A 57671-nucleotide genomic window follows, 5' to 3' on the forward strand; every position below is an offset into this window, starting at 1 on the left:
GTCTAAAAAAGGATTAATTCTTCTATCAAAGTCAAGTTAAAAAGTGAGGAAAGTTTTAATGTCTAAAAAGGAATTACTTCTTCTATCAAAGTCAAGTTAAAAAGTGAGGAAAGTTTTAATGTCTAAAAAAGAATTGCTTCTTCTATCAAAGACAAGTTAAAAAGTGAGGAAAGTTTTAATGTCTAAAAAGGAATTATTTCTTCTATCAAAGACAAGTTAAAAAGTGAGGAAAGTTTTAATGTCTAAAAAGGAATTGCTTCTTCTATCAAAGTCAAGTTAAAAAGTGAGGAAAGTTTTAATGTCTAAAAAGGAATTAATTCTTCGTGGTATTCCGGTGTCTCCTGGTATCGCGATGGGAAGGGTATTTGTTTTTAAGCGGTTTGTTCCTAATTTTCGGGAACGCTTAATTCCTCATAATGAGGTTAGGAATGAAATTAGCCGTTTCCAAAAGGCGATTCGAGAGACAGAGCAAGAACTTAAGGTTTTGCAAGAAGAAATTCGTCAAGAGATGGGCGCTGATTTGGCTGAACTTATTTCTTTACAGATTGCTTTGCTGAATGACCCTGAGTTAATTGATGGCACTATTAATTTCATTGTGAACGAAAAACGCAATGCGGAGTTTGCTTATTCTGAGATATTAAAAAAATATTTGATACCGTTAAACGATGCTAAGACTCCGTTCTTTAAAGAGCGTTTGGCCGATGTTATTGATGTTTCCACTCGAGTGATGCGTAATCTTTCCGGTGAGGCTTTACCTTCGATTTATGAGGTTAGTCCTGGGTCAATTCTTGTTGCGCATGATTTGTTACCTTCAGAGGCTGCACTTTTAGACCGCGAACGCATTGCTGGTGTTGCGACTGAAGTTGGCGGTAAAACTTCTCATACCGCAATTATGACTAAAGGTAAAGAAATTCCTGCAGTTGTTGGTGTTGAGCATTTGATGAAATCGGTCTCTTCGGTTTCTTCCCAAGTTGTGCTTGATGGCTCGCGTGGTCTTTTAATTCTTGAGCCAACCGAAAAACGCATTAATTTTTATAAAAAAGAACTGGAAAGTATTCAAAGGCAACGCAGTTATCTGGCAACGCTTAAAGAATCGGAATCGTCAACTTTAGATGGTAAGCATATTGATGTTTCAGCAAATATTGAATTTGTTGCCGAAACTTTAACCGCTTTAGAAAACGGTGCTCGGGGTATTGGTCTTTTTAGAACCGAATATCTCTATTTAGCCAAAAGAGGTCCGGTCTCAGAAGATGAACAGGCGATGATTTATGCTGATGTTGCGGATAAGATGAAGCCCTATCCAGTTATCATCCGAACTTTTGATTTTGGTGGTGATAAGTTAATTCCAGGTTATTTTGAATCTAATCCGTTTTTAGGTTGGCGCGCTATCCGTTTGTGTTTTGATAATCTGGAACTTTTCTTAAATCAGATCAGAGCGATTTTACGCGCGGGCACGAAAGGTAATGTGAAGTTGATGCTACCAATGATTTCCAGTATCGAAGAACTAAGAAAGGCAAAATTGATTATTGAACAAGCCAAGAATGAGTTACGAAATAAAGGTGTGCAGTTTGACCCGAATCTCGAGGTCGGGATTATGGTGGAGACACCAGCCTGTGCTTTATTGGCAGACCAGTTTGCCCAAGAATGTAACTTTTTTTCGATTGGTTCTAATGATTTGACGCAATATACTTTAGCGGTCGACCGAGATAATGACCGAGTAGCAAAACTTTATGACCATCTGCATCCGGCTGTGCTGAAATTGATTAAATCGACGATTGATTCGGCTCACAAGAATGGCATCTGGGTCGGTTTGTGTGGTGAATTTGCCTCTGACCCGTTGGGCGTTATCGTCTTAGTGGGATTAGGAATTGACGAGTTATCAATGGTACCATTTGCGATACCAATTGCCAAAAAGATTATTCGGAGCATTGATTTTAGTATTGTGAAAGAAATTGCCCAACAAATTCTGACTTTGTCAACACCGAAAGAAGTCAGTGATTTTATCCAAGAGAATATAAAAACCAAGTTTCCGGATTTAGCAAAGTTTTTAGCAACTGTACAGAGCGGTAATCAAGCCTAAAATGGTATTAATGAAAAGACGGAAAAAATCAATTCTTTTCCTTGAAGATATTGACTGCGCTGACTGTTTTTATGTGGCTTTTCCGATACAGATGCGGAACGCAAGTGTTTCCAAGGCGTATTTAAGGTTTATCAAATTGTCGTGATTAGCAGTTTGTCTGCAAGGATTACTAATGAATAAAATGTTTAATCTTATCTATAATTTGCCTGACCAGATTAAAGATGCTTACAATATCGCGCAAAGGTATAAATTCAGTTCTAAACTTTTATTTCAGCCAGCTAATATCGTTATTACTGGTATGGGTGGTTCAGGAATTGGTGGCGAAATTATCCGTAGTCTATTTTGGACAACTTTGGATATTCCCATTATTATCTCTAAAGATTATACTTTACCAGGATGCGCCAATAAACAGAGTTTGGTCTTTGCAGTGAGTTATTCGGGTAATACTGAGGAAACGCTTGAAAGTTTTAATCTTGCCCGTAAACGCCGTTGTCCGATAGTTGCGATTACCAGTGGAGGGAAATTATTAGAGTTATGTAAGAAATATCAAATAGATTGTATTCAAATTCCATCAGGTCTACCCCCGCGTTCAGCAATTGGATATTTATTTATTCCTCAGTTAATTACTTTGGAGAAAATCGGAATAATCAAAAAAACGACTCAAACGATTAATGAAACGATTAATACTCTTATAACTAATCGGCAAAAATATAATATTCAGGCCCGAAAATTGGCTCGTGAATTGTTAAATAGCCTTCCGATTATCTATACCACCAGCCATCTTTTTAATCCGGTTGGTCTTCGCTGGCAGGCACAGTTTAACGAAAATGGCAAAACTTTTTGTCATTGGAATGTATTTCCGGAATTAGACCATAATGAGATTGTGGCTTTAGCCGATTCTACCAGTCTTACACAACCTTATTATTTTCTAATCCTAATTGACTCCAATACCCATCGCCGCAATTTGCTTCGAGTTGATTTAACTTTGAAAATTATAAAATCTAAGGTAAAAAATATAAAAATAAAATCTAAGGTAAAAAATATAAAATTCAAAAAGTTTTATGCTGATGGCAAAGCAGATTTAACTCGCATCTTCTCGTTAATAATGCAAGGCGATTTAATCAGTTTTTATTTGGCATATCTGCAAAACATTGACCCAATGCCCGTTTTGGCTATTGATGAACTGAAAAAAATGCTGGCAAGGCGCTAAGGCGCTAAAGATGATAAGAGAAATTCAGAAGCAAAATTTAATTTACGCAGAGCAGTCTACAGTTAGTATCGGCAAAAAATAAGTTATGCTAATAGTGAATAATATCTTTGGAAAAGATAATATAGGTGTTTTCGATAATAAAGCAGAAAAGAACAGTGATGTTCAAAGTTATTATATTCTTTGAAAAAGGTAATATTTATGGTTTTACTAATAAAGTAGGCAAGGAGCCGTTATGTTCAAGGTTGTTATATTCTTTGAAAAAGGTAATATTTATGGTTTTACTAATAAAGTAGGCAAGGAGCCGTTATGTTAAAAGTAATTATCCCTGCTGCTGGCGAAGGCAGACGCTTAAAACCGCATACCCAGACTACCCCAAAAGTTTTACTCAAAGTCGCTGGTAAACCAATTTTAGGTCATATTCTGGACCGAATAATTTCAATAAATCCTGACGAGATAATTGTTATTGTCGGCAGTCAAGGAAAACAGATTCAAGATTTTCTAACCAAAAACTATCCGCAAAAATTCCAATTTGTCGAACAACAAAACCCAATGGGATTAGGTGACGCTATCTATCGTGTTAGCGACTATCTTCAGTCAGAACCGGTGTTGATTCTTTTAGGTGATACCATTCTTGATTTAGATTTCTCGGCTTTTATTGGCAAGGAAAATTTAGTTGGCATCAAACCAGTTTCCACTCCTCAACGCTTTGGTATCGTGGAGACGCGTAGCGGATATGTCACCCGAATTACGGAAAAACCGCTTGAGCCCAAAAGTAATCTGGCTTTAGTCGGAATCTACTATTTTACAAATGCCCAACCGCTTTTCGATAATCTCAGAAAAATTGTCCAAGAAGGCAGAAAGACTCGCGGGGAATATCAATTGTCTGATGCTCTGCAAGAAATGATTGAGCAGGGTATCAAAATCAAAACTTTTCCTGTAGAATATTGGCTGGATTGCGGAACGCCCGAAGCACTAATCACAACTAACCGTTATCTGCTTCAATCCAACCACTATTTTACACCCAGAGAAAAAGTAGTAATTATTCCGCCAGTTTATATTGATGACTCGGCAATCATTGAAGAATCCGTTATCGGTCCGTTTGTTTCCATTTCAGAACAAGTTGAGATTCGAAATTCAATTATCCGGGACTCAATTATTAATCAGGATTCATATGTGGAAAATTGTTTACTTGAAGGCTCAATCTTAAGCGAAAATGCAGTCGTCCGAGAACGAGCCCGAAAACTTAACTTAGGCGCTTTTTCGGAAATGGAATTGGGATAATTTTATTTTACCACAAAGTCCCAAAGGAAAATAAAGCATTCGCTCACCGCACTTCTTTATTTATGATAATTAGAAAGGATTCCTATGAAATTTAAGTTAACCAAGACCCTAACTGATTGCAAAGCACGACAAGGCAAAATATCTTTACCTAAAATACAGCGGTCTTTATTTAACGATGAAATTTGAGATTGCTAAGATACTTATGGATTGTAAAGCACGAATAGGTAAAATGTCTTTACCTGAAAGTGTTGTCAAGCCAATCTTTATTTTCCTATGAAATTTGAGATTACTAAGAGCCTAACTGATTGTAAAGCACGGCTGGGAAAATTATCTTTGCCTCATGGTATTGTCAATACACCCATCTTTATGCCAGTTGGAACTCAAGGCACAGTTAAAACAATAACACCAAAAGAATTATGTGAACTGGGCGCAGAGATGATTGTCTGTAATACTTATCATCTTTATCTAAGACCCGGACATAAAATAATTGAATCTGCTGGCGGAATTTCTAAATTTATCAGTTGGCACAAACCAGTTTTAACTGATTCTGGCGGATTTCAAATCTATTCCTTGGCATCGTTATGTAAAATTACAGATGAAGGAGTCAAATTTCAATCCCACATCGACGGCTCATACCATTTCTTTACGCCTGAGTTAGTAATCGCAATTCAAGAAAGTTTTGGGTCAGATATTGCAATGTGTTTAGATGTCTGCCCACCATACCCGGTTTCTCAGGAAGTGGCTCAAGAAGCAATGCAGAAAACCTTAAATTGGGCAGAACGCAGTAAAAATACTAAAAAAGAAACAACTAATCTTTTCGGTATCATCCAAGGTGCAACCTATCCTGAATTAAGAAAAATCTCTGCTCAAGCAACGGTTGATTTAGGATTTGATGGCTATGCAATTGGCGGATTATGTTTAGGCGAACCATCAGAAGTCACTTATGAAATGATTGATGTTGTCCGAGATTTTATCCCCCATAATTTTCCGTGCTATCTGATGGGCGCAGGTTATCCCGAAGATATTATTGAAGGAGTTAAACGAGGAGTGGATATATTTGACTGTGTCTTACCGACTCGTAATGGTCGAACTGGCACCGCATTTACCAGTCTGGGCAGAATTACCATCCGAAACGCCCAATATACTGCTGACTTTACGCCTCTTGACCCAGGCTGTGATTGTTATACCTGTAAAAACTTTACCCGGGCGTATCTCAGACATCTATTTATCGCTGGCGAATATTTAGGTCCAAAACTTCTAACCCTACACAATCTAAGTTTCTTTCTTACCCTCATAAAAAATATCCGAAAACATATTGAACAAGAAGATTTTCTAAGTTGGTCTCAGCAATTCCTTTCTCAATATTCCTCCCATAATAATAAAGATTAAAAAATTTTTCAGATTACAGATTATTTTATTGATATAATAAGTGTTGTCTATTTGGTAATGTATAATAAATATTTTGTGTAGATTTAGACTTGATGTGTTAAAAATAAAGGTGTATTCTCCTATGATGAACAATTTCAATAATAATAAGAGAACGCACCTAATGGAAGAAAGAAGAAATTACCCAAAATTCTTGACGCCGTCCTTTCAAGTTCCTTGTAGTATAAATTAATCCACCATAGATATTCTTGTAAAGAATTAGGTTCAAGTAGATCGCTTCTTCATCAGAATGCAATCTGCTCTCAATTGCCATAATTCTCTTTCCAATATCAACTACGGCTTTGGCTAATTAGCCAAATGTTCAGCAGTAATTTATTGTAACTTTGCTGAGAGTTTTTGTTGGCAACAGTTGAGACAAAGAACAAAAATCATTGGATTGCGGTTTGAATCAAATCTATTCCATAATCGCTTTCCTGTTCTATTAACGATAGCAAACAAAAAGATATTGATAAAAGACAATCTCAGTATTAAAACGGAGCATCATCATAACAATTTAGTATTTTGAGAGAAAGACGCTATCAGACATACAGCACAAAATCCTAAAGTTGTAACCAATAAGAGAATCATAAAACGATTGAAACTCAAGTTATCAAAGTCATTTGGGTTCTATGTGACTTTATCTAACCCGAGTTATCAGAATGTGGCTGTGAATTATGCGACCTCAGATGGCACCGCAACGATAGATGATAATGACTATGCTTCAGCAAGTGGTCTTTTGACTTTTGCTTTTGGTGTAGTTTCGTAACGGATTGACGCCACCGTTAATGGTGATATTAAGTATGTGCCGAACGAGACCTTTAATGTTAATCTTTCAGATGTAGTTAATACCACGATTTCTGATAATCTTGGTGTGGTCACAATGAATTCATATAGTTTTTTTCGGTTCGCTGTATTATAAAATAATTAACTTATTGTCAATCTTCAGTTATAAGGATGGACGAGAAAAATTTATCGTGATAAAATTTGTAATATTCGTCTAATTGTAATGCCTTGATGGAGCATTTCTTACATTGTTTGTCACCACCCGGTAAATTTCCACTCGTGATTGCAATATAAAATCCGCTGTAGTTGTTCTACTCTTATAGATAACAATTTTTCTAATTCTTGTATTTCGATACACATAATTAATAAAATATTGTCTTGCATTGTTCCTCCTAATGCGTTTTAATAAATTCTATTATTTTATCTTTTAAGTAAAAGCAAAATTTAAGACAATTCATAACTTATTTGGGAACATCCGCGTCACTAAGTCGGGGAAAGAAGATAATCCGATAACCTGCTTTTGCTTTACGCTGTAAATCATCAAGAATTCCATCTGCGACTTTAGAGATATAATCAAATTGTGTGAAAAATTGGGAATAAGGTATTTTATAGGCATAACAAAAGAGAGATAATTAAATTTCATAGAAAATTGGAATAAGGATTTAATGGCTATAATAAAAATGCCGGTACTAATCAAAAGAGCCACAGGCCTGTTTGACCGAGAAGGCAAAAGATTAGGCGACTTTATCGGCTATCCTATTGATAATCCAGAGGTTAAATCGTTCGGTCACCTAAAGGACAATCTGAGTATCTGTAGGTTGGGCGGGCAGAAGGGTATGCCGGAGGGTTGCCGAGGGGTATGCCCCCCGGCTTGCCCCCTGGCTTGCCGACCGGCTTGCCTATTAGGTGACCGAAGGTGTCAGTTAAGCCGGTGGTTAAAACAAAAGTATGATTGAAATGGTTAAAGAGATTGTCAATTAATAAATACAGCCGGATGGAACATTAAAAAACCAGAGGGAAAAGAATATGCTTATCTTTAATTTATCAGAATTTCCCCAACATAGACAATTTCTCGTAAAGAAATCCGATGGTCTTTAGTCTATCAGAGTTTCCCCAAACACAGATAACATTTCCAAATATTCGTAGGAATAATCGGATTCACTATCAGAGGGAAATTTAATCCAGTCGTGACATTTCGGACAGTAAATCGGTTTCCCGATTTGTTTTTCTTTAATTTAGAACGATAATTACAAGTATCCTGTATGCCTTTTAGGTTTTTCAACTTCTTTGAAATAAACTTTTAAATTCTCTCTTATCCAGTCATAAAAATCCAATTCTAGGAAACTCAAAAAATTCTTAAACTTATCTTTTTCCTCTTTAATTTCATGATTTTTTGTAAAGTTTTAAATTCGCTTTCAATTTCTTTTACATTTATAATTTTATTCACAATACTTCCTTCAGAATTATATCATTTGTTTGTTTATCTACATTATATTTTATTAACCTAACGGATTTTTCTTCAATTAATTTTCTCTTATTTATGTAATTAAGGACAGCGTCGTCAAAATCAAAGCCGACGAGAATGCTTTGAACCATTTCTGGATCCCCATTTGCCAATTTTCGCACTAACCAGTTTTCATATCCAATAATTTGTCTTAGATTTTCTTCAGTTACAATATCGGTTTTTAATTCGATGCAAGTAAATTTATGTAGAATTTCCACGGAGTCAATCGTTGTAACGTGAGTTAAAAACAAATCCATTACTTTATTAAATGATGTCGGTACATAATTTAAAAAATCTTTGTAATCTCCAACTAAATTTTTCAACTTACTTTCACTGAAAGATTTCATAAACCATGCATTTAAAAATCCTTCATGTTTTATTTTCCCTTGTTCATCACATTCTAATGGTAACTGAATATTTTGGGCTTTCGCAGGTTTGTAAGGATTTTTTATGCCCGTTACTGGTTCATATATAGGATTATTTCGTAAAAGAAGCCGAATTATTTCTTTTCCTTCTTCAGTTGTAATTGTATATTGATTTTTCCTTATGAACGCGCCCAAATCGAAAGTCCAAATTTTACCTTTATCTCTTAAATCTAGAATATCACTTAGTACAACTGGTCTCATAAAATTTCTTACAATAGGTTCGAAACAAAATCGAAATGGATAAGTTTGATTATCGGCATTCCAAATATTCCTCTGTTCATAAAATGGATCGGTAGTTGCTCGCCATAACCCATAAATTCCCGTATTTTTAACATAAAAAAATATGAAGTCGTTAGGTTTAATAGCAAAAATACATGAAATTATTTCGGCATTTGTCTTTATATTAGATGGCCATTCGGGGCTTCCGTAGACGCCTTTTTCGATGCAAGATTTAAAATTTTCTTTTCCAATTAAAAAAATATGATAACTCATTTTATGTTAAAATTAATTCTTAATTTTAAGGTTTTTTGCTAAGATTGAATGCTCGCCAAGATTGTTCATGGTCTTTATTTTTTGTGGGATTTTTAAGCCAATCCCGTTTATGCAATTCTTTTGCTTCTTGCAACAGTTCGGAAATATATTTATAAGTTTCTCCTCCAAATTTTTCTTTCTTTTTCTCGTATAGTGCTATCAAATCGGAGAAATTCATTTGTTATCTTATAAATTGGGCTACACAATCTCTGCACACGGCATGAAGATTTTCGAGTTTTTCTGTTTTTGGAGTTTTCCAATGGACAGATTTATCACGACCGAAACTATTGTAATAACTAAAACATTTTTGTAAAGTATCTTTTGATTTATAGTATTGTTTCTTGCCGTTTAATGGATAGGTACAAACAATTACTAAATTATCAGTATTTGTTTTATTTGTCATCTTAAATGTATTATAAATAACCAACTATTAATGTCAATGGAGAGTTAATTCGAAAATTAAGTTTCTAAACTAAAGTCAGATTGAAGCATAAGATTAGTCAAATAACAAATTTATTAAAAACATCAGATTGTATTGCCACCATCAAAAACTATTGCTTGCGACACGCGACCGTATTAGAGAATGCTCAGAAAAAAATAAGAAAAATATTCAATCAGTTCAATTTCTTCAATCGTAAGAATTGTCTTTTTCAGGCTTTTCGTTTTTAAGATTCCTGTGTTATTGTCTCTGCGGGATTGTTGGAATAAGGTCGGAAAAATTGAAAATAAAGTACTTTGCTTTGTGAGACATCTGTTTATATTTTAGAGACTTTGTGAAAAAGGTGTATGGAGTTTAGAGAGACAATCTCTTTCAGTATAACAGACAAAAAATGGAAGGGGTGTATCGTATTAGTCTTCGTAAGTAAGGTTGAGTTTATTCCAGAGCCATTTGACATCAAAATATGGTCTGCCTTGTTGTTTATTATATTCTTGCTGGTTTTCAAGTTGTTTTAGGAGTTCGACAACTTCGATTTTACCTTTTTTCGTCTTTACGGACTGAAGAGGTGTTTTATTGTTGAGTGCGGGAATTGGTTGATGTAACCATTTTTCGTAATGTTCTCGCATTGCTTTGTTATACAATTCTTGTTCAATTTCTAACGGGATTTCGTTTTTCGGTTGGTATTTTGACATATCTTTAAGGGGTTTTAGTAATTCAATAGGTTCTTGAAATTCGTCCGATTGATGGCTGATGAAGTCACCAATTTTTTTGTTAAGTATTTCTTTGCCTTTATCTAATCGCTCTTTAGAATTAGTTTCAAAAATCAACTTGTTACTTTGGATGGTGATTTTCCCAAAGATAACTTTTTCGCCATATTGGTTTAAGTCTTCCCAGATAAATTCCTCATCTTTAATGTTTTCAAACTCAGTAATTGTTTTTAATCCGCTGAGCACTGCTGGGATGTCGCTAATGGTATATGTTGCTTTGGAAAATATCAGTGCTTCATTGGTTGTTGTTTGGAGAATTAATGGAGGCTGGTTGGCAATAGATGCGTACCAAATATCAATAAAAATGTGGCTATCTTTTTTGAGTAGTTCCTGCCAAGAACCATCTTTATTTTTTCTTAAATAATTTCGATAATATTTTTTAATATTTTTGACAATCAAACTCTTGTCCGTTATTGGGTATGGGTAATTACAACCACTGATGATATATTTCTTATCAAGTGACAAAAGCCGAGTTGCGAAAATATTCCATTTTAGCATTGAGCGCGTGGCTAATTTTTCTTGGACTGTATATTCATTCTCTAAAAGAAGGTCTTTAAGTATCATTCCTTTTTCAGGAAATACTTCTTGAACTTCGTAAAGACTAATGTAGGTTTTCTTCATCATATCAAGGACTTTAAGATCTTCTGCAGTTAATTTCGTTCCGCTTTCAATATATAAATCAATCAAAGTTTTTTTCGTTTTTGTATCAATTACCCAATCATAAACAACCCAATCCCAAAAATTTATATCAGCAAGTTGGAGAAACTCTGGAGTCATTTTTTCCGAAGTGGGCATTTGTTGGTGAAAAAAAAGCTTGGCTTTGTGGAGTTCAATATTATAATTGGCGTAGGCAAATTTTAGAAGGTCTTGAACCAAGCGTCCTTTTACGAATTCTTCAAAACCAAATTCGGTATTGGTATTGACCAGACAGCACTTTTTGTATTTTTTACCACTACCACAAGGACAAGGGTCGTTGCGACCAATCTGAGACATACGATGCTTCCTTACATTATTATTTATATAATTTAATATTTATTTAATAAAAAAGTCTAATAATGGAATGGCTCAATAAAATAAAGTCTAATAAAGATATTAACACAATAAAAAGATAACTTATTTAAGATTAAAAGTCAATTAATTTTTTTCTTTAATACAACAACTTTAGAAGAAACAAAATTATTCGTTAATCTGGTATTAAGTGCAAAGAGAAATCCGCATCAAACTTTTTCCCTGAGCTTTTAGTTAATTTTTTGAAGTGCAGTTAGCAGATTAGAAAGACTTCCGAATTATTGACAACTGGAAAAATATCAAGTAAAATTAAATTTTGTTATCTTATGTTAAAATTTGGTGTTGAAAATAGTCTAAAATTAAATTTGTCAGGAGGCTTTAATGGCTTTACAAAATAAGATTATCAACCGAAGTGCTAAAGTTGGGATTGTTGGAATGGGTTATGTTGGATTACCTTTAGCCGTAGAAATTGCCAAAGCCGGTTATAAAGTTTTTGGCATTGATACTGATAAAAACAAGGTCCGATTAATTAATTTAGGAAAAAGTTATGTTGAGGATGTTGCGGATAATGAATTATCGCCTTTAGTCTTAGATAAAAAGATTTGCGCTTATGATAACTATCGGGTTTGTAAAGATTGCGATATCATTAATATCTGCGTGCCGACACCATTTACAAAATCGAAGGACCCAGATGTCTCATATATTATCGATGCCGGCAAGGAAATTGCTCAATACTTAAAATCTGAGCAACTAATTGTGCTACGCAGTACAACTTATCCGGAAACAACGGAAAAAGTGCTTTTACCGATTTTAGAGAAGACCGGCTTAAAAGTCGGCAAGGATTTCTATCTTTCGTTTGCTCCGGAACGCATTGACCCTGGTAATAAGACCTTTACGACTAAAACAACCCCGGTGGTAGTAGGTGGGGTTACCAAAACTTGTACCAAGTTAACCGAACTCTTTTATAGCCAGTTTGTCGATAAGGTCGTGACGGTTTCAAATCCGCGGGTTGCAGAAATGTCAAAACTTTTAGAAAATATTTTCCGAAGTGTTAATATTGCGTTAGTTAATGAATTGGCTTTGATGTGCGAGCGAATGGGCAATATTGATGTTTGGGAAGTGATTGAAGCCGCGAAAAGCAAACCATTCGGTTTTATGCCATTTTATCCCGGACCAGGTATTGGTGGCCATTGTATTCTTATTGACCCTTATTATCTGGCTTGGAAGGCACGCGAATATGATTTTCATTCTAATTTTATTGAATTAGCCGCACAAGTAAATGAAAATATGCCTTTTAAGGTGGTTGACCGATTATTTGAGGTTTTAGGCGAAAACTGCATCTGTTCCAAAAATGCTTCGCTCTTTATTATTGGTGCAGCATTTAAGAAGAATGTCGGTGATACCCGTCATTCTCCGGCAATAAAAGTAATGGAACTCTTAACTGATAAAGTTAAAAAAATTGTCTATAATGACCCGTATGTGCCTATGTTAAAAATCAATCATAAAGTCTATAAGTCGGTCGAACTTACCGCCGAAAACTTAAAACGAGCCGATTGTGTATTGATTCTTACTGACCATAGTTGTTATGATGCGAATTTTATCCTCAAAAATAGCCGACTTATCTTAGATGCCAGGAACCTTATTAAAGTTCGGGGCTACAAAAAGGTCTATACCTTGGGACTGAAAATTGTTTAATACTACTTTCTGATAATCAGTAACTTAGATTGTTATGCCGCGAGTATGGGAAATTGCGATTCAGAAAAAAGGCTTTAATCCGGAAGTCGAAACTTTAAAGAAAAGTATCCAAGATCTCGGCATTAAAGAAATAAAAGACTTAAGCATAATTTATCTTTACTATTTATTTACTGATTTACCTTTGAAGGTTATAAAAAAAATTACCCGTGATTTTATTTGCGATACGGTTTCGGAGCGATTTACAGTTAAGGAGTTGTCAATTCGGTCTAATAAAAATTTGCGTCATACGATTGAAGTCGTATATAAACCTGGAGTAATGGACCCGGTAGCAGAAAATGTGATGGTCGGCTTAAAAGATTTGGGTTACCAAGATTGTCTTATCCGAACCAGCCAACGCTATGTCTTTCCCCCAAATCTTTCGGTAAACACTATCAAAAAAATTACGGAAAATTTGCTGTATAATCCTTTGGTGCAAGAGATTGTCAAGGATAGTGCCCAAATACTTGAGATTGGATATAGGCAAGGAGTTAAATCGGAATTTGCTGTTCAATATGTTGAGATTCTTAATAAGACTAAGGCACAATTAAGAAAAATTTCTCGAGAACGGTTATTGGCATTAAATGACCAGGAGATGCTTACGATTCAAAGCTATTATCGGAAACTGGGGCGAAATCCGACAGATGTTGAACTGGAGACATTTGCCCAAACCTGGTCCGAACATTGTAAGCATAAAACATTTTCGGCTCGGATTATCTTTGATGATGGTAAACAAACTCAAATTATTAATGGTCTACTTAAATCGTATATCAAAAAAGTTACACAGAAACTGAATAAAAAGTGGTGTCTTTCAGTTTTTGAAGACAATTCAGGGGTAATTGAATTTGATAAACAGTATGGGATTTCTTTTAAGGTTGAGACGCATAATCATCCTTCAGCATTAGAACCTTATGGTGGTGCGGCAACAGGAATCGGTGGTGTGATTCGCGACTGTTTAGGTACTGGATTAGGCGCAAAACCGATCTTAAATACCGATGTTTTCTGCTTCGCTCCGCCAGATTTACCTCTTCAGAAAATTCCTGCTGGTGTTTTATCACCCAAAAGAATCATTAAGGGTGTAGTTAAAGGCGTTCGTGACTACGGAAATCGAATGGGCATTCCGACTGCATCCGGTTGTGTCTGTTTTCACGAGGGATTTGTTTGTAATCCTTTAGTCTATTGTGGAACTGTCGGTTTAATTCCGAAAAATAAGATAAAAAAGAAAATCGTGCCCGAAGATTTAATTGTTCTTATCGGTGGTAGAACTGGACGTGATGGTATTCACGGTGTAACTTTTGCCTCATTAGAATTAGATAATACCACTCAACAAATTTCCTCCAGTGTTGTACAAATTGGCAATCCAATCGAAGAAAAAAAGATTACGGATTTGCTAATCTCAGCCCGAGACCAATCACTTTTTAATGCGATTACTGATTGCGGCGGTGGTGGGCTCTCTTCAGCAATTGGTGAATTGGCTAAATCTGGCGCCGAAGTTGATTTAGAAAAGGTTCCCTTAAAATATGCGGGATTATCTTATACCGAGATTTGGATTTCGGAATCGCAGGAACGAATGATTCTCTTTGTGCCCAGTAAAAACTTGTCAAAACTTCTTGATTTGTGTAAATTATACCAAGTGGAAGCAAGTGTAATTGGCAGAGTAACTGATACTGGTAAATTACATTTGCGCTATTGGGGAAGAGAAGTTGGTAATATCGATTTAAATTTCTTGCACCAAGGACTACCACAAAAGACAATGGTCGCTAAGTTTCACAAACCAACTGAAACTTCTTTAAAACCCGAGCAGTTTCTAATAAAGAGAAGTCAAGATTATAATAGAATCGTCTTAGAAATGCTCAGTGATTATAATGTTGCCAGTAAAGAATGGATTGTTCGTCAGTATGATTTAGAGGTTCAAGGAAATACAATAATCAAACCTTTTGTCGGAAAATACAATGAAGGTCCTTCTGATGCTTGTGTGCTTCAACCGCGAAAACAATCAAAAAAAGGTGTGGTGATTGGTTGTGGCATCGCATCGCAATATCAAAATCAAGACCCGTATTGGACTGCGGCTACTGCGATCGATGAGGCAATACGAAATATTGTTGCAGTTGGCGGCGACCCGGATAAAACTGCGTTGTTGGATAATTTTTGCTGGGGCAATCCCGAACGACCAGAAATTTTAGCCGGATTAGTTCGAGCCTGCCAAGCCTGTTATGATATAGCACGGATTTACGGCACACCATTTATTTCGGGTAAAGACAGTCTATACAACGAATATAAATCAAGCAGGGGCAAAACGATTTCCATTCCAGCAACATTATTGATTTCTGCAGTGAGCATTATTCCGGATATAAATAAGACTGTAACAATGGATTTCAAACAAGCAGATGATTTAATCTATCTGATAGGAAAGACTTATCCTGAGTTTAATAGTTCTAAAGTTAATCCTAAATTAGGTATTAAGATTTTTCGTGCTTTATATAAAGCCATTCAATCTGGTTTAGTTTCTGCCTGTCATGACTTATCTGAAGGTGGATTAGCAATTGCACTTGCGGAAATGTGTTTGGCAGGTAATGTCGGTGCGGAAATCTTTTTGAAAAACCTTAAGGTCTTTTGCCCATCAATTGCCGACAAAGATAATATATGCCTTTTTTCCCAATCTAATACTCGTTTTATCTGTGCGGTTTCGTCTAAAAATCAAAGACGGTTTGAAAAAATTATGGGAGAACTGCCACACACATTGATTGGTAAAACCAATTCAACCGATAGATTAAAAGTATACGGCTCAGATAATCTGCTGATTATTAACCTTAAAATTCAAACTATGAAATATACCTGGCAAACTACATTAAGCAAAGCATTGATTAGTAATTAGCCCTTATTAGAAAATAAGATTAGTGCTATCTGAATGAAATTTTATATTTAAGATTTTTGTAGTATAGTTTTACTTATCTAAAAATACTATCCCAATGTTAAAGGAAAGTAAGGTATAGTGCTATTTGAGTTGAAATTTTATATTTAGGATTTTCGTCGTATAGTTCTATCTATCTCTATCTAAAAATAATAGACCAATCTTTAAGGAAAGTAATATTTAGTATTATTAAAGTTAAAATTTTATATTTATGATCTTTGTAGTGTAGATTTACTTATCTAAAAATAATAGATTAATCTTAAAGGGAAGCATTATTTAGTACTATTTTGAGTTAAATTTTGGAGTTGTGAGATATTTCCATTAGGAAAAAGTAATTTTGGGAAATAATTTTTTCAGTTTTATTGGAGTGAAGAGTAATGTTTCTTACAGAACCGAGAGTCTATTAGACAAATTTAAAAACACAAAATATTTTTTATTTGAGTCGAAACTTAATATCCGTAATTGCCTTTTCACCGATTTGGACGTTTAATTTGTTAATTATCTTTGATTTGAGAAATATTAATTCATTGCGCCAAATCGGATTTGAGACCAAGACTATTAAGGTCTTACCTTTAATTTTAATTGGTCGGGCATTTTTGGCAATTTGCTCACCAACTGCTTTAGGCCATAATGAGATTACCTGTTCTTGAACAAGTTTTGGGGTAAGTCCTAATTTGTCAAAGACTCTGGGTAATAAATCAGCCAGGGGTTTCAATTTTTTAGGTTTTATTTGCTTTGACATACGGTAAATTGCCTAATAGTTCATTCTTTTGATTTTATTGGTTTCGACATAAAATAAATTTCTAAAGGGTTCATTTTGTTGCTTTTCTCTTTACATAAAATAAATCACCTAATTGTTTTAAGTTTCTTGATTTTGTTGGTTAGCCAAAGAATAAATCACGCAAGGTCTTCAACTTTTTTGATTTCGCCATTGTCGATATAAAATATTTTTCCTGGTTTACTATGGTCAGTTTTGTCTTTGAGTTCTTTAGCCGAGGCATAAAAAAATTGACCTTGCTCGGCAATTAAGGCTAAAAGTTTTTTAGTGTTATTATAATCAAGTTCAGCTGCGACTTCATCTAACAGAAAGAGCGGTGTGCAATAATTGGTCTTTAAGAATTCGGCTTCAGCCATTTTTAAGGAAAGTGCGGTAAGTCGCATTTCGCCCTCAGAGGCGAATTTTTTTATCGGTAAGTTGGATTCTTTTATGACAATATCATCGCGATGCGGACCAATCGTGGTATATCCTAATTCCTGTTCTTTTACTCGATTTGCGGCAAGCATCTTTTGGATTTCTTTTTGACGATGCATTTGCTCAAGAATTGTTGTTTGATACTCAAAATTAATATTGCGGTTAGGTAAAAATGTTCTTAAAAATTTTTGTGCCGAATTGAGTAGTTGAGGCAAAACTTGCTCTCGCACTTTGAGAATCAAATCGGCATATTTAGCCAAAGCCGATTCCCAAACTTCATAATGCAGAGAGTTTGCTTGCTCTTGTAATAATTTATTGCGTTGGGCTAAAACTCGACGATATTCAATTAAATGCTGTAAATAAGATTTATTCACTTTAGATATGGCCAAATCTAAAAAATTTCGTCTGAGATGAGGTGAACCAGCAACCAAATCAATATCCGATAAAAGGATTGTTACTACTGGTAGCCAACCTAAATAGGAAGAAAGTTTATCTTGTTTATGATTTTGACGATAAGCAACTTTTCCTTGAGGACTGAATCGGATTTCTGCGGAAAAAGTCGCAGAGGAGTCGAATTGTGGGTCTTCAGGGCTAAGTCGGGCTAATCCGAAAATCTTAAAATATTCGGCATTAAACTTTAATATTTCGCTATCCCGATAAGTGCGAAAAGACCTTCCGACTGCCAGATAATGGATTGATTCTAAAAGCGAAGTCTTACCTGCGCCATTAGCACCAAAAAGATAATTTGCATAAGGGCTGAAAACAAGTTCAGCATCCTTGAGATTTCTTATACCTTCGAAGCGAATCTGTTCCAGATACATTAATATATTAAAGATTAAATATCAAAAAAATAAAAATATAAAAGAGTGGGCTACTATTTTCACAAGGTTTTGTGTCTTCATAAAATTTGTTATATAATAATTCTTCTTATAGTATATTTCAGTTTATTACTTCAGGGCTGATTTTAATATTTCTAATACTAACTCATCATAACTAATTCCAATATGTTTTGCTTGGGCTGGCAAATCCGAAAGTTCGGTCATTCCTGGTAGGGTATTGATTTCTAAAAAATAAGGTTTCCCTTTTGATACAATTAAATCGATGCGCGAATAACCTTTTGCGCCAATAACTTTGTGACCCAACAAGGCTAAATTTTGAATTTTTCTGTAGAGTGGTTTGGGAATACGAGCAGGAATAATGAATTCTGTTTCACCTTTAGTATATTTTGCTTTATAATCATAGAATCGCTGATACTTAGGCACAAGTTCTAATATCGGTAATGCCCTATCTCCTAAAATGCCAACTGTGGCAATCATTCCGGAAATAAACTTTTCTAAGAATATATCGCCAAATTTTTTTACACCTTCAATGCATTCATTTAGTAGCATTTTGGGGTTATCGATTATTACACAGCCAACACTTGAGCCTTCGGCTCGTGGTTTTAATATCATTGGAAAACCTAATTTTTTCTGAGCAGTTCTAATCGCCTCTTTTATTGTTGTTTGATGCGAAGAAATTAGCCAATAAGGTGGTGTCGGAATGCCGGCATATTCCCAAAGTCTTTTGGTGGTTATCTTATCCATACCAATGGCTGATGCCAAAACTCCAGAACCAGTATAAGGAATTCCGGATAATTCTAAAAAGCCTTGAATTGTGCCGTCTTCACCCGGCTTGCCATGCAAAGCAATAAAAGCAAGGTCAATTTTTGCATCTGTAATCTGTTGGGCAAAATTATAGTTAATATCAATTTTAACCGCATTAAATCCTTGTCGTTTTAATGATTGGTAGATATTTTCTCCAGAACGCAAAGAGATTTCCCGCTCACTTGACCAACCACCCATAATGACACCAATCCGCATCTTTTTCAATTTTCTTAAATCGTTTGCAGAAACCATATTGTTCTTTTTAGATTTTATTTAAGTGCGAATTAGACCTAAATCGACTTGGGGAAATTAGTTTTAACATATTCAAGTCCTTCTGCTTTAGTCGTAATTTTACCTTCTAATTGTAAATCCTCCAATTCTTGAAGAATTGTCTTAAATATTGGACCGGGCTTATAACCTAAGGCAATTAAATCGTCACCATTGACCAATCGTTTTATCTTAGGCTTCGACTCGTCGGTATGTTTCAATTGCATCATTCGAGTAATGGTTAGTTCTAAGTGTTGGGTCTTACGAGCAGTGGCATAACCATCAGCATATGTAAGCATCATTAAGCCTAAATACTCGTCACCTAAATCTCGAAAGAATCGTCGGATTGCCCGGTCACTTATAGTTGGTGCAGTTGCCAAAAGATGCAGACGCATATGATATGCAATTAAAGTCTTCAACATTATGGTTTGTTTTCGCGAAAGCCGGAGATTTTCTGAAGCAATTCTTTGGACAATTTTCGCGCCCAGATTATCGTGACCATAAAAATGGATATCGCCTTCTTCGGTCTCAAATTGAGTATGAGGTTTCGCCACATCATGAAAAAGTCCTGCCAGTTTCAGTAAAGCCCGACGAAAAGGCATTGCGGAAAAATAGGCGTTAAACTCTTTGCGATACTGAGAGAAGAAAGATGGTTTATGTAGAATCATCTCTAATTTCTGATAAGTCCGTAAGGAGTGTTGCATTACAGCCACATCAGCAAAAAGTTTACTGGCTAAAGGAAAAAGTTGATTCATTAAACCTGTTTGATATAAAATTTTTATGTAAGGAAAAGATTTGGGTTGTTCGCAGATCCGTAATAGTTCGTAAGAGATGCGTTCGGGCGCAATTGCTGTTAGATTTAATTTTTTGGCGCCAGTTAAGATTTTCTTATTAACGGAAAAATTTAGTTCTAAGGCTAAGCGGAATGCCCGTAAGATACGTAAAGGGTCATCGGCTAATGAAGTATTTGACACAGATACAATCTTTCTTTGCTTAAGATGTCGCAAGCCAGAAAACTTATCAATTATTCGTGTTGGTTGTCTTAAGTTTATTGCCAAGGCGTTAATTGTAAAATCCCGACGCCGTAGGTCATGGTCAATCGTGCTATTGCCAAAGCCATTAAAATCAAAAATAATCTGTGCTTCATCAGTTTGTTTGTGTCCTATCACTACTCGGGCTGAATCATCTTCATGAGAAAGTAATACAAAACTACCTTTAATCTTTTTAGAAAACTTTCGGGCAAATTCAATACCAGACCCAGAAACCGCAAAATCAAAATCGACCGGGGTGTGGTTTAAGAGCACATCCCGAATTGCACCGCCAACTAAATAAATCTTTCGTGAATTGATAATATGAATAAGTTCTTTAAAAACCGAGCGTAATTTCTCATCGGCTAATAATTTTGCTAATACCAAATTTTTTTGCATAAATACCACATTTATTTATAAGCCACTGAATACAAAGAAAAATAAAATTTATTAGTCTCAGCGGCAATATCTAATCATAATAAAATGCTTTGGAAAAGTCAAACTTTCTTTTAGCGAAGAGTTCAGCAAAAATTCTTTATGCTCCTAAAAGAGTCAACGCAGGACAAATATATCAAGTAGTTTTATTGAGGGTAGTAAAAATCCCTATCCGATAAAAGCGAAAGGCTAACTTGTTAATTATTGATTACAGACGCAAAAATCTTGAGGCTAACTTATCCAGCAGATATATTTATGTCAGTATTTCTCTGACTAAAAACGCGTGTCTCCTATCAAAATAATAAAAAATAACAACGCTTTTCAGAACAATATTTTTCTCTTATTACCTTTTGCACTTAAACCATACTCTCAGAACACAACCGCTTATAAGCATTTAGGCTTTCTTTATCAAAAATTCCTATATTCTATTCACAGGCAAGCAATTTGACGCAAACGACAATACTATTTCTCTTTTTAATAATATGCCGACTAAACATAAAAAGATTATGTTTTATAGGCAAAATCCAAATTAAGTCAAATTTTATTTAACCTTCTAAAAATCAATAACTAATCTTTAACAACTACTTGCAAGGGGTATAGTGGGGTAGGCTGGATTGCGAATTCGGAACCAATAAAAAAAGAACTTTCAAATTCACTCCTATTACAACACGCAAAATCGCAGATAAGATGGTTCATAAAAGAGCGGTTAAATAAATCCTTAAAAGATTACTTAATAATGAGTTTAAGATGTCGTTTATTAGGGATCAAAAGAGAAAGTCTTTCGGGTTATAGAAAACTGCGCTCATTATGTCATAAACTATCGCCTAAACTGGTTCACTCGGAAAAGACAAAATAAAGTTTCAACCATTGATTTCACAAGATTTATTTTAAAAACTGGGTATATCTGTTTTCATCCGTGGCTGTAGAATAATGGGCGGCGATTCCTCGGCGCCTGATTTGTCATTCTACTCCAAACTCGTTTCAACAAAAGAATCTACTAATTGGTTATCAATAAATTTCTATCGAATTTCTATCAGTTTCTCTTTAGTTTTAATAAGTTTCTATCGTATTTCTATAAATTTTTACTAATTTCGTTCTGTTCTCGCTATTCACTCCTATCTGACAATTACCATCTTCTTCGTCGCCGAATACGCACCTGCTTCAAGACAATAAAAATAAATTCCGTTTAGAAGTTGAATTTCTTTTTTTCTGAAGTATTTTGTATTGTGTAATCGCCTGTTCTATTTACCATATTCCCCTCTTGATTATTTCTGATTTTTTTCTATTATTGGTTGTGATTTATTTTGTCCAACAAATTATTAATGGGTTGCAATTAGGTTCAGTCTACGCACTCATCGCTTTGGGTTATACTATGGTCTATGGCATTATCCGTTTAATCAATTTTGCTCATGGCGATGTCTTTATGGTTGGTGCTTATTTGGGTTTTTATGCGATATTAAGATTCAACTTGCCATTTCCTCTTGCCTTGTTATGCGCCATGCTCGGTTGCGCAGTTTTAGGAATGGTAATTGAACGATTAGTCTATAAGCCATTGCGCCATGCGCCAAGAATTGCTTGTCTCATCACCGCACTGGGTGTTTCGCTGTTTTTAGAAAACTTCTGTAGTCTGAAATTTGTCTTTGGTCCAAACTATTTAGCCTATCCCAGACCATTTCCGATTGTCAATTTTAATCTTGGGCAGTTAACAATTTCTAATATCCAAATCATTGTCTTTGTTGTTGCAATCTGTCTAATGGTATTACTGGAACTTTTTGTTTCTAAAACTAAAACCGGTATGGCAATGCGGGCCGTAGCGTTTGACAAAAATACTGCTCAGTTAATGGGAATTAATATTGATTTGATTATTTCCATAACATTCGGTATTGGCTCAGCATTAGCCGGCGCCGGTGGTGTGCTTTATGGTATTGCTTATCCCCAAATCAATCCGTTTATGGGTATTATGCCGGGACTGAAAGCATTTGTTGCCGCGGTGCTCGGTGGAATTGGCATTATTCCTGGTGCAATGCTCGGTGCCGGAATTATGGGAATGGTTGAAGTGTTAAGTTCGGCTTATATCTCATCAACAATGCGCGATGCAATTGCATTTTTAGTATTATTAATTGTGCTTTTAGTAAAACCTGCCGGACTATTAGGTAAAAGTGCTATTGAAAAAGTATGAAAGCAAAATCAAAAATCAAAAATCAAATATCAAAACTTCAAATCATCGCAATTGTTGTTATAATTTATGTTACAATCCAAGTCTTAATGTCGAGACAAATAATTAATCCTTATTGGCAACAGATTATTTGTTATGCGGGCGTGATGACGATTTCGGCATTAGGGTTAAATTTAATCTATGGTTTTACGGGACAATTTTCATTAGGTCACGCGGCATTTTTTGGTATCGGCGCTTATACTTCGGCGTTTGTTATCCGTATGGCAAATTTTAATAATAGTTTTCTCTTAATCGTCGGACTTGTGGCTGGCGCATTATTAGCAGGAATTATTGCTTTTATCATCGGATTACCGATTCTTCGTCTACGCAGTGATTATTTAGGGATTGCAACACTCGGTTTTGGAATTATTGTGAAAGTTTTATTTGATAATGCAGATGCGGTTTTCCCGGTGCTTGGTGGCTCCAGAGGTATGGTCGGCATTACCAAATTAACTAATTTTACTTGGGTCTTTTTACTTGTTATTTTTGCCGTGATAATTCTGCGGAATCTTATCAACTCGGCACCCGGACGGGCTTTAATTTCAGTGCGCGAAGATGAGATTGCTGCAGAAGCAGTTGGTATCAATACGACCAAATATAAGACACTAGGCTTTGTAATTGGTTCAATCTATGCGGGTATTGCCGGTGGACTTTATGCTCATCTTTATTCATTTCTTCATCCGCAAAACTTTGATTTCTTAAAATCAATTGATGTTTTGCTCATTGTCGTCTTAGGTGGAATGGCGAGTATTTCCGGTACGATTATGGCTGCAGTGCTTTGGGTATTGATTTTAGAAGGATTAAGAGTTGTTTTACCTGAAGCAATTTTAGATTGGCGCTTGGTAATCTATCCGATTCTTTTAATTCTAATTATGATATTCCGACCGAGTGGAATTTTTGGCGGTAAAGAGTTTAAGTTTTTACAATATCAAGAAAAGCGATGAACCATGTCAATTAATCCTAATTATGAGATTTAAGACGAGCGAAATTTCGGACAATAAAGAATTTAAATTTTTATGATACTAAAAAAACGATGAATCGAGCGTCTGTTTTAGAAATAACAAATCTTAGTCGCTATTTTGGCGGATTGAAAGCAGTGTCAAACTTTAATCTGACCATTGCTGAAAACGAATTGGTTGGATTAATTGGACCTAATGGTGCTGGTAAGACCACGGTTTTTAATCTTATTACTGGGATGTATGTGCCAAGTAGTGGCTCAATTAAATTTTTCGGTGAAGATATTACTCAATTAAAACCGCATCAAATCGCGCAAAGAGGTATAACCCGAACTTTTCAAAACATCCGACTTTTCTCATCACTTTCCGTTTTAGATAATGTCCGTATTGCCTATAATCATAAAGTTGATTATGGACTTGGTCATAGCATTTTCCGTAGCCGAAAGTTTCTTAAAACAGAAAAGGAAATTTACGAGAAGGCATTAAGTGTCTTAGAAACTTTTGGATTAGCAGATAGGGCGTATGAGGTTGCAAAAAATCTGCCGTACGGCGAACAACGAAAATTAGAAATTGCCCGCGCTTTAGTCTCAGAACCAAAACTTTTGCTTTTAGATGAGCCGGCCGCAGGAATGAATCCTGCCGAAATCAAAAATCTGATGGAACTTATCCATTTTATTAGAAATAAATTCAAATTAACGATATTATTAATCGAACACCAGATGCGAGTCGTAATGGGAATTTGTGAACGCGTGGTCGTTATGGATTTTGGCGAAATTATTAGCCAAGGTAAACCCGAAGAAATTCAAAATGACCCGAAAGTAATTGAAGCCTATTTAGGTAAATCCGTAGAATGTATTAATAGATAAGATGTGGTTACGCATTGAAAACTTGTCAGTTACTTATGGAATGATAAAGGCAATTAATAATATCTCGTTCGAACTAACTAAAGGTGAGATTGTAACTCTGATTGGTGCTAATGGCGCAGGTAAGACAACAATTCTCAACACGATTTCAGGAATAGTTAAATCTGCCAACGGTAAAATTGTCTTTAACGGACAAGAGATCACTAATTTCCCGGCCTATAAAATTGCGCGGTTAGGCATTGCCCATGTGCCTGAAGGACGAAAACCATTTCCCAATTTGACTGTGTATGAGAATTTACGATTAGGTGCTTATAATACTAATGATAAAAATAAAATTGAGCAAGGACTAAACCGGGTCTTTAAGTCTTTTCCGCGCTTAAAGGAGCGGTTAAAACAACCAGCCGGAACTTTATCCGGCGGCGAATTACAAATGCTGGCAATGGCACGTGGTCTTATGTCCCAACCAGAACTTTTAATGCTCGACGAACCATCAATGGGATTATCTCCCATTTTAGTTTCCGAAATTTTTTCCATCATTCAAGAAATTAATCAACAAGGAACAACAATTCTTTTAGTAGAACAGAATGCCAATATGGCATTAAATACTGCGCATCGGGCATATGTTTTAGAAACTGGTAAAATAGTTTTGTCCGGCAAAGCCTGTGAATTAAGAGAAGACCCACGAGTTAAATCCGCTTACTTAGGCGAATAGATAACACTGCATCACAAATCTCGGATAAAAAAAATGATAAATGAATTATCTGAAGCAAATTGTCACTGCAATTTCATAATTAACAATCTAAAAACAAATTGGGCAATTTGACTTATTTAAGTTCAACTATGAAAATACTTTTTCCCAGATTTCTTATTAGAGATTACCACACATAACTTATTGATTTACATTATCGGAAATACCCTAAACAAAAAATTCAAAAAATTCTCAAAAGAAAAATTTTGATAAGGCTAAAAATGTATATTTTTCAAGCATCCGATGGAATATTAACTTCTTAAAAATTTTTCTTGACAATACAATATATTGATTCTATGATGCTATTCATACAATATGAAGTGTCCTTTTTGTGAGAAAGATAATGACCGAGTAATTGATTCGCGGATTGTGCGAGAAGGGATTGCAGTGCGTCGCCGGCGCGAATGCCGGTCCTGCCATCGCCGATTTACAACTTATGAATATGTGGAACGGACACCGCTAATGATTATCAAAAGTGATGGCAGACGCGAACCTTACGACCGGGATAAACTTATTTCAGGTATTGCCCTGGCTTGTACTAAACGGCCAGTTAGTCGGGCAACAATTGAAAAGATTGTTTCAGAAATTGAAAACGAACTGGCGGATGAATATAAATTAGAAGTCGAATCTAAAGAATTAGGTGAAATGGTTTTAGCAAAATTAATTCATTTAGACCAAGTTGCCTATGTGCGATTTGCTTCAGTTTATCGCCGATTTCAAAACATCAATGAGTTCGCTCAAATTATGCAAAAAATGAATTTGGCCAAAAGACCATCAAACTATAGGTAAGATGCATATCTCAATAATATTAAAGGATTAATTAGTTAGGGAAAGGAGACACTAATGACTGATAGTTTTAATAATGATTTACCGCTTGACAAAGAGGTATCACAGTCTAATGTCAAATCCGAAATGCGAGCGGTAAGTAAGGACAAAGAAGAAAATTATATTTTTCGTTATGTTGCGAAACGTGACGGGAAAATACACGAATTTGATAAAGAGAAAATTACTAATGCCATTTTTAAGGCGGCACGGTCAGTTGGAGGTGAAGACCGTAAATTAGCCTCAGAACTTGCAGATAAAGTAGTTTTGTATTTATATAATAAATATAAGAATGTCAAAAAAATTCCAGCAGTAGAAGAAATTCAAGATGCCATAGAAAAAGTCTTAATTGAAGAGGGACATGCCCAAACTGCCAAAGCATTTATCCTATATCGAGAAAAGAGGAGCCAATTAAGAAAAAAACGCGCCTTAGAAAAAGCCGTAAAACAACAGCCTTTAGAAGCCACTGATTATGCTTTATTTGTTAGAACTACGGATGATAGAATTTTACATTGGGACCGCTCGAGAATTGTTTCTGCATTAGTTCGAGAAGCCAATCTGGCAACCAGTTTAGCCGAAAAGATTGCGGAAGAAGTAGAAGATGTAATTTTAACTTCGGATGTTAATTTTATTACCTCAAGTTTAATTCGTGAAGTTGTAAATGCTAAGTTAATTGAACATGGTCTGGGTGAAACCAGAAAATGGCATGCTCGATTGGGCGTTCCCTTGTATGATGTGGAAAAAATTCTTCTCTATCGTAACAAAGAGAATGCCAATACGCCGCATAATCCTGAAGCCACGAATATGACTTTAGCCGAATCGATTAAGAAACAATACGCGTTATCGGCAGTTTTTTCGGAAGATATTGCTGAAGCCCATCGAAAAGGCGATATCCATCTTCACGACTTAGGTTTTATTGACCGACCATATTGTTCTGGACAATCATTGGAATATGTCAAAAAGTTTGGGTTGAGTCTACCCAGTGCATTATCTATTGCTAAGCCGGCAAAACACCCGGAAACACTTTTGGCTCATATGGTAAAATTTTCCGCTGCCTTGCAAGGACATTTTGCCGGCGCAATTGGCTGGGATGCGGTTAACCTTTATTTTGCACCATTTCTGGTGGGAATGAGTGATAGAGAGATTCATCAATTAGCCCAAATGTTAATCTTTGAATACTCGCAACAAAATGTTGCTCGGGGTGGTCAAGCAATCTTTTCCGATTTAAATCTCTATTGGGAAATTCCGAAACATTTTGAAAATACTCCAGCAATTGGTCCTGGTGGCGAATATACGGGCAAGAAGTATGCTGACTATTTACCTGAAGCCCAAAGATTTGTCTGGGCAATCTTTGATGTCTATAAAGAGGGAGATGCCTCAGGAAGACCCTTCTTCTTTCCTAAACCCTTAGTCCATATTACGGAACGATTCTTCCAAACACCCGGCTGGCAGGATTTCTTATATCATATCTCTGAGGTTGCCAGTGAAAAAGGCAATACCTATTTTGTTTTAGACCGGGGCGAGACCGCAAAAGTATCAGAATGCTGTCGGCTCTCATTTAAGTTAGAAAAATCCGATTTAGAAGATGCGGACCGGCCTTGGAAAATGAGATATTCTGCAATTCAGAATGTAACTCTTAATTTGCCTCGTGCCGCATATCAGGCAAATCATCAAGATGAAATGTTATGGGCAAATATTAAAAGACAACTGAACTTAGCGGCTGAAGGTCATTTACAGAAAAAAGCATTCTTGGAAAGACTTCTGTCATTAAAAAATGACGGCCCATTAGCATTATTAACAATGGACCGAGATGGTGAAAGTTATTTAAGAATGCATCGCGCAACCTATCTTATTGGCATTTTGGGATTAAATGAAATGGTGCAGTATCATTTGGGCAAAGAATTACACGAGGATGACGATGTCTTCTTGTTTGGATTAAGAACCATTGCCTTTATTCGCGACGAGACCAGAAAACTTTCAGAAAAATATGGTCTGCGATTTGTTTTAGAACAAACTCCGGCCGAGTCTACGGCTTATCGATTTGCCAAACTGGATTTACAATATTATCCTGACTGCGCTAACAAAGTAGTAAAAGGTAGTATTCGCGATGGTGCGGTCTATTATACCAATTCTACATATCTTAATGTTGGCCTACCCATTGACCCAATTGAACGAGTGATAAAAGAAGGAAAATTTCACGATATGATTGAAGCCGGAGCATTGACTCATATTTGGCTGGCAGATGCTAAACCACCTAAAGAAGCAATTGCTAATTTTGTGGAAAAGACCTTTAGAAACTCGCATAATGCCCAAATCGCCTTCTCACCAGAGTTTACTACATGTAATAACTGCTTTAAGACCGCTCGTGGATTACGAGATACTTGTCCTTATTGTGAATCTTTGGATGTTGACCATATTACCAGAGTAACCGGTTATTTTTCCCGAGTTTCTGGTTGGAATTTAGGCAAAAAAGCAGAACTAAGAGATAGATATAAGGGTGGTATTAGATAATACTTTAATATTAGATAATACTTTAAGACTGCACGTGGATTACGAGATACTTGTCCTTATTGTGAATCTTTAGATGTTGACCATATTACCAGAGTAACCGGTTATTTTCGCAAGTTTCTGGTTAGAATTTAGGCAAAAAAGCAGAACTAAGAGATAGATATAAGGGTGGATTTACTAAAGAATAATATTTTCCCCACCTTAAAAAGATAGAAAAAGTTAAGAGTTGGACATAACTGGAACTTAAACTTACCAGCCTGATCGGCATTATCGGTTGTCGTCTCGGTGAGCCGGTCGGCAAGCCAGGGGGCAGGCCGGGGGGCATACCCCTCGGCAACCCGCCTGCATACCCTTCTACCCGCCCAATCTACTGATATTTAGATTGTCCTTTAAGTGACCGAATGATTTAACCTCTAAATTATCAATGGGATAACACAGCAAGTTGTCTAATCTTCTGTCTATTAAGCCAAGCAGGCCTCTTAATAAAACATTTAGCAGGTCGGACCTGCTTTTTACTCATATATATATTAATTTTTTATCTTTATTTATCTTTTCTTTTTCCCGTAAGGGGCGCTCATTTTTAGATTAAATATATCTTCTGGTATTGTGCTTTGATCGGAAAGACAATAAGTTAAATTAGTTCTCTAACACGGGCTGTGGCTACGACCAGCCCATAAACTTCTTTTGCTCCATTTTGAAGTAGAATCCTGCTTGCTTCTGATAATGTTGCGCCTGTGGTAATTACATCGTCAATTAGAATCACTCTTTTATTTTCTAAAGAAACATTTAGGTCTTGTTTAAGACGATATGCCTCTCTGATATTTTCCGTTCTTGCCGTATAGTCAAGTTGAGTTTGGGATTTGGTATTTTTCTTGCGTTGCAAACAATCCAGTAAGGTTAACCCGGAATTAAAGGCGGTTTCTTGCGCAAGGAGTAGTGACTGATTATATCCGCGTTCTCTTAATCGAGCAGGATGTAATGGAATCGGCACAATAAAATCTGCCCGACTCAAAATCGGGTCTGAATTGATAACATTACCTAATCCCAAACCTAAAACTTGAGCAATTTTTCTTTTGTTGTGATATTTGAAATTATGAACCAGTCCTTTATAAGGCATCTGATATTTACCTAATGCTCGGATTCGGCTAAGGAATTGAGTTCTTACCCCGGACTTGAAATTGGGATGTTCACATTGCTCATCCCAATCTTTGGGCATTCCACAAACCGAACAAATGCCCAAGACATTAGTCGTAACTTGAATAAAACATTTATCACAGATAAATCCTTGCTCAATATCTTTGTCACACCCATAACAGCGTGGTGGAAATATAAAATCTAACAAAGCACCTGAGAGATGTTTTAATATCTTTAGAATCATATTTGAATCTCTGCCAAATTATTTCTGCTGGAATTTAATACAATAATAACTATTACTTACTTCTTGTCCTAATAATTATAAAGATGATTGCAAATATCGCTAAACTTAACGCAACGATTTGATTAACCCAAAAATTGGTTGAGTTTTCATAATATCTAACAAAATCTATCCCGAATCTAAATAATGAATAAAGTAAAAGGATAATGCCAAATAATATTCCTGGCTTAAGATGTTTCTTTTCTAATATTAATGCTAAAATGAAAAGTAGCAGTCCGGCCAAGGATGAATAAAGTTGGGTCGGATGAACTGGACAATCAAAAGTATATCCTGCAGCCGAATGTTTAGGAAATACAACTCCTAATAACGAATTAGTCGGTTTGCCAAAACAACAGCCATTAAGAAAACAACCGATGCGGGTAAAGAATTCGCCGAGGACAACTGCTGGAGCAATCGCATCAAGCATTTTTAATAAGGGCATCTTTTCTTTTTTAGCATAAAGGATACCAAACAACAAGCCAAAAAGAAATCCACCATAAAACATCAACCCACCTAATCCACCACGCCAAAATGCAATGATACCAATTAAATCATCAGCAAATTCTGACCAATGAAAAATGACATAAAACAATCTTGCTCCTACTATAACTGCTACTAAAACGATTAGTGCCAAATTAGTAATTTTATCCGGATGGACACCAAATTTTTTTGCCCGAGATTCAACTATCTTGGTTCCAATCAGAAACGAGATAAACAGAAACAAGCCATAAGAATAGATATTAAGATTACCAATTCTTAAGATTATAGGATGCATAGTTTTATATTCTCCTTATTTATGTCATTGAAAAAGAATTTAGAGTAAATTAACAGGTTTCTTATCATAAGTGTAATAGGAATAAATATATAGTGAGTGTAATAGGAATAAATATATAGTGTAATAGGAATAAATATATTATACTCATTTTGGCTATCTTATTGGAAACGGATTTGGTGTAAAAGAACAGAGCATAATAATAAGAGCAACAACCGCCAAAATTTTATCACTGGTTTTTAAGGGAGTAATTTCGTCTTGAGTTTGAGGATGTCTTAATCCTGTGATTAAAATTAACAAAATCCAAAAGAACCAACCTGGCCAAAGTATTCCTAATCCGGCCATTGTCGGAATGAGGAAAAATGTGAAAATTTTGCGGTATCTTCCCAATATCGCATACGCAATATGGCCACCGTCAAGTTGACCCGCAGGAATCAGATTTAATGCAGTAACAAATAATCCTAACCAACCCGCAAATGCCATTGGACTTAATACTAAATCATAGCCTTGAGGAATATTGCGATGGAAAAGAAAAGTAAAAATGTTAAATAAAAGCGGAGCACCGAGTCGAATTTGATATTCGGCTTTAGTAATTTGAATAACTTGGGAATGGGCAATGCCAATAAGCGTTATGGGCAGGGCAATTAAAAATCCGATGATTGGACCGGCAACGCCAATTCTTAATAAAGCCCGTCGATTAGGAAGCATGGATTTAATTCTAATAAAAGCGCCCATTGTGCCAACTAAAGGATGGGGAATTGGTAAAAAATAAGGTAGCGTCACGGAAACACCATAATGCCGAGAAGTGAAATAATGTCCAAGTTCATGACCGCCTAAGATTAGCAACAATGAGAACGAGAAAGGTATACCAAGCGCAAAATCCTTAATTTGAGAAAAAGGGTTACCTCCGCGATTAATCGCACCAATCAATAAAGTAGTGAAAACCGTAGCAACAAATAGTATTAGATTGACATAATTGGAACTTATCCAATTTTTCTGGATTGTCGATTTAGTTTCAGGTAATGTAATTAGATGAATCCGATGAGGATACATTTTATTAGCAGACTTTTCGAATAACGGTTGATAACCCCGTTGAAGAAAGTACTCTTTTAGTTTTTTAATATTTCCTTCTAACGGCGGAAGAATCTTTCCTGAGATACCAGTTGCTTGGATTTCAGCAAGTTCAATGTATTGGGACAACTCTTTCTCGTCAATTAAATAGTCATTCATGGTTTAGGCGCATGTTCGTCGCTTAAGAATCATATTTTTTTATTGGTTAGATTTCGAGGTTCCCATTCTTCTAATTCTTTGAATATACCGGCGTAAGATATCAAGACTTTCTAAAAGTGCAGTTGGTTGGATTATAATACGGTTTGCAACCGGCAAAACCTTTAGTCCGTAGGTGGTGCGTCCGGCTTCGCCAATTCGAAATCCGCCACTATAAGCAATTGGATACTTTGAATACATTTTGCCAGTTGCCTGATTTAAGAATTTAATTAAATCAGAGACTACTAAGAGAATAACTTCATCAATATTAGCATCTGATTTTAAGGGCAAAATCACTATTTCGCCACCAAAACTGCGGTCATCTTTTATGGTAACACCTTCGGTATTTATAAATTTAATTAACTCAGACATATTCTTTTACTATCGTTAAAGATAGATAAGTTGCACCATTTTTCTTTTATCACATTTTATCTAATTAGAAAACTACGCTTCCATTCCAAATAGATAAGCATAGACTTTAGCATCGCCAATCATATTTTCAATTATACAGTATTCGTTGGGTTGATGAGCAGTATTAGCAAATTTTCCCCAGACGACCGCAGGAAAACCTTGCTTTCGTAAAATTGCAGCCACAGTTCCACCGCCAATACCTCGCGGTTTAGCATTGACATTGTAGACTTTTTTTATTGCTTGTTTGAGTAATTTGACCACATCAGAATTAGATGGAGTCATTGGTGCGGACTGATTGCTTTGGAATGGTTCGACGACAATTTTTGCTGAAAACTTATTTTCAATCTTATTTAGTTCCTCACGAATATCGGTCAAAATATTTTGGAGGTCATATTCTGGCAGAATCCGACAATCAAAATAAAACACATCTTCACCGGGAATCGTATTAATGTTAGGTACATTGCTCTCTTTTTTTGTCGGTTCAAAGGTTGAGGTCGGTGGCGAAAACAATCGGTTTTTAACTTTATATTTTTTCTTAAAATATTTATCTAAGTGACAAATTAAATTAGCACCAATCCGATGGGCATTTATTCCGTGATGAGGTGCAGATGCATGACATTGTTTCCCATAAACAATAAATTTTAACCAGAGCATCGATTTTTCTGCAATCTCAAGTAAAGTGCCATCTTCATTACCAGCATCGGCGACAATGAATAAATCGTCTTTTTTGAATAGTTCGGGATGATTGTTAACTAAATATTGTGCGCCAAATTTACTGCCAGTCTCTTCATCAGCCACTAATAAGAGGGCTACATCATAATTTGGAGCTAAGCCTAACGATTTTAAGACCTTTACTGCGATAATTGAAGCCACCATTTCTTGTTGATTGTCTTCTGTGCCTCGGCCAAAAATTTTACCATCTTTTACTACGGCTTGGAATGGGTCGGTCTGCCATAAATCTTTAGGTCCAGGCGGCACAATATCAAGATGGGTCATAATCCAAATCGTTCGGTTACGATTAATTCCTTCTAAGCGTACAACAAGATTAGGTCGGTAACCTGAAGGCACTGAATCATCTGGGGCATTATATTCTTTAACATTAAGGGATAAATCGTTTAAGTATTTTAAGAGATAATTTGCCTTATCAACTTCGCCCTGACCACCATTTTGGGGTCCAATGGCTGGCAGGGCAACAAGTTCAGATTGTAATTTAATCATTTCTGAACTCGCTTCGTCAATGGTTTCTCTAATCTTTTGCCAAACTTTATCTTTCCACATTTTGTTGCTCCTAATTAAGATTAATTTCAATATAACACAATGTATAACACTATAAAATAATATATTACACTATACAAAAATAATTTTATGTTGGCAAGAGTAAAAACGATGTTATTGAGCAAATGTTCAATCAATGATAATCTTTAATTCTAAAACAGTACCCCCAATTGTCTCAAGCATCAATTATCTATTGAACCATACCCATAGGTTTCGACAAGATAGCAAAAACAGTATATCTGTTTTGGTAGAGTTTTCTCAAAGGAGACTTCTGAACAGATAAATTTTTGCTAAAAATATACTGAAATCATTGAATATTCTCAATCTTTTGGGTGTTCAAAACAATTTTCAGTGTTCTCTAAAATGATTTTCTACACATCGATACGATTTGATTTATTCCGAACTTTCTAAAAGGTAGTGGATAATATTTTGTATAAATTTAGAATTGATGTGTAAAAATAAATTAACACTTGACATTTTGGGTTTTTTTCGATATAAATTATCTTTATACTACACCATCAGTCGTATAGATGAAATTAAACAATCAGTGCTGGCTGATGGCTATATGAATATAATTTATTTTATGAAAACATATATTGCTAAAAACAGTGATGTAGAGCGAAAGTGGTATTTATTTAATGCCGAGAATAAAACTCTCGGTCGTTTTGCATCACAGGTTGCACGCGTCTTGATTGGTAAGGATAAACCGACTTGGACACCGCATATTGATGCTGGTGATTTTGCAATTATTGTCAATGCGAAAAAGATTCGCGTCACGGGTAAGAAAATGACAGATAAAATATATTATCATCATTCAGGTTATCCAGGCGGTCTTAAAAAAGTTACCTTAAAAGAGATGTTTGCGAAACATCCCGAGCGCATTCTCTATCTTGCCATAAAGCGGATGCTTCCCAAAAATCGGTTCCAAGCCAAAAGAATTAAGCGGCTTTTTATTTATTCCAATAGCAAACATCCCCATCAGGCGCAAAAACCAATTGCTGTTGAGTGAAATTATGAACTTAAAAAATGCTTTTTTCGCTGTCGGTTCAAGAAAAACCGCAACTGCCAAAGTCTGGGTGCTTCCAGGTAACGGAGATATAAAAATAAACAACAAAGATGCCCAGAACTATTTAGGTCGCGATGACTTATATGAGGTAGTTCTGGCACCACTTAAAACTACCGGCCTAACGGGACAATTCCAAATAATTTGTCAAGTTGACGGTGGAGGCATTTCGGCTCAGGCTGATGCGGTCGCTTTAGGAACTGCCCGTGCCTTATGTAAGTATAATCCTGAATTACGGAAGACCCTAAAAAACGCCGGTCTATTAAAACGAGACCCTCGAGAAAAAGAACGAATGAAATATGGCTTAGCCAAAAGGAGAAAACGATTCCAATGGACCAAACGTTAACAACACAACACACTTCTTATCCTTTAGGTATTACCATTAAAGAATTACTTGAAGCCGGTGTTCATTTTGGCCATCGTTCGCATCGCTGGAATCCAAAAATGAAACCGTTTATCTTCGGTAAAAAGAACGACATTTACATTATTGATTTGGAGAAAACCTTAGAACGAATAAAACTGGCTTATGAAGCAGTTCGAAGAGTAGCGGAAACTGGACAGGATGTCATCTTTATTGGAACTAAACCGCAAGCCAAATTGATTATTGAAGAAGAAGCCAAACGATGTAATGCTTACTACATCACCGAACGCTGGGTTGGTGGACTTATTACAAATTTTGATGTTGTATCAACCCGCATTGCTCGGATGGTCGAATTAGAAAGAATTCTTCAAGAATCTAAACCTACTAATATGACGAAAAAGGAAATGTTATCTTTAGAACGCGAATATAATAAACTTAAAAAAATCTTCAATGGCGTGAGAGATATGGACCGGCTACCTGGTATTGCATATGTGGTTGATGTGGCACGAGAAGCGACGCCTTTAGCAGAACTCAAGCGGGCAAAAATTCCAATTGTCGCAATGATCGATACTAATGGTGACCCAGAAGACATTGATTATCCGATTCCGAGTAATGATGATGCTTTAAGGTCAATAAAACTTGTAACCAGCACAATTGCTAATGCGGTATTAGAAGGACGAAAGGGGTTTGAAACCGAGGAGGCACAATGAACATTTCGATGGAACTTATTAAGGAATTAAGAGCACGAACCAACTCGGGTATTTTAGATTGTAAACAAGCCTTAGAAGAAACGCAGGGCGATATTAACAAAGCAATTGAACTGTTAAGACAAAAAGGAATTGCTTCGGCTGAGAAAAAACTGCAACGGGCAACGGTTGAAGGTGTCATTGATGCTTATATCCACCCAGGTGAACGTTTAGGTGTAATTGTTGAAGTAAATTGTGAAACTGATTTTGTTGCGCGCAATCAGGACTTTCGTCGTTTTGTCCACGAAATCGCAATGCAGATTGCCGCTACAGACCCAATGGCAATTTCTCGAGAAGACTTAAAACCAGAAATCGTTGAGCGCGAAAAAAAGATTTACGAGAGTCAATTAAAAGATTCTGGTAAACCACCACAAGTGATTGAAAAGATTATTCAAGGTAAACTGGAAAAATTTTATTCCGATGTTTGTCTTTTAGAGCAACCGTTTGTAAAAATACCCGAGAAAAAAGTTGGCGATTATCTTAAAGAACAAATTGCCAAATACGGTGAGAACATCAAGATTAAACGGTTCGTCCGATTTAAACTTGGTGAGGAATAGTCTTTGGTTGAAGACCCAGCACAAACCAAAGTAATTATAAAGTCTAACTTCGCTCCGATTTAAAAATTATTATAACAAGACAGCGCTCTTTTTATATTTAATTTATAATTGTTTCTTAAAAGAGAAGATAGTAAAACCAATCCCATCAGTGATACAAAAAATGGGAGGAACACATGCTTGAAGAAAAATACAAACAGATAAAAGAAAAGATGCAAAAGACCGTTGACCTTTTATCTTTAGAATTGTCCCGGATAAGAACCGCGCGGGCGAATCCCGCAATCTTAGATGATGTCAAAGTTGATTATTATGGAACTTTAACGCCCTTAAAACAACTATCTTCAATTTCTGTTCCGGAACCTCGACAATTATTAATTCAACCTTGGGACCGCTCAGCGATTCCTGAGATTGAGAAAGCAATTCTTAAATCGGAACTGGGATTAAATCCAATTGTCGAGGCTAATCTGATACGGATTCCGATTCCTCCACTAACTGAAGAGCGAAGAAAAGAGTTAGTGAAGTTATGTCACAAGTTGTCTGAAGATGCTAAAATTGCGATTCGGAATATTCGCCGAGACGGAAATGAAGATATTAAGAAATTAGAAAAAGATAAAAAAATATCTGAGGACGATGCCCGTATTGCCCAAAAGAAAATTCAAGAGTTTACCGATGAATTTATCAAGACCGTGGATAAACTATTTGCCCAAAAAGAAAAAGAGATAATGGAGCGATAGATTTTTACTAAATACCGTTAATGAAAGATTCTTCGATTAAGATTCCAAGCCATATTGCAATTATTATGGATGGTAATGGTCGCTGGGCAAAAAAACGGGGTTTGCCTAGGTATTTCGGACACCGTAAAGGAGTTGAAGCTGTTCGCACGACAGTTAAAGCCTGTGCGGAATTTGGTATTAAATACCTTACTTTATATGTCTTCTCTTCAGAAAATTGGGAACGTCCCGCATCAGAAGTAAATAAATTAATGCAATTACTCCAAGAGTTATTAGTTAAAGAAGAACCAGAACTGAATAAAAATAATGTTAAAGTAAAAGCGATTGGTCAATTGGACCGATTACCAACTGAAGTTAGAAAAAATCTTGATTATCTAATAAATAAAACTCAGAACAACACGGGTTTAGTTTTAGTATTAGCGTTAAGTTATGGTTCAAGAGCGGAGATTGCAGATGCGATAAGAAAAATACCGGCTAATGAAATAAAAAATCTAACCAGCGATAATTTTCGCCAATATCTCTACGATACAGAACTACCGGATCCGGATTTATTAATTCGCACCGGTGGCGAAAAACGGCTATCCAATTTCTTATTATGGCAAAGCGCTTATACAGAACTCTATTTTACTGATGTGCTCTGGCCAGACTTCAATAAAAAAGAACTTTGGAAAGCAATTGAAGATTTTAGTAAACGGAAACGACGGTTTGGTCGGATTTCAGAATATGAAACATCGGAAAAATGAGATTTACTTCTCAGTAGAATTATCTTTAGGAAACCTAATATCGGTCATAGGGACTTAATTGTCTAAATTAAATATATTATGAGCAATTTTATAAAACGCTGTATTGTGGGCAGTCTTCTTGGTATTATTGTTATTATTGCTATTTTCGTTAATAATCCATTACTAATTCTTTTGTTAACATTAATCTGGGTTGGATTTGCCACTAACGAATTTCTTCATATTCTTTCATTAAAAAATATCCAACTTAGCCGGTTCTTAATTATATTGCTAAATCTTACTTTTCCTGTGCTCTTTTATTTCACCAAATCTTTTATCTTGTTTTTACTTTTACCGGTAGTTGTTTTTATTTACGCTTTGCTCAAAAATGAGCAATATTATCTTGTTGTTCCTTTTAGTGTTTTTACATTATTCTATTTAGGGTTCTTGGCATCTCATCTTTTGTTTCTAAAAATTTGGGCAATAGAACAAAATCTATCTTTTTGGATTGTTTTTTTCCCGGTGCTTTTTACTTGGGTTAATGATACTTTTGCCTATGCTGTTGGAACATTGTTTGTAAAAGTTATTAGATGGTCCCATAAATTAGCCGCGCAGATTAGTCCCAATAAGACTATAGAAGGATTTTTAGGAGGGCTTATTGTGAGTGTTGTATTTTCAGTCTTTTTTCTCAAACACTTTTATCCCAACATCCATCTTCTGATAACCATTTTTTTGGGTTTGGTCCTTAGCGTTAGCGCTCAGGTAGCCGATTTAGTCGAATCGGGATTCAAACGAGCAGTAAACTTAAAAGACAGTTCTAATATCTTTCCAGGACACGGTGGCTTTTTAGACCGAATTGACAGTTTATTATTAACTGTTCCAGTGTTTTACTATTTTTTGAGATATATTATATCTATATTTTATTAGTTTTAGTCTTTTTTAAAAATCATTTTCTGATAGCAGGGAGTTTACTTTTAGGACGTTCTCGTTCTGCGAATTTTTGGCCTACAGTCGAGGTATTTAGTATTACTATTTTTTCAGATTATTGATAAATATATCAATGGGAATTGCGGCCAAGGTCATTACATGAATTGTTCCGCGGGAACCAAGTTCGATAGAGATTTTAGAAATTGTCTCGTTGTCTTTGGCTTCAACAATATTAACGAAGTCATAGGGACCAAGTACGCTATATTGAGCCACAATTTTAGCTCCCATTGCTTCAACTTCTTTGTTAACTTCTTTTAATCGGTCAGGATTGCTCTTTAAGGTTTTTCTACCCTCATCAGTAAGGGTTGTAAGTAAGATATAGGTTGCCATAAAGCCTCCTTGTTTAAGATTTATTGTGCATCACCACAACGAATCTTAATTTATAAATTTTACATAATCTTATACTATTAAAATTTTATGATGTCAAGCCATTATTTGAAAGGACCCTGAAAAAGTTAATGCTTATGAATAAATTGAACTGGCTGAATATTTTTCTTGTCTTTTTCTGTGGTTTTCCCAATACGAATGCGCACCGTAAGTGTTTTCGAAGTACTCATTTGATAAGTTTGTTCTGAATATTACTAATATCTTTATGTATTTTCTGACGATTGCGCATATCCCGATGCGGTTTTTAAAAATATTTTTTCAGAATGCTTATGTAGGATTGTTTGGTTAAAAGTCAATTTTTGCAATTATTCTAATTACAGCGATAAATTGGTTTGTTTCGGGGCGCAGGAATAGTCTTTCATCAAGACACTAAAGAAAACTTTTTAACGGCAGTGTATATTATGTAAATTTACACTTGATATGTTAAAAATAAAGGTATAACCGCCTATGATAGATAATGATAATTTTAATAACAAGAAGAAGAGAACATACCTATGAAACAATATAACTTACATCTCAGTAAGAAAGAGTATAATAACACAACTATTGACAAATCTTATCTGATTGCCTTATAATTAATTATGCCAATATATGAATATCAATGTGATAATTGCAAACATATTTTTGAAGAATTGATATTCAATTCTCAAGACCGGGCGAAACCCAATATTTGTTGTCCTAAATGTCATAAGAAAAAAGTTAATTTGCTATACTCAACTTTTGGTTTGAAAGGTGTGGACAAAAAAGTTGCGCAATCTAACTGTTCCAGTTGTTCGGCCAAAAGTTGCAGTGGTTGCAAATAGGAGGTTGTAATGACGCTTACTAAATATAAAATTGCTGATAAAATTGCCAAGAAGTTTCAACCACGGATTACTCGAAGTGATGTTTTAAGAATTACCCAGGAATTCTTAAATGAAATCGAAAATGCATTATTAGCCGGTCATCGCGTAGAATTTCGTGATTTTGGAGTTTTTAAGACCAAATTGCGTAAACCAAAACTTGCACGTAATCCCAAAACTAATGTTCCAGTGCCTTTACCCTCAAGGTTGGTTGTTGTTTTTAAGCCAGGGAAAAATTTGAAAATGAAAATTGCTAAAAAGGGTTAAAAAAATATCTTGTGCTTGACTTGGGTTTGTTTTTACATTACTTTTTCAATATTAATCTATAAAAATTGCTAAAAAGGAGTGAAGTAATTTATGCCATGCGGTCGCAAAAGAAAATTAAGAAAGATTAAACGACATAAGTTTAAGAAGCGTCGCAAAGCCAACCGCCATAAAAAGAAATTACGCTAAAAAGCATCGCTAATTAAGTGCTTTAGGTGGTGGCTGAGACAAGAAAAAGAATTGTAAAATATTATTCTAATTGCGCCCGTAGCTCAGTTGGATAGAGCGGCGGATTCCGGATCCGCAGGTCGAGTGTTCAAATCACTTCGGGCGCTTTATTTAAAAATATCAGGGGAATGATACTATGGATTTCTATGATGTCATTAAAAACCGAAAAAGTGTCCGGGCTTATAAACCTGACCCAATTCCAGATGAGGTCTTAAATAGAATTCTTGAAGCCGGGAGATTAGCGCCGTCAGCGAAAAATATTCAGCCCTGGAAATTTATTGTTGTCAAAGACCATAATATTAAACAAGCATTAGTCTCTGCTTGTCGCAATCAAGAATTTATTGGACAAGCACCAATTGTAATTTGCGCAGTAGCATTAGAAAAGATTGCTTGGGGTAGAATGGGTGGATATTGGAGTTCTTATCCCGTTGATATCGCTATTGCTTTAGAACATATAATCCTTGCAGCAACTAATGAGGGTTTAGGTACTTGTTGGATTGGCGCTTATGATGAAGCCGAAGTCAAAAAGATTTTACGAATACCTGATGATGTAAAAGTAATTGCTTTAACGCCACTCGGTTATCCGGCACAAGAGCCAGCACCAAAACCTCGCAAACCGCTTTCGGAAATCGTCTCATTCGATTCTTTTTAACAGGCCGGAAATTTCAGATAAAAGTCCACCCCAAATATGGAACTTTTTGGATGCTGATGATTATTTTAGAAAGAAAGAATTAGATTTAACTCTTATTGCCACTGGATTCGGGGAAAAGAAAGTCCTAAAAAGCCATCCAGTCCTAAAACAATGGTTAAACACTTGTTATCAACATTTACTGGATAAGATAATTCAACATATAAACCAGTGGGAAAACTGGTTAATAACTTCTGGTCCTTCCAACCTTCTTTTCTAAAGATATGCATGCCAATAAATAACACAGTTCCCAAAACATCTTTTTTATGTTGAGGTGATTCTTGGACTATCATATTGGACCAGTGAAATACTTTAATTCCACCATACATCGAAAAATTTCTGGTGATGTTTTGACCCGTCATTAGTGTGCCAAAAGGTGCGAGTAGCATCTCGTTCATAATATAATCAAACCCAACTAATGTTGCGACATATTCTATTGGTCGATATTTTAAGTTTATGCCAATTGAAGAATTAATAGAACTATTGCCGTGAAGGCCGACATCTAAATTATTTGTTACTCCATACTGGATATACCCGCCATAAGTCTGGAATTTAGTATGTGAATCGTAATAAAGTGCAGTATCGCGGGCTTGAGTTGTTAAATATATTGGCAAAGTTAAAAATCCAGTATAGCCGACATTACCAGTGCCACGAGTTGAAATATCTTGGCTAATACCCCAAATACCGTAAGAGAATTCAAAATGCAAAATGCAAAATGCAAAAATTAAGATAAACCGCAGTATGCGGTTAGCAAATCTCCGAGAGCGTATTCTCATAATTTTGTTCCAATGACAATAGGTTTCCGGACAAATTCTACTTTACCTTGAGGTGTAATACCTTTTAGATTTAGAATATAAATGCCGATAGGAACGGGTTCAAGATTTTGATTAGTGCCATCCCATCTTAATTCATAAAATCCGCCTGGTTGATTGGTCAGTAGTTTTTTAACTGACCGGCCTTCCATATCAAATATTTCCAAATATAATTTGTAATCCAAAGGTGAATTAATTCGAATGAGGCAGGATTGTAAAAGTGGGTCATCTGCGCGTCGAGAAAAGGGGTTAGGAGAGATTGTGTCAATGCGTAATACTTCTGAAGGCGGCATGGAATTAGTCAGGTCAACAATATCAGAATTAAATCGCGGCATAACTTGATAACCAGTATTAAATGGACTGGAGGTGGTATATTGTCCAACAATACCAACAATCTGAAAGTTTTTATTTTTCTGAAACTGATTAATCGGTATTCCGGTTGTATTTAGAACTCTTATCGTAATCCCTGGTGTTCCGTTCTTAATTGTAAAATTCTGACCAGCACCGGCCTGAGAAGGTTCTGTAATTATTGAACCTGAGACTTTGATTAATTTACTCTCCATTCCTTCGGTAATTGGTGTATTGAAAGGTAGTTCAATCGGTATTATAGGAATTTTAGTTTTATCTAACAACATAATTACACCATTGGCAATTTCAGTTAGACCATTATACTCGGTAACTTTTCCAATAACTTCCCATGCAGTGCCACAACTATCAAGCCAAGCAGTTGCGGTATCAGCATATAGCGGAGCATAGACATTAATGCCATTAGTAGAATCTTGTATATATAAACTTTTCGAACTACCGCTGGTAAAGATATAAGATGGTCCGGTAATTCGTCCGCGAACTTTAACATATTGTCCTTCATATGCAGAAGAATAACCGTCTGGACCTGGTTGTTGAACTTCGGCAATGGTCATTAGTGGCACAGCATCGTTTAGATTTCGAGAAAAATCAGTTCGATAGCGGGGCAAAATTTGGTAGCCAGTATTTACTGGTGGAATGGTTTCAAAAGTATACTGTGATTTGATACCAATTAAAGTAAATGTATCTTGAACGACAATCAAACCTGGGATTTCTCCATCTCGGTCGATTCTCATTACGCAACTTCCTGAGTTATCAATTAAATTATAATTTTGGTCTCCAGCTAAAAGAAATGCGGTTGTAAAAACTCCGCTCAATTTTACTAAACTACCTTCATAAGGTTCGCGATTTATCATTGCGCAGGTTAATGGTATTGGCTCTGGTAAAGGCCGATTATTGGCAACTACGGTGATACTGGCATTGTATATTTCGGTTTTGCCACGATAGAAGTAGACTCTGCCATAAACAATTACGGAATCACCTAATGCAACCGGGGTATAGGTGAAATTAAAAACATTTACACCTGCAGTATTATCTTGAACATAAATGTCTGTTTGAGTGCGGGAAAAAACTCCAGAAGGTGCAGTTACAATGCCCGTAATTGTAACATATTGACCCCGACGGTCAGGAATACCGTTACTGTCAGCATCAACAATGGCTTCCGCAATCGGTATTACTTGTGCCGAAGCCAAACTAAAGACTAAAAATAAAAGCCCAAAAACTGAATAGCATAGAGTATTTAATTTTGAGTTTTGGGTCTTGACCTTTATATATCCTATCTTTGATTTTGAGTGTTTCATATTTAATATCCTCATTGCCACTCCTTTTGCAACTTATATGCTGCATTATCCAATGCTTTTTTCGGTGAAGTTTTAAGTCGTATTGCTTCCTCCATTGCTTCCCCCAGATATCGACGACCGGCAAACCATTCTTCACCTCGGGGCTCAAATGTAGCATAATTTAATTGCTCAATGCTTTCTTTTAATCCTTTAATTTCTTGTAAAAGTTTAGCATAGACGGGTTCTCGTAATGCTTGTTTACAGACTGGCACATAAAAAGTTTCACTTGCCCAACGGGCTTGTTGTTTGGGCCGGGTAAACCATTTAATAAAACGCCAAGCCGCCTCTTTTTGTTTTAAACTCGATTTACGAAATAAAGCAATGTTTGTGCCATAAGCAAGCACGGCCGGTTTATCCCACGATGGCAATGGAGCAATGCCAATGGGAAATGTCATCTTATCTTTCATAAATGCCCACGAGACGATGGTACCAAAAATTAATGCTAACTTTCCTTGTAGAAAATCATTCTGCGGTTCATAGCCTGATATAAAATTAGTAGTAGAGTCTTTATAAATTAAGTCAATCATATATTGAAGTGCTTCTATTGCGGCCGGTGAATTGAATTCAACTTTCTTCTTAGTTTCATCAAGTAACTTACTTGATTTTTGATACAGCATACAGCCGAAAAGCCACGAGTTAACACCACCGCCTGTGCCATAAATTTCAGGTTTGCCATCATTATTAAGATCTCGGGTTAATCTTTTTAAGGCAATTCTAAAATCGCTCCAAGTTTTAGGAAATTCTTTAATACCCGTTGAGTCAAACATCGCAATATTATAAAAATATACGGGCACACTTTTATTAAACGGAAAAGTAAGAAACTTACCATCCCACATATTATTTTCCACAAACACTGGATAAATATCAGCGAGTTCTTCGGAAGAAAGACCGCTCGGACTATGAACAAAAGAATCTAAAGGGAAAAGTTGATTTTGTTGATAGAATTGAGTTGTCCAAGATTCATAGACTTGGGCAATTGTTGGCGGATTATCTACTGCAATTGCACCCATTAACTTTTGGGCTAATGCTGAATAATCACCCATACCGACAAGAGTAATCTTAATGTCTGGATTCTGTTTCTCAAAATCTCGCACCATTGATTCCAGGGTTTTCCCGAGCGGGCCACCCATTGCATGCCAAAAAGTTATTTCCGTCTTTGTAATTTGTTGGGAACAAGAGCAAAAAAACAGACAAATTATAAATAGCAAATAATAATAATATCTCATAAGACAATTTTACTTGGTTTACTCACAATGTCAATAAATTTATACGAAGACTCCTGAATAATCTAATTTTTACTACTGAAACTTTGCATATTCAAATCTTTACTAAATTCAACGGCACATTTTCAGAATTCTCTAAACTAACATATTGACAAATCCAAAATCAGATTTATCCTAAATTAGGTGAGGTATTTAACATGTTATTATTTGTTTTACCATTAGTCTATATACACTGCCTGATACCGTAGAACTAAAAAGCACACAGGATATTTCTTATCGTTTATTCACCCAAGATAGCACTTTATATTTTCAATTCAAAACAAACAAGAACTGGTCTGTGCCTTAAACAATTGTCGAAAAAGTATCAGAATATGTAATGACTGTTACAAATGGTGATTACATTCATCTTGTCTGGGTTAAACAATGAAGAATTTATTATTAAGATAAATAAGATAAATAAGATAAAATAAGATAAATAAGATAAATATGTATCCTGTTAATAAAGATTCGTTAAAAAATCAGAAACACCAAGATGGGAATGTAACATTGCTATATCAATTCCAGGTCTTAATGAACCTGCGTCAGATATTTCTATGATATTTCAGGCAGATTAGTTAAAACTTTAGTTGATGAAGAAAAGGAACTTGGCAACTACTCATTAACTCTCAACACAAAAACACTTTGTTCAGGCGTATATTTTCTATCGCTCCAGACAAAAGATAAAAGAATAATTGAAAGATTAGTTATAATAAAATAAATTAAAAACCAAATCTAGATCTGATGAGATAGTAAGTTAGTAGGTTGCACTTCCGTAACTTCAAATGTCAGCAGATGTTAAATGTCCAAAAGTTCAATGTTAGATGATAATAGCAGGTCGGACTTGCTTAAATGTTGCTTTCAAAAGTCTCTACGTAAAAAGTTTATCATCCAACTTCTAACCTATTGTAGCCCAAAGCATTCTAATAAGATTGCTATCTGAAATGATATTAGATTTTCTGACGGATTGGGTTTTAAGTTATTTCCATAGCAGTCATATAAATAAGTAAGCACACATTTGGGTAAGCCGTAAAACAATATCTGTTTTTGACAGATAGAGATACAAACTTTAAGACATTTTACTACACGAATTAGGCTAACTGGTAGGCGACCCTGTATTCCGCTTATATGGTAAAATACTATATGCGATGTGCTGGGAAATGGTCTGGCTTGGGCTAACCCCACCCTAGCCCCTTGCACATTTCAAATAGAACAGAGTACATCTGCCCAATTTTCAATGATTAATATTTTCATAATGCTTTTTATCTTGCTATTGAGAGCAAAAAATAGCAGATATCTCTATCTCCTTGGGTTTAAGATATTTTTAGATAGCCTCCAATAAATCAATAAGTTAAATAAAAATAAACCTTCTATTTTTGTTAAAGTGCTATTCTAATATGTATTTCTTCTACATTAATCTTATGATAATTTTTAACGATACAATCTATTTGCGTTTAGTCTTTATAATTTCGTAAGCCTAATTTTCGGGCATATTCAATAACTTCTTGGTATTCTTTAGCATTAATTCTTCTTGATAGTTCTGGGAATCTCTCGGCTTTATAACATGGATGGTATTGGTCCATTATATTCACATATGTGTTTTGCGAAATTTCTTCAGCAATAAATTTCAAAATTTCAAATGAACCCGCAAGCCGATTAGGCAAAACTAAATGCCGAACCAATAGTCCTCTTTGCGCAATTCCTTTTTCATTAACCATCAAATCACCTACTTGGCGATGCATCTCTTTTAGAACTGCTTTATTTATCTCAAAATAGTTTGGGACATTTGAATACTTCTCCCCTATTTCATTTGAGCCATATTTCGCATCAGGCATATAAATATCAATCACTCCTTCAAGGATTCTTAAAGTTTCGATTGAATCATAACCACCAGAATTATAAACAATCGGCAGATTTAGTCCTTTATTTTTAGCGATTTGAAGTGCTTGTAAGATTTGTGGCACAATATGAGTTGGGCTTACTAAGTTAATATTATGGCATCCGATTTTTTGTAGTTTTAACATCATTTCTGACAATTCATTAGGAGTTACAACTTCGCCATGACCCAATTGGCTAATATCATAATTCTGGCAGAATACACAATTGAGATTACAAAAGGTAAAGAAAATTGTTCCTGAACCATTTGTGCCGACTAATTCTGGTTCTTCGCCAAAATGTGGACCAAAAGATGAAACGATGGCATCTTTGCCTATTTGACAATGACCAAGTTCTCCTTTTAACCGATTAACTCCACATTTTCTCGGACAGATTGTGCAATGTTCTAAAAGTTGCATTGCTTTTTGGCTTAACGATTCTAAATCAGTATTTAGATAGACTGGGAAGTTCTGTTCTAACATTCTAAATAACCCTATACCATCGCTTCGCTTTCGAAGAAATCTTTAATCGTCTCAATTGAAAATGTTATTGGTAAATTTCGCGGTAAAGAGTTAAGAAATTGTTTACCATATTCTTTCGTGACAATTCTTTTGTCTAAAACGCAGACCACTCCCCGGTCTTGTTTATTACGAATCAATCGGCCGAATCCTTGTCGGAATCTTAAAACCGCATTGGGCAATTGATAGGTAGTAAATGGTTCAAGTTTATTGGCTCTTAATTTCTCACAAATTCCTTCTAAGCGCGGGTCATCAGGCACATCAAAGGGCAACCGCACAATTATCAGACAACTCAAGGCTTCACCAGGAACATCAATACCCTGCCAAAAAGATTGCGTCGCAAAAAGGACTGAGGCAACATCTTTTTTGAACTTTTCCAGCAGTTCCAGAGTTGATTCTTCGCCTTGAATTAAAAATGGGAATTCGCTCTTATCAATTAATTGAAAAGTCTTTTGTAAAGCATTATAACTAGTAAAAAGCACTAATGCCCTGCCTTTGGTCATTTTTAGGATTTTATCAATTACGAAGGCACAATCAATTAAGAATTTCTCTTCATCTGTTGGCAAAGGAAGATTAGTTGGAATGACCAATAGTGCCTGTTGGTGATAGTTAAATGGCGAATCTAATTGTAGAGTTTCAACTTTATCCAACCCCAGTCGATTTTGAATAAAACCAAAATCTTTACTAACTGTTAAAGTTGCGGAAGTTAAAATCACACTTGAAATTCTTTCTAAAACTCTTTGACGAAATAAGTCAGCAATATCAATTAAGGCACTGATAAGACAAATATATGGACTTTTTTTACTGGTCAGATTTGTCGTTTCAATCCAATAGACTGAGTTTTTATCTTGGACTTGCAGAAAATCATTTACACCCATTCGATAACCTTCAATTCTTTTAAGAACATTCTTTAATTCTAATGCGATATCATCATCCATATCTTCGGATTCAATTTGTAATAGCCGATTACCAAGTATTGTAAAAATCTTATCTAATCTGTTTTCAATATTTAGCGGTCGTTTGATTCTTATTTTAGTTTCGGCGTGAGGTATTAAATTCAAAAGATACTGGAACAGTTCCTTGCTCGCCGAGTTCGCATCATCGATAATTTGGCCAATTGTGCGTTTCTGTTCTTGGGAAATTTCTAAATGGGCAATAAGTCCCGTATTATTTCTGGGGTTATAGATTGTATTTAACATTCGTTGGAGACCGAAATTAGAAATTTCAATGCCGAAAAATTGCGCGGCAACTTCTTCTAAGCGGTGTGCTTCATCAAAAATAACGGCATCAAACTTGGGTAAGATATAAAAATTGGCTTCAACATTAGCAAAGAAGAGTGCATGATTGGTGACTAAAATATCCGCATTTAACCACTCTTTTCTGGCCCGGAAATAATAACAATCATTATAATATTCACATTTCTGAAACTTACAGATATCGCCCTCGCGACAAATTTTTTCTTGGGTTTTACCTAAAACTTCAGGATATTCTGGAATAATTCCCGAACCACCTTCATCCAGCCATCTTAGAAGTGTTTCTAATTCAGCATATTCATAAGGTGTATCAAACAGTCCATGATTAAATGCACTATTCAATCTTCGGAGACACACATAATTATCTTGACCAAAGATTACCGCATAATTTATCGAAGCATTATTAAAACCATTTTGAAGGTGTTCTGTGTCCTTTGCCGAAGTTGTTTTCCGATAAAAATTGGGTTCATCTTGATATTGGTCCAAATTGTTTAATTGTTCAGAAATAGCAATACTTTTTTTAAGCAATGGAATATCTTTTTTAATAAGTTGATTTTGAAGGATTTTGGTATAAGTAGAAATAACAACTTTTTTCTTATGCATTTTTGCCCATAATGAAGCAGGTAATAGATATGCCAAACTTTTTCCCACTCCGGTTCCGGCTTCAACCATTAAATGATATTTATGATTTAAGGCTTGATAGACTGCTTTTGCCATTTCTTGTTGTTCAGTGCGTTCTTCAAAATTTTCCAGAGTTTTTGCTAAAGGACCTTTACGGCAGAAAAACTCATTAATTAAATGTTCGGACATTAATATTCTAAATCGTTTAATTTCACACTTTCTTTTCTATGTTTGTAAATTGATAATCTTGAACAAAGACCTCATTAAAATCAAACACATTATGAAAATCTTCTTTTTTATCCTCTGCTGTTTTAGTCAGAATGCCGGCTTCAATAAGATTAAAGACAATTTCGCCAATATCATCCGTCGTCTTAATTCCCCAAAATTCAAGCACGGTTTTTGCCATAATACCAAATTCTTTTTGGGCTAAAACTTTAACGCCTTCTAATAATTCTAAAGCAGTAACATGTTTTGGTTTATTAGTAATTCGTCGCGCAAGTTCTAAACTTGCTAAGACAAAAGCATAAGATTGAAGTTTGTACCGATTATCTTTGCTTAAAATATCATTAATATTTGGTAACATCTTTAATAAAAATATCGAAAAATATCTTAAAGTCAATATTATTGGCATTAAATTACATTACTTGAATTTTAAGCAAATATTACTTATAATAATATATCGTTATTTATTTATAATTTATTATTTATTTTTATTTTTAATTTATTATTTATTTTTATTTTTAATTTATTATTTATTTTTATTTTTAATTTATTATTTATTTTTGTATTTTTAACAAAGAAGAAATAAATATTATAAATTTAGATTAGAAAGGAATAAAACTATGGAATTAATCAATAAAACGATAGGTCAATTACTTGAAGAAAATGCTATAAAGTATCCGCATCATGAAGCGGTTGTCTATGTTGACGACAATCTTCGTTATACTTGGTCCGAGTTGAAAAATTTAGTGGACCAAACTGCCAAAGCGTTTATCCATCTGGGTGTCAAACGAGGTGAGAATATTGCAATCTGGGGCACAAATAAACTTGAATGGCTGTTAACTCAACTGGCATCGGCTCGGATTGGTGCGGCATTAGTTACAGTTAATCCTGAATGGAAAGCATCGGAAGTCGCTTATGCTCTAAAACAATCAGACTCTAAAGTATTAGTGATGATAGAAGGATTTGAGAAAAGGAGCGGTGATAAAATTCATCGTTATGAATACTTAAAAATTCTTACTGATGCCTGTCCCGAACTAAATGAAGTGAAAAGCCCAGATTTAAATCTCAACCAATTTCCTGAATTAAAAAACATCGTTTTAATCACCAACAGTCCTCAACCACCGCCTTGGGTTTTAACTTGGCGCGATTTTATTATCCGTGGTGAGCGTATTTCGGAAAATGAATTTCAAAATATTGTTAAAGCAGTCGACCCTCACGATGTCTGTTTAATTCAATATACTTCGGGAACAACTGGTTTTCCTAAAGGTGCAATGTTAACGCACTATAATATTGTCAATAATGGTCGTGATTGCGCTCAAAATATGGAACTAACATATCAAGACCGGCTTTGTCTTCCTGTGCCTTATTATCATTGCTTTGGCACTGTCTTAAGCAATATGGTTTGTATTACCTGCGGCGCTACTATGGTTGTGCCGGCTGAACATTTCAATGCCCGTAAAACTTTAATTGCTGTGGAAAAAGAAAAATGCACTGCTCTAAATGGTGTACCTTCGATGTTTATTAATGAACTTAACGACCCGGATTTTGCTAAATTTAATCTCTCCACTTTACGCACTGGTATTATGGCCGGGGCGCCTTGTCCCATTGAATTAATGGAAGATGTTGTTTATAAAATGGGTGCTAAGAAAATTACAATTGTTTATGGTCTTACAGAAGCAAGTCCTGCCACCCATCAAACTCGACCCGATGATTCGATTGAACGAAGAGTTTCGACAGTTGGTAGACCTTTAGATAATGTCCAGGCGAAAATTGTTGACCCGCAAACAGAAAAGGAACTCGGTGTCGGAGAAGTTGGTGAAATCTGGGTCAAAGGTTATAATATTATGAAAGGATATTACAAAAAGCCTGAAGAAACCGCAAAAGCAATTGTCAAAGATGGTTGGCTTCGCACTGGTGATTTAGGCACTCGAGATAAGGACAATTATTATAAGATTGTCGGTCGATACAAAGATATGGTAATTGTCGGTGGTCATAATGTCTATCCGGCTGAAGTGGAACAAACTCTATTGTCTTTATTTGAAGATGAAATTATGGAAATTCATGTTGTCGGCGTGCCCCATAAAGTTTTACAAGAAGTGGTTGCTGCGGTGATTAAGTTAAAACCTGGTAAAACCTTAACCTTAGAAGAGATTAAAGCCCGCTGTGATGGCAAAGTTGAATGGTCGAAAATTCCCCGCTATGTTAAATTCGTTGATAACTTCTCAATGGCAATGACTGTGACTGGAAAAATTCAAAAGTTTAAACTTAAGGAAATGTTAATTAAGGAACTCGGTTTAGAAGATTTGGCTAAAATCAAAACCGCTTAAAACCAAAATTTTCTTAAAAAGGGAGCATGGCAAATTTGCGCTATGCTCCCTTAACTTTTATCCTAACAATTTATGATTTATCTAATGCTTGTCTTAAATCATCAATAATATCCTGATAGTATTCAATACCGACTGAAAGTCGCACCAAACCCTCGGAAATACCTGATTCTATTAATGCCTGTTTCGAATAACTTGAGTGAGTCATTGATGCTGGATGTTCAATTAGGGTTGCGCAGTCACCTAAACTTACTGCACAAACACACAGTTTTACATTGTTCATTAATTTTCTACCTGCATTTCTACCGCCTTTTAGTTCAAAGGCAATCATTGAACTAAAACCGCTCATCTGTTTTTGAGCAATTTCAGATTGAGGATGTGATGCTAATCCCGGATATTTTACCCAGGCAACTTTGGGATGAGTTTCTAAAAATTTTGCCACTGCCATTCCATTTTGATTATGGGTCTGCATTCTCACTGCCATTGTTCTCAATCCGCGTAAAAGAAGCCAGGCATTAAACGGACTGATAATTCCTCCTAAATCCCGGATAATATAATCCTTCATATAGGCAATAAAATCTTTTTTTCCGATGACAACACCGCCGACCGTATCACCGTGTCCACTAATATATTTAGTGGCACTATATACTACAATGTCAGCACCAAGATTTAGTGGTTTTTGATTGTAAAACGAAGCAAAAGTATTATCCACTGCTAACAATATTTTGTGTTGCTGGGCAATTTTAGCTGTCTCTTTAATATCAACGATATCAATGGTCGGGTTAACTGGTGTTTCAATAAGGATTATCTTTGTCTTAGAGGATATTTGCTTTTTAAGGTTATTTAGAAAATTATCTGCTTTTGCCCATTTTACTTTTATTTCCCATTTAGGTAGAACATCAACTAACAGCGAATAGGTGCAACCATAAATTGGATAAACTGCAATCACTTCATCACCTTTATTACATATTGATAATATAGTTCCCGAAATTGCTGCCATTCCCGAAGCAAATGCACAAGCCGATTCACCTTCTTCTAAATATGCCATCTTTTCTTCAAAGGCTTCAATTGTCGGATTACCTAATCGGGTATAAAAATATCCTTTTTTCTCTTTAGCAAAAATTTGGGCACCGGATTCAGCACTCTCAAAAGTAAAGACTGCGCTTTGATAAATCGGCACTGAAAGCGCTCGAGTATTAGGGTCTCCTAAAATTTGTTTGCCATGAACAACTTCAGTTGCAATATTTCTTCGCATTTTGGGTCTTTGCTTTTTCATCTTCGAATCCTTTCTATAATATTATCTATAACTTATATTAGTAGCGTCAAGAAATTTGTATAATTTCTTTTCTTGACAGGCTTATTTTCCCTTTATCTGTTTTCTTTAACATATCAAACTAAAATTTACACAAAATATTAATACACGATCCTTATATTTTATTCATGACTTTCTGCTAACTCAATTAAAACACCGTCAATGCTTTTGGGCGAAACAAAGGCAATCTTATTGCCCATTGCACCAATGCGAGGCTTTTCATCAATTAACAACACTCCTTTGGCTTTTAGTATTGCTAATTTCTCTTCAATATTATCAACATTAAAACAGAGATGATGAATACCTGGACCTCGTTTCTCTAAAAATTTAGCAATGGTAGTATCAGGACTTAAAGGTTCAATTAATTCAATATTATAATTCTGCAATTTGAATATTGCGACTCGTAATTTCATCTCTTTTAACTCAACAATTTTAGGTTCACCTAAACCTAAAATGTCTTGATATATCTTTATGGAATCATTAAGTGAATTGACGGCAATGCCAATATGGTTAAGACTTTTTAACATTATAACTCCTCAACCTTACTTAAAAAGATACTATAACTTCTTAGCATCATATTCACCGAAAATATTTCTTAAGACATCACAGATTTCTTGCAAAGTTGCATTATTTGCACAACAATCAATAATTGCAGGCATTAAATTTTTATTACTGTTGGCTGTATCAGATAGTTTATTCAAACTTTCTTTTACTTTTATGACCTTTCGTTTTTTTCTAAAGGTAATAAGTTCTCTTTTTCTTTGAGCAGTTAGTTTTGCTGAAACTTTAAGAGTTTTTACTGTCGTTTTTTCTTTTGTATCACTATGAAAAACATTAACGCCAACAATCTTTTTCTCTTTATCTTCAATTGCTTTCTGATAGCGAAATGCGGAGTCTTCAATTCTTTTTTGGATAAATCCAGACTCAATGCATTTTACTGCACCACCTTTATCTTCAATATCTTTTAACAATGCTAATACTTGCTCTTCAATCTCATTAGTCAATTTCTCTAAATAGTATGAACCACCTAATGGGTCAGCAACTTCAGGAATTGATGACTCATAACCAATCACTTGTTGAGTTCTTAAGGCAATCTTTACTGCTTGTTCACTGGGAAGAGATAATGCTTCATCATAAGAATTCGTATGCAAACTTTGAGTGCCACCGAATACTGCGGCTAATGCTTGGAGGGTAACTCGGATAATGTTATTTTCAGGCTCTTGAGCAGTTAAACTTGAGCCACAGGTTTGGGTATGGAATCGCAACATCCAAGATTTTGGGTCTTGAGCATTAAACCGTTCCTTCATTATTCTTGCCCAAATTCGTCGGCCAGCACGAAACTTTGCGACTTCTTCTAATAAATTATTATGTGCGCCAAAAAAGAAAGAAAGTCGTGGTCCGAAATCGTCTACTTTTAATCCGCGCTCAAGTGCTGATTCAATATAGGCAATGCCATTAGCAAAAGTGAATGCCAATTCTTCAACTGCAGTTGCCCCGGCTTCGCGAATATGATAACCCGAAATGGAAACAAAATACCAGCGAGGAATATATTTTGAGCAATATTCCCATAAGTCAATTGCCAACCGCATTGACGGTTTAACCGGAAAGATATAATTCCCGCGAGCAATATACTCTTTTAAGATATCGTTTTGAACTGTGCCGGAAAGTTGTTCCGGTGACACTTGATTGTTCTGGGCAACAATTAGATACATTGCTAAAATCATTGGCGCGGTCGCATTAATTGTCATTGAAGTTGAGACTTTGTCTAAAGGAATGTTTTTGAAAAGTAATTCCATATCGGTAATATTGCTAATTGCAACTCCGACTTTACCCACCTCACCAATTGCCCTTGGATTATCAGAATCATAACCAAGTTGGGTTGGTAAATCAAAGGCAACAGAAAGTCCGGTTTGTCCTTGTTTTAACAGATATTGAAACCGCTCATTAGTCTTTTGCGCATCGCCAAAACCAGCATATTGGCGCATAGTCCAAAGTCTACCTTTATACATATTGGGATAGATTCCACGAGTAAATGGATATTTGCCGGGGTCAGCAAGATGTATTTGGTAATTAAAATCTCTTAAATCTTCTGGAGTATAAAAATCTTTCACTCAATAATACTAATAAAATTTGAACCTAAGTCAAGATAGATTTTATTTTTAATATCAAGTCTAAATTTACACCAATATTATACACTACCTTTATGGAAGAAAAAAGAATTACACAAAATTCCTAATGCAACCTTTTTCCGATAATTGTAAAAATTAAATTTCGCTTGACCAACGGATAATCTTAAATATAATATTTTACTATGCACAAGACATTAGTTGTTACCCTAATTATCAGTCTAATATTACCTATAGTCAGTCAAGCCCAAAATATTCTTTTGAACTCCAGTTTTGAAATCTGGCTCGATTCCTTGGGAATCCAGATGCCTTTCGCATGGTTCACATCTGAAGCCACTGACTCGGGTTCAGCCACAAGAACAACTAATGCCCATTCTGGTTTATTTGCAATTAAATTAACTGGTAGTGATACATCGGCTTTTGCCACGACAATTTCAATTGTTAGCCCTCAAACTTATTATTACTTTTCTGGTTGGTGTAAAACCCAATCTTTTGCTGCTGGTGCTTTTATCATCACCTGGCTTAAACTATCCCAACAACCGGCAGGCACGCCGACAATTATTCCAATTTATTATTCTAATACTTATCGTAACTATAATGCAGTATTACAAGCACCAGATAGTGCCATCTTTGTCAATGTAACAGTAGGAACTTTACCATATTTAACAATTTATGTTGATGATGTGACTTTAAGTGATACTGCTTTAACTGGTATTGAAGAGCAACCTGAAATCAAAAACAAAGAGATGATAGGCCTAAACATCTCTCCCACTCCCTGCCAAAATTATACCTTTATTAGATATAATACTTCTGAACTTTCACAAATTAGCCTTAGTTTATATGATATTAGAGGAAGACTAATAAAAGAACTAATTTCAAAAATCAAGCATCCGCAGAATGGAATCTATCTACTTGATACTAAAAACTTAAAATCTGGCATATATTTTGTTCAACTAAAAACGAAACATAAAACAATCAATAAAAAACTCATAATCCAGAAATAAACCAGAATAGTTTTACCCCCTCTTAAAAAATTGACTTTGATTCCGAAAAATAAAATTTTATAAAAACACATAATTCTAAATACTTGACATTTAATATATTACAACAATCAGGGACAAAAATTTTAATTTAAGAAAACACTTGACATAATTTTATATATTTCGTATAATTTTATATCTGTGGATAATAATTGTAAGAAGAACATTTTGTATTAGAAATAACATATACTTCGAGGTTCCAGAGTAAAAATCATAATATTAATAAATAATTAGATTTTTGTTCTATGCTGAATTCATTGTTTTCTAAATTAAGAAGCAGGTGTCTTAACATGCTCAATTATTTGGGGGATACCTTTAAATATTTTTACAATATATTCAGTTTTAAAATCTATGTAATAAGGAGGCTGTATGCAAGTAAAAAATATCATTGTCCTGCTTGTCGTCATTCTAATTTTGTTTGGCGACGCACAAGCACGAAACGGTAGCATTATTAAGGAAATTACTTTTCCTGCCTATACTCTGAAAATTGAAAATATTAATAACTACGACTTAATTAGGATAAAAGGTTGCGATTTAACAATACAAGAACCTGGAAAACCAGTTATTCCTGTTGCTAATCTTAATGTTCTGATTCCACCATCTGCTGAAATTACTAGTATTGAAATACTTGATGCAAAACAAATTGAAATTCCTGGTAAATATATTCTTTATCCTGGTCAAAATCCTTATCCTTTATCTTATCAAGGAGAAAAACCATTTGTTGCTCCTGATGCTGAAACTTATCAATTAACAACTGCCTATCCTGGATATTTAACCCAGATTATTCCCAGTGGCAATAAATCTGGTTTTAGGATTGGTGGTTTCTTTTTATATCCTTTGCAATATATTCCCAGTGAAGGAAAACTTATTCTCAATGAACGGATGACTGTGAAAATTAATTATGAAGAGAACCGATATGAAGTCTGGTCTTTAACTCAATCCCAGAAAAATCTGTTCCAATCCGATGTTAAAGATTTAGTAATCAATCCGGAAGATATTGAGAAATTCTCGCCACTGATTAAAGCCTCAGACCCAACAAATATTGATTATGTTATTTTGACATCTTCAAGTCTGGAATCAAGATTTACGCCATTAGTCAATTGGTTAAAGAAGACCGGCTATAAAACAG

At 35.3% G+C, this 57671-nt stretch carries 52 protein-coding genes and 1 tRNA gene (1 of these 53 running past the window's edge); 28 read left to right on the forward strand and 25 right to left on the reverse strand.

Features of this window, described 5'->3' with window-relative positions; translation table 11 throughout:
- Positions 1-298 precede the first annotated feature (298 nt).
- The 6 genes from ptsP (at position 299) to N2201_01175 (ending at position 7735) form a co-directional block, all read left to right on the forward strand.
- Positions 299-2080, forward strand: coding sequence for a phosphoenolpyruvate--protein phosphotransferase (gene ptsP, locus N2201_01150; GenBank protein MCX7784827.1), 1782 nt, complete (start codon positions 299-301; stop codon positions 2078-2080).
- 172 nt (positions 2081-2252) lie between these two features.
- A complete protein-coding gene (locus N2201_01155; GenBank protein ID MCX7784828.1) occupies positions 2253-3290 on the forward strand; it encodes a bifunctional phosphoglucose/phosphomannose isomerase in 1038 nt (345 codons plus the stop codon).
- A 306-nt stretch (positions 3291-3596) separates the two neighbouring features.
- Positions 3597-4571, forward strand: a complete 975-nt coding sequence (locus N2201_01160; GenBank protein MCX7784829.1) for a sugar phosphate nucleotidyltransferase — start codon at positions 3597-3599, stop codon at positions 4569-4571.
- A 273-nt stretch (positions 4572-4844) separates the two neighbouring features.
- Positions 4845-5960, forward strand: coding sequence for a tRNA guanosine(34) transglycosylase Tgt (tgt, locus tag N2201_01165; GenBank protein ID MCX7784830.1), 1116 nt, complete (start codon positions 4845-4847; stop codon positions 5958-5960).
- A gap of 667 nt (positions 5961-6627) precedes the next feature.
- Complete coding sequence (locus tag N2201_01170) at positions 6628-6762, forward strand: hypothetical protein (protein MCX7784831.1); 135 nt, start codon at positions 6628-6630, stop codon at positions 6760-6762.
- Between the two features lie 682 nt (positions 6763-7444).
- Positions 7445-7735, forward strand: a complete 291-nt coding sequence (locus N2201_01175) for a hypothetical protein (protein MCX7784832.1) — start codon at positions 7445-7447, stop codon at positions 7733-7735.
- A gap of 487 nt (positions 7736-8222) precedes the next feature.
- Here N2201_01175 and N2201_01180 read toward each other — a convergent pair whose 3' ends face one another.
- The 4 genes from N2201_01180 to N2201_01195 all read right to left on the reverse strand — a co-directional run bounded on the left by N2201_01180 (position 8223) and on the right by N2201_01195 (position 11438).
- Complete coding sequence (locus tag N2201_01180; GenBank protein MCX7784833.1) at positions 8223-9200, reverse strand: hypothetical protein; 978 nt, start codon at positions 9198-9200, stop codon at positions 8223-8225.
- A gap of 25 nt (positions 9201-9225) precedes the next feature.
- Positions 9226-9417 carry a hypothetical protein gene (locus N2201_01185; protein MCX7784834.1) on the reverse strand — a complete coding sequence of 64 codons (192 nt, stop codon included), beginning with the start codon at positions 9415-9417 and terminating at the stop codon, positions 9226-9228.
- A 3-nt stretch (positions 9418-9420) separates the two neighbouring features.
- Positions 9421-9642, reverse strand: coding sequence for a hypothetical protein (locus tag N2201_01190; protein ID MCX7784835.1), 222 nt, complete (start codon positions 9640-9642; stop codon positions 9421-9423).
- Positions 9643-10088: 446 nt separating this feature from the next.
- Complete coding sequence (locus N2201_01195) at positions 10089-11438, reverse strand: SEC-C metal-binding domain-containing protein (protein MCX7784836.1); 1350 nt, start codon at positions 11436-11438, stop codon at positions 10089-10091.
- A 396-nt stretch (positions 11439-11834) separates the two neighbouring features.
- On the opposite strand from N2201_01195, the gene N2201_01200 reads away from it, so the two are divergent.
- Positions 11835-13148: a nucleotide sugar dehydrogenase gene (locus N2201_01200; GenBank protein ID MCX7784837.1), complete on the forward strand. Its 1314-nt coding sequence runs from the start codon at positions 11835-11837 to the stop codon at positions 13146-13148.
- Positions 13149-13182: 34 nt separating this feature from the next.
- Positions 13183-16059 (forward strand): phosphoribosylformylglycinamidine synthase subunit PurL, encoded by a 2877-nt coding sequence (gene purL, locus N2201_01205; GenBank protein ID MCX7784838.1) that lies wholly within the window; start codon positions 13183-13185, stop codon positions 16057-16059.
- A gap of 469 nt (positions 16060-16528) precedes the next feature.
- On the opposite strand, the gene N2201_01210 is transcribed toward purL, so the two are convergent.
- The 4 genes from N2201_01210 to N2201_01225 form a co-directional block, all read right to left on the reverse strand.
- Positions 16529-16837, reverse strand: a complete 309-nt coding sequence (locus tag N2201_01210) for a DUF721 domain-containing protein (GenBank protein ID MCX7784839.1) — start codon at positions 16835-16837, stop codon at positions 16529-16531.
- 155 nt (positions 16838-16992) lie between these two features.
- Positions 16993-18108 carry a DNA replication and repair protein RecF gene (gene recF, locus N2201_01215; GenBank protein ID MCX7784840.1) on the reverse strand — a complete coding sequence of 372 codons (1116 nt, stop codon included), beginning with the start codon at positions 18106-18108 and terminating at the stop codon, positions 16993-16995.
- 126 nt (positions 18109-18234) lie between these two features.
- A complete protein-coding gene (locus N2201_01220; GenBank protein MCX7784841.1) occupies positions 18235-19182 on the reverse strand; it encodes a D-alanine--D-alanine ligase in 948 nt (315 codons plus the stop codon).
- 38 nt (positions 19183-19220) lie between these two features.
- On the reverse strand, positions 19221-20624 hold the full coding sequence (locus N2201_01225; GenBank protein ID MCX7784842.1) for an HD domain-containing protein: 1404 nt from the start codon (positions 20622-20624) through the stop codon (positions 19221-19223).
- Between the two features lie 1330 nt (positions 20625-21954).
- Between N2201_01225 and N2201_01230 the strand changes: the two genes are divergently transcribed.
- The 6 genes from N2201_01230 to nrdD all read left to right on the forward strand — a co-directional run bounded on the left by N2201_01230 (position 21955) and on the right by nrdD (position 28775).
- Positions 21955-22839: a branched-chain amino acid ABC transporter permease gene (locus N2201_01230; GenBank protein MCX7784843.1), complete on the forward strand. Its 885-nt coding sequence runs from the start codon at positions 21955-21957 to the stop codon at positions 22837-22839.
- A complete protein-coding gene (locus tag N2201_01235) occupies positions 22836-23819 on the forward strand; it encodes a branched-chain amino acid ABC transporter permease (protein MCX7784844.1) in 984 nt (327 codons plus the stop codon). Before N2201_01230 ends, N2201_01235 begins: the two co-directional genes overlap by 4 nt.
- An 89-nt stretch (positions 23820-23908) precedes the next feature.
- Positions 23909-24697 (forward strand): ABC transporter ATP-binding protein, encoded by a 789-nt coding sequence (locus N2201_01240; protein MCX7784845.1) that lies wholly within the window; start codon positions 23909-23911, stop codon positions 24695-24697.
- 1 nt (position 24698) lies between these two features.
- Positions 24699-25406, forward strand: coding sequence for an ABC transporter ATP-binding protein (locus N2201_01245; GenBank protein ID MCX7784846.1), 708 nt, complete (start codon positions 24699-24701; stop codon positions 25404-25406).
- Positions 25407-25757: 351 nt separating this feature from the next.
- Entirely contained in the window at positions 25758-26231 is a 474-nt protein-coding gene (gene nrdR, locus N2201_01250; protein MCX7784847.1) for a transcriptional regulator NrdR, read from the forward strand.
- A 54-nt stretch (positions 26232-26285) separates the two neighbouring features.
- Entirely contained in the window at positions 26286-28775 is a 2490-nt protein-coding gene (nrdD, locus tag N2201_01255; protein MCX7784848.1) for an anaerobic ribonucleoside-triphosphate reductase, read from the forward strand.
- A 121-nt stretch (positions 28776-28896) separates the two neighbouring features.
- Here the strand turns inward: nrdD and N2201_01260 are convergent, their stop codons facing one another.
- From N2201_01260 to N2201_01285, 6 genes are all read right to left on the reverse strand, one after another.
- Positions 28897-29097: a hypothetical protein gene (locus N2201_01260; protein ID MCX7784849.1), complete on the reverse strand. Its 201-nt coding sequence runs from the start codon at positions 29095-29097 to the stop codon at positions 28897-28899.
- 306 nt (positions 29098-29403) lie between these two features.
- Entirely contained in the window at positions 29404-30150 is a 747-nt protein-coding gene (locus tag N2201_01265) for a ComF family protein (protein MCX7784850.1), read from the reverse strand.
- 52 nt (positions 30151-30202) lie between these two features.
- On the reverse strand, positions 30203-30961 hold the full coding sequence (lgt, locus tag N2201_01270) for a prolipoprotein diacylglyceryl transferase (GenBank protein ID MCX7784851.1): 759 nt from the start codon (positions 30959-30961) through the stop codon (positions 30203-30205).
- A 153-nt stretch (positions 30962-31114) separates the two neighbouring features.
- Positions 31115-32188, reverse strand: a complete 1074-nt coding sequence (locus N2201_01275; GenBank protein ID MCX7784852.1) for a site-2 protease family protein — start codon at positions 32186-32188, stop codon at positions 31115-31117.
- Between the two features lie 39 nt (positions 32189-32227).
- Complete coding sequence (locus N2201_01280; GenBank protein MCX7784853.1) at positions 32228-32596, reverse strand: hypothetical protein; 369 nt, start codon at positions 32594-32596, stop codon at positions 32228-32230.
- Positions 32597-32668: 72 nt separating this feature from the next.
- On the reverse strand, positions 32669-33913 hold the full coding sequence (locus N2201_01285) for a M20 family metallo-hydrolase (GenBank protein ID MCX7784854.1): 1245 nt from the start codon (positions 33911-33913) through the stop codon (positions 32669-32671).
- 562 nt (positions 33914-34475) lie between these two features.
- Between N2201_01285 and rplM the strand changes: the two genes are divergently transcribed.
- The 7 genes from rplM to N2201_01320 all read left to right on the forward strand — a co-directional run bounded on the left by rplM (position 34476) and on the right by N2201_01320 (position 39011).
- Complete coding sequence (gene rplM / locus N2201_01290) at positions 34476-34919, forward strand: 50S ribosomal protein L13 (GenBank protein ID MCX7784855.1); 444 nt, start codon at positions 34476-34478, stop codon at positions 34917-34919.
- Between the two features lie 4 nt (positions 34920-34923).
- Positions 34924-35319: a 30S ribosomal protein S9 gene (gene rpsI, locus N2201_01295; protein ID MCX7784856.1), complete on the forward strand. Its 396-nt coding sequence runs from the start codon at positions 34924-34926 to the stop codon at positions 35317-35319.
- Positions 35304-36044 (forward strand): 30S ribosomal protein S2, encoded by a 741-nt coding sequence (rpsB, locus tag N2201_01300; GenBank protein ID MCX7784857.1) that lies wholly within the window; start codon positions 35304-35306, stop codon positions 36042-36044. Before rpsI ends, rpsB begins: the two co-directional genes overlap by 16 nt.
- Positions 36041-36637: a translation elongation factor Ts gene (gene tsf, locus N2201_01305; protein MCX7784858.1), complete on the forward strand. Its 597-nt coding sequence runs from the start codon at positions 36041-36043 to the stop codon at positions 36635-36637. The genes rpsB and tsf overlap by 4 nt, the downstream gene beginning before the upstream one ends.
- A 173-nt stretch (positions 36638-36810) precedes the next feature.
- Positions 36811-37368, forward strand: a complete 558-nt coding sequence (frr, locus tag N2201_01310; GenBank protein ID MCX7784859.1) for a ribosome recycling factor — start codon at positions 36811-36813, stop codon at positions 37366-37368.
- A gap of 20 nt (positions 37369-37388) precedes the next feature.
- The gene (locus tag N2201_01315) at positions 37389-38108 is read left to right on the forward strand and encodes an isoprenyl transferase (GenBank protein ID MCX7784860.1); all 720 of its coding nucleotides are present in this window, start codon (positions 37389-37391) and stop codon (positions 38106-38108) included.
- A gap of 78 nt (positions 38109-38186) precedes the next feature.
- Positions 38187-39011 carry a phosphatidate cytidylyltransferase gene (locus N2201_01320; GenBank protein MCX7784861.1) on the forward strand — a complete coding sequence of 275 codons (825 nt, stop codon included), beginning with the start codon at positions 38187-38189 and terminating at the stop codon, positions 39009-39011.
- Positions 39012-39113: 102 nt separating this feature from the next.
- Here the strand turns inward: N2201_01320 and N2201_01325 are convergent, their stop codons facing one another.
- Entirely contained in the window at positions 39114-39401 is a 288-nt protein-coding gene (locus N2201_01325) for a GYD domain-containing protein (protein MCX7784862.1), read from the reverse strand.
- Between the two features lie 638 nt (positions 39402-40039).
- On the opposite strand from N2201_01325, the gene N2201_01330 reads away from it, so the two are divergent.
- From N2201_01330 to N2201_01345, 4 genes are all read left to right on the forward strand, one after another.
- Positions 40040-40261 (forward strand): zinc ribbon domain-containing protein, encoded by a 222-nt coding sequence (locus N2201_01330; protein ID MCX7784863.1) that lies wholly within the window; start codon positions 40040-40042, stop codon positions 40259-40261.
- 9 nt (positions 40262-40270) lie between these two features.
- Positions 40271-40564: an integration host factor subunit beta gene (locus N2201_01335; GenBank protein MCX7784864.1), complete on the forward strand. Its 294-nt coding sequence runs from the start codon at positions 40271-40273 to the stop codon at positions 40562-40564.
- Between the two features lie 258 nt (positions 40565-40822).
- Positions 40823-40896 (forward strand) — tRNA-Arg (locus N2201_01340).
- 29 nt (positions 40897-40925) lie between these two features.
- Complete coding sequence (locus N2201_01345) at positions 40926-41441, forward strand: nitroreductase family protein (GenBank protein MCX7784865.1); 516 nt, start codon at positions 40926-40928, stop codon at positions 41439-41441.
- Positions 41442-41533: 92 nt separating this feature from the next.
- On the opposite strand, the gene N2201_01350 is transcribed toward N2201_01345, so the two are convergent.
- From N2201_01350 to N2201_01380, 7 genes are all read right to left on the reverse strand, one after another.
- The gene (locus N2201_01350; GenBank protein MCX7784866.1) at positions 41534-42253 is read right to left on the reverse strand and encodes a hypothetical protein; all 720 of its coding nucleotides are present in this window, start codon (positions 42251-42253) and stop codon (positions 41534-41536) included.
- Positions 42250-43968, reverse strand: a complete 1719-nt coding sequence (locus tag N2201_01355; protein ID MCX7784867.1) for a hypothetical protein — start codon at positions 43966-43968, stop codon at positions 42250-42252. The genes N2201_01350 and N2201_01355 overlap by 4 nt, the downstream gene beginning before the upstream one ends.
- The gene (locus tag N2201_01360) at positions 43965-45122 is read right to left on the reverse strand and encodes an ABC transporter substrate-binding protein (GenBank protein ID MCX7784868.1); all 1158 of its coding nucleotides are present in this window, start codon (positions 45120-45122) and stop codon (positions 43965-43967) included. Before N2201_01360 ends, N2201_01355 begins: the two co-directional genes overlap by 4 nt.
- A 1032-nt stretch (positions 45123-46154) precedes the next feature.
- Positions 46155-46451: a hypothetical protein gene (locus N2201_01365; protein ID MCX7784869.1), complete on the reverse strand. Its 297-nt coding sequence runs from the start codon at positions 46449-46451 to the stop codon at positions 46155-46157.
- Positions 46452-46705: 254 nt separating this feature from the next.
- The gene (locus N2201_01370) at positions 46706-47608 is read right to left on the reverse strand and encodes a radical SAM protein (protein ID MCX7784870.1); all 903 of its coding nucleotides are present in this window, start codon (positions 47606-47608) and stop codon (positions 46706-46708) included.
- Between the two features lie 11 nt (positions 47609-47619).
- Entirely contained in the window at positions 47620-49707 is a 2088-nt protein-coding gene (locus tag N2201_01375) for a hypothetical protein (GenBank protein MCX7784871.1), read from the reverse strand.
- A 22-nt stretch (positions 49708-49729) separates the two neighbouring features.
- A complete protein-coding gene (locus N2201_01380; GenBank protein MCX7784872.1) occupies positions 49730-50101 on the reverse strand; it encodes a hypothetical protein in 372 nt (123 codons plus the stop codon).
- A 259-nt stretch (positions 50102-50360) separates the two neighbouring features.
- On the opposite strand from N2201_01380, the gene N2201_01385 reads away from it, so the two are divergent.
- Positions 50361-52067: an AMP-binding protein gene (locus N2201_01385; protein ID MCX7784873.1), complete on the forward strand. Its 1707-nt coding sequence runs from the start codon at positions 50361-50363 to the stop codon at positions 52065-52067.
- Between the two features lie 70 nt (positions 52068-52137).
- Here N2201_01385 and N2201_01390 read toward each other — a convergent pair whose 3' ends face one another.
- The 3 genes from N2201_01390 to N2201_01400 all read right to left on the reverse strand — a co-directional run bounded on the left by N2201_01390 (position 52138) and on the right by N2201_01400 (position 55487).
- On the reverse strand, positions 52138-53340 hold the full coding sequence (locus tag N2201_01390; GenBank protein MCX7784874.1) for an aminotransferase class I/II-fold pyridoxal phosphate-dependent enzyme: 1203 nt from the start codon (positions 53338-53340) through the stop codon (positions 52138-52140).
- 158 nt (positions 53341-53498) lie between these two features.
- Complete coding sequence (gene mce / locus N2201_01395; GenBank protein ID MCX7784875.1) at positions 53499-53903, reverse strand: methylmalonyl-CoA epimerase; 405 nt, start codon at positions 53901-53903, stop codon at positions 53499-53501.
- A gap of 30 nt (positions 53904-53933) precedes the next feature.
- Positions 53934-55487 carry a methylmalonyl-CoA mutase family protein gene (locus N2201_01400; GenBank protein ID MCX7784876.1) on the reverse strand — a complete coding sequence of 518 codons (1554 nt, stop codon included), beginning with the start codon at positions 55485-55487 and terminating at the stop codon, positions 53934-53936.
- Between the two features lie 200 nt (positions 55488-55687).
- Here N2201_01400 and N2201_01405 point away from each other — a divergent pair, with 200 nt between their 5' ends.
- Together N2201_01405 and N2201_01410 are read left to right on the forward strand one after the other, a co-directional pair.
- Positions 55688-56506: a T9SS type A sorting domain-containing protein gene (locus tag N2201_01405; GenBank protein MCX7784877.1), complete on the forward strand. Its 819-nt coding sequence runs from the start codon at positions 55688-55690 to the stop codon at positions 56504-56506.
- A 405-nt stretch (positions 56507-56911) separates the two neighbouring features.
- Positions 56912-57671 carry part of the coding region annotated (locus N2201_01410; GenBank protein ID MCX7784878.1) for a C25 family cysteine peptidase on the forward strand (this coding region is incomplete at its 3' end). 1708 nt of the annotated region lie beyond the right edge of the window, so 760 of the 2468 annotated nt are shown.

Source organism: candidate division WOR-3 bacterium (genome assembly GCA_026418155.1).
Lineage (GTDB): Bacteria > Hydrothermota > Tepidihabitantia > Tepidihabitantales > CAIPLT01 > JAOABV01.

Coding starts and splice junctions, on each gene's coding strand:
- N2201_01355 (MCX7784867.1), bottom strand. CDS start 43,968: ATGAGGATATTAAATATGAAACACTCAAAATCAAAGATAGGATATATA.
- N2201_01210 (MCX7784839.1), bottom strand. CDS start 16,837: ATGTCAAAGCAAATAAAACCTAAAAAATTGAAACCCCTGGCTGATTTA.
- recF (MCX7784840.1), bottom strand. CDS start 18,108: ATGTATCTGGAACAGATTCGCTTCGAAGGTATAAGAAATCTCAAGGAT.
- N2201_01320 (MCX7784861.1), top strand. CDS start 38,187: ATGAGCAATTTTATAAAACGCTGTATTGTGGGCAGTCTTCTTGGTATT.
- nrdD (MCX7784848.1), top strand. CDS start 26,286: ATGACTGATAGTTTTAATAATGATTTACCGCTTGACAAAGAGGTATCA.
- N2201_01185 (MCX7784834.1), bottom strand. CDS start 9,417: ATGAATTTCTCCGATTTGATAGCACTATACGAGAAAAAGAAAGAAAAA.
- N2201_01160 (MCX7784829.1), top strand. CDS start 3,597: ATGTTAAAAGTAATTATCCCTGCTGCTGGCGAAGGCAGACGCTTAAAA.
- N2201_01380 (MCX7784872.1), bottom strand. CDS start 50,101: ATGTTACCAAATATTAATGATATTTTAAGCAAAGATAATCGGTACAAA.
- N2201_01385 (MCX7784873.1), top strand. CDS start 50,361: ATGGAATTAATCAATAAAACGATAGGTCAATTACTTGAAGAAAATGCT.
- mce (MCX7784875.1), bottom strand. CDS start 53,903: ATGTTAAAAAGTCTTAACCATATTGGCATTGCCGTCAATTCACTTAAT.
- N2201_01335 (MCX7784864.1), top strand. CDS start 40,271: ATGACGCTTACTAAATATAAAATTGCTGATAAAATTGCCAAGAAGTTT.
- N2201_01190 (MCX7784835.1), bottom strand. CDS start 9,642: ATGACAAATAAAACAAATACTGATAATTTAGTAATTGTTTGTACCTAT.
- N2201_01345 (MCX7784865.1), top strand. CDS start 40,926: ATGGATTTCTATGATGTCATTAAAAACCGAAAAAGTGTCCGGGCTTAT.
- N2201_01175 (MCX7784832.1), top strand. CDS start 7,445: ATGGCTATAATAAAAATGCCGGTACTAATCAAAAGAGCCACAGGCCTG.
- N2201_01370 (MCX7784870.1), bottom strand. CDS start 47,608: ATGTTAGAACAGAACTTCCCAGTCTATCTAAATACTGATTTAGAATCG.
- N2201_01200 (MCX7784837.1), top strand. CDS start 11,835: ATGGCTTTACAAAATAAGATTATCAACCGAAGTGCTAAAGTTGGGATT.
- N2201_01265 (MCX7784850.1), bottom strand. CDS start 30,150: ATGATTCTAAAGATATTAAAACATCTCTCAGGTGCTTTGTTAGATTTT.
- N2201_01285 (MCX7784854.1), bottom strand. CDS start 33,913: ATGTGGAAAGATAAAGTTTGGCAAAAGATTAGAGAAACCATTGACGAA.
- N2201_01195 (MCX7784836.1), bottom strand. CDS start 11,438: ATGTCTCAGATTGGTCGCAACGACCCTTGTCCTTGTGGTAGTGGTAAA.
- N2201_01245 (MCX7784846.1), top strand. CDS start 24,699: ATGTGGTTACGCATTGAAAACTTGTCAGTTACTTATGGAATGATAAAG.
- N2201_01240 (MCX7784845.1), top strand. CDS start 23,909: ATGAATCGAGCGTCTGTTTTAGAAATAACAAATCTTAGTCGCTATTTT.
- N2201_01220 (MCX7784841.1), bottom strand. CDS start 19,182: ATGGTTTCTGCAAACGATTTAAGAAAATTGAAAAAGATGCGGATTGGT.
- N2201_01350 (MCX7784866.1), bottom strand. CDS start 42,253: ATGAGAATACGCTCTCGGAGATTTGCTAACCGCATACTGCGGTTTATC.
- purL (MCX7784838.1), top strand. CDS start 13,183: ATGCCGCGAGTATGGGAAATTGCGATTCAGAAAAAAGGCTTTAATCCG.
- tsf (MCX7784858.1), top strand. CDS start 36,041: ATGAACATTTCGATGGAACTTATTAAGGAATTAAGAGCACGAACCAAC.
- N2201_01280 (MCX7784853.1), bottom strand. CDS start 32,596: ATGTCTGAGTTAATTAAATTTATAAATACCGAAGGTGTTACCATAAAA.
- N2201_01235 (MCX7784844.1), top strand. CDS start 22,836: ATGAAAGCAAAATCAAAAATCAAAAATCAAATATCAAAACTTCAAATC.
- rpsI (MCX7784856.1), top strand. CDS start 34,924: ATGAACTTAAAAAATGCTTTTTTCGCTGTCGGTTCAAGAAAAACCGCA.
- N2201_01405 (MCX7784877.1), top strand. CDS start 55,688: ATGCACAAGACATTAGTTGTTACCCTAATTATCAGTCTAATATTACCT.
- N2201_01325 (MCX7784862.1), bottom strand. CDS start 39,401: ATGGCAACCTATATCTTACTTACAACCCTTACTGATGAGGGTAGAAAA.
- N2201_01390 (MCX7784874.1), bottom strand. CDS start 53,340: ATGAAAAAGCAAAGACCCAAAATGCGAAGAAATATTGCAACTGAAGTT.
- rpsB (MCX7784857.1), top strand. CDS start 35,304: ATGGACCAAACGTTAACAACACAACACACTTCTTATCCTTTAGGTATT.
- N2201_01330 (MCX7784863.1), top strand. CDS start 40,040: ATGCCAATATATGAATATCAATGTGATAATTGCAAACATATTTTTGAA.
- N2201_01155 (MCX7784828.1), top strand. CDS start 2,253: ATGAATAAAATGTTTAATCTTATCTATAATTTGCCTGACCAGATTAAA.
- tgt (MCX7784830.1), top strand. CDS start 4,845: ATGAAATTTGAGATTACTAAGAGCCTAACTGATTGTAAAGCACGGCTG.
- frr (MCX7784859.1), top strand. CDS start 36,811: ATGCTTGAAGAAAAATACAAACAGATAAAAGAAAAGATGCAAAAGACC.
- lgt (MCX7784851.1), bottom strand. CDS start 30,961: ATGCATCCTATAATCTTAAGAATTGGTAATCTTAATATCTATTCTTAT.
- N2201_01180 (MCX7784833.1), bottom strand. CDS start 9,200: ATGAGTTATCATATTTTTTTAATTGGAAAAGAAAATTTTAAATCTTGC.
- rplM (MCX7784855.1), top strand. CDS start 34,476: ATGAATATAATTTATTTTATGAAAACATATATTGCTAAAAACAGTGAT.
- N2201_01275 (MCX7784852.1), bottom strand. CDS start 32,188: ATGAATGACTATTTAATTGACGAGAAAGAGTTGTCCCAATACATTGAA.
- N2201_01225 (MCX7784842.1), bottom strand. CDS start 20,624: ATGCAAAAAAATTTGGTATTAGCAAAATTATTAGCCGATGAGAAATTA.
- N2201_01360 (MCX7784868.1), bottom strand. CDS start 45,122: ATGGGTGGCCCGCTCGGGAAAACCCTGGAATCAATGGTGCGAGATTTT.
- nrdR (MCX7784847.1), top strand. CDS start 25,758: ATGAAGTGTCCTTTTTGTGAGAAAGATAATGACCGAGTAATTGATTCG.
- N2201_01375 (MCX7784871.1), bottom strand. CDS start 49,707: ATGTCCGAACATTTAATTAATGAGTTTTTCTGCCGTAAAGGTCCTTTA.
- N2201_01260 (MCX7784849.1), bottom strand. CDS start 29,097: ATGCCCCCCGGCCTGCCCCCTGGCTTGCCGACCGGCTCACCGAGACGA.
- N2201_01315 (MCX7784860.1), top strand. CDS start 37,389: ATGAAAGATTCTTCGATTAAGATTCCAAGCCATATTGCAATTATTATG.
- ptsP (MCX7784827.1), top strand. CDS start 299: ATGTCTAAAAAGGAATTAATTCTTCGTGGTATTCCGGTGTCTCCTGGT.